Origin of the sequence: Streptomyces apocyni, assembly GCF_009739465.1 — a bacterium.
Taxonomy (GTDB): Bacteria; Actinomycetota; Actinomycetes; order Streptomycetales; family Streptomycetaceae; genus Streptomyces; species Streptomyces apocyni.
Map to the genome: position 1 here is coordinate 287,028 of NZ_WHOM01000045.1, position 55,778 is coordinate 342,805.

Below are 55,778 nucleotides of genomic sequence, written 5' to 3' on the forward strand. Positions count from 1 at the left end.
GTCCGTTTCGGTCAGGTCGACTCGTACAACAACCACTTCGTCGCCACCCGGGGCAGCGTCTACGGCTACAGCTACGGCATCGGCAAGGAGTCGCGACTAGTCGCCGAGCACAACGCCTTCACACTCGCCGGGCACGTCGACCCCGCGCGGATTCTGAAAAAGTGGAAGGACTCCCCGCTCACCGCCGAGAACAACTACGTCAACGGCCGCAAGACCGACCTGATCGCCGTACACAACGCGGGCGTGCCCGACGAGCAGCTGACCGAGGGCGCGGGCTGGACCCCCGCACTGCGCACCCACGTCGACCACCCCGCCTGCCTGCCGAAGAAGGTCCGCAAGGGCGCCGGAGCGGGGAGGCTCAAGTGACCGACGCCCAGCTCTCCCGCCGCTCGCTGCTCCTTGCGGGCAGCGGCGCCACACTGGCCGCCGGACTGGGCCTCGGTCTGGCGAACTCCGCGCAAGCCCAAGCCCAAGCCGACGCCGACGCCAGCAGCCACCGCACCCCGCCGCGCCCCTTCGGCCGGTACGGGTCCCCCGCCGCCCGCCGCTCCCCGCTCACCCGGTACGTCCACCCGGGCGGACGCGGTGACTTCCGTACCGTCCAGGCCGCCGTGGACGCGGTGAACGCCGTGAACGGCACCGGGTACACGCTGGTCATCGCGCCCGGCACGTACCGCGAGACGGTGAGCATCGGCACCGCCCAGCAGGACCTCACGCTGATCGGCGCGAGCGAGAACCCGCGCGACACGGTCATCGTCTACGACAACGCCGCGGGCACCCCCCGGCCCGACGGCTCGGGACGCACCTACGGCACCACCGGATCGGCGACCGCCACCATCCGGCCTGACGGCTTCACGGCGCGCTGGATCACCTTCGCCAACGACTGGCTCCGCGCGGACCACCCCGAGATCACCGGCACCCAGGCGGTCGCCCTCAAGGTGATGGGGGATCGTTCGGCCTTCCACCACTGCCGGTTCCTCGGTCACCAGGACACGCTGTACGCGGACACCCGGGGCGCGGCCCTCGTCGCCCGGCAGTACTTCGCGCACTGCTACGTCGAGGGTGACGTGGACTTCGTCTTCGGGCGGGCGACGGCGGTGTTCGAGCACTGCCGTCTGCACACCCTGGACCGGGACGTCGGCTTCACCCCCAAGGGCATGGTCTTCGCCCCGTCCACAGCCCGCGCCACGCCCTACGGCTTCCTCGCCGTGCGCTGCCGGGTCACCTCCGGCGCACCGGACGGCGCGTACAAGCTGGCCCGCCCGTGGGCGCCGTCGTCGGACGCCAGCGCCTGGCCGTCGCTGGTCGTACGGGACTCGCTGCTGGGCGCGGGGATCGATGCCACGGCGCCGTACACCAACATGCGCGACGCGTACCCGTGGCAGGAGCAGCGCTTCGCCGAGTACGCCAACAAGGGGCCGGGCGCCCACATCCTCGTACCCGACAACCGTCCCCAACTGTCCTACGCCGGGGCGCGGGAGCACACCAGGAGGAGGTACCTCGGCGACTGGCAGCCGCGTTGACAGACCGTGACGCCGGAGCGCGGTAGCTCGTTAGCGTCCAATGCCGCGCTCCGGGTACGTCAACCGGCGTGTTCGGGTCACGTCGGCTGTTGGGGTGACGGAAGGGAACGAAGGTGCCGAAATATTCGAATGTCAGGGCGGAAACGCCCCGTTGGAGTGAACTGGCGCCGGGTTACTGACAGTTCACTCTCCGTGCGTAAAGATTCCCGCATCGACGCCGCCGTTGCCCGCGAGTCCCCGCGGGCGCGGAGGGCGCGACTTCTGTCGAAAGTCTCTTGTGGGGGTTCCACCACCTTGAACAGCAACGTCTTCCGCATGCCCGCACGCCGTCTCGCCACCATCGTGGCCGTGACGGCAGTCGCCGCAGGTCCCGCGGCCCTCGCCGGAGCCGTACCCGCCCATGCCACGGGCGACGGCGACGGCACCGCGAGCGCGGTCGTCCTCCGAGCCGGACTCGATGTCTCCCTGCTCAGCAAGACCGTCCACGTGCCGCTCAAGGCCTCGCTCAACGAGGTGCGGGCACCCCAGAGCGCCGAGAAGACGGCACTGACGGTACGTCTCGACGGCGTCGACAAGGGGCGCCCGATCAGCGTGTTGCGCGCCGACGTCGCTACCGCCAAGGCCACCGTCGACCGGCACCAGGCGGTGGGTCGGACCGACCTCGCGCGGGCCAAGGTGCAGGTGCCCGGGCTGCCGTTGCTCTCGCTGATCGAGGTGGAGAAGGTCACCTCGAAGGCGGTCTGCGAGGCGGGCAAGCAGCCGGTCGCCGAGTCCAACGTGCTGGGCGCGGTGACCGTGCTGGGCAAGAAGGTCACGCTCACCGCAGGCGGTACCACCGAAGTCAAGGTCCCCGGCGTCGGCGAGGTCCGGCTCGACCTGTCCAAGACCGAGACCACGTCCCGTACGGCCGCCGCCACCGCGCTGGAACTGAAAGTCGCCCTGAACCCGCTGAACCTGAACGTCGCTGAGGTGGAGGGCGTCATCACGCTGGCGGGCGCGACGTGCGCGTCACCCGCGGCGCCCAAGACGGAGCCCAGGACGGAGCCGAAGCCCGAGCAGCCCGTGTCCGACACGAAGCCGGACGACACGAAGCCGGACGACACCGAGGGCTCCAGCGACGCACGGCCTCAGTCATCCGCCGCACCCGTCGAGCCCACCGTCGAGCAGCAGGACCTCGCCGCGACCGGCGGCAGCTCCCAGACGCCGTACCTCGCGGGCGGGGCGGTCGCCCTGGTCGCCGCGGGCGGGCTGTTCCTGGCCCGGGGCCGCCGCCGCGGCTGACGCGCGCAGGGCCGCCTGCCTCGTCCCCCTCCGCTCAGGAGAGGCTCTGAGGCAGGCGGCTCACCGGCCGACCACGGTCAGAGCCCGGTCCAGCGCCCGCAGAAACCTTCCGGTCGTCGCCCGGTCGCGGACCGCGATCCGCAACCAGTCAGCGCCGAGCCCCGGAAACGTGTCCCCCCGGCGCACCGCGAACCCCAGCCCCCGCAACCGCTCCCGTACCTCGGCGGCATGACCCAGGCGTACGAGAACGAACGGCCCGGCCGCCGGACCCACCGCAGACACCTCGTCGAACTCCGCGAGCCCGGCGAGCAGCTGGGCCCGGTCCGCCGCGGTCCGCCGGGCCGCGTCCGCCGCTTCGGCCAGCGCGCGGGGCGTCATACACGCCTCGGCCGCCGCCAGCGCGGGCGAGGAGACCGGCCACAGCGGCTGGGCGCGCTCCAGCGCGGCGATCGTCTCCGGACCGGCCAGCACATAGCCGATCCGCAGCCCCGCCAGGCCCCAGGTCTTGGTGAGGCTGCGCAGCACCACCAGCCCCGGCAGATCCTGCCGCCCGGCCAGCGCCTCGACCTCACCCGGCACCGCGTCCATGAACGCCTCGTCGACCACCAACGTCCGCCCGGGACGGGCCAACGTGGCGATCAGACCGGCCGGGTGCAGTACGGACGTCGGGTTGGTCGGATTGCCGATCACCACCAGATCCGCGTCATCGGGCACGGCGGCCGGGTCGAGCCGGAAGCCGTCCGCCGCGTCCAGCAGCACCCGCGAGACGCGGTGTCCGGCGTCGCGTAGCGCCGCCTCGGGCTCCGTGAACTGTGGATGCACGACCACGGGGTGCCGCGCGTCCAGGGCGCGGGCGATGAGCACGAACGCCTCCGCCGCGCCCGACGTCAGCAGCACCCGCTCCACCGGCAGCCCGTGCCGGGCCGCCACGGCCGCCCGCGCCGCGCGCCCGTCGGGGTAGGCCGCGAGTCCGGTCAGTGACGCGGCGATGTGCTCGCGCAGCCAGCCGGGCGGGGTGCCCTCGCGGACGTTGACCGCGAGATCGGTCAACTCCGCGCCGCGCACCTCGGCGTCGCCGTGGTGGCGCAGATCATGGGTGTCAGCAGGCGTGTTCATGATGGGCTTCATGGGCGGCGGGGTGCTCCTGTCCGGGTGCGTGCCAGGCGGCGGGCGCCGCGCCACGGCGCAGGTGACGCTCGCGGTCCGGCCTTCGGGGGTGGACTTCCGCTTCGGCAGCAGGAGTTCGCCGCCGCCGACGAGGGCGGCGGCCTCGGCGACCGACAGCGTGCCGACGGCAGCCAGCGGCGCGTCGGACGGGTTCGGCACGACGACCCGGTCTAGCGCGTCGGCCGGGTACGTCAGCAGCGGAACGCCGAGCCGTGCGGCCGCCTCGACGAGCCCCGGCTCAGCGGCCTTCGCATCGACCGTCGCGAGCGCGCCGACGGCCTGCGGCGAGAGCCCCGCGTCCGCGAGGGCCTCCCGCACCAGCCCCTCGACCTCGTCGACCGAGACGCCCTGACGGGCCCCGACCCCGACCACCAGCTCCCCGACCACCAACTCCCCGCTCACACCCGCGCGTCCCTCTCCGCGCACCCCTCAGCGCCCTTCTCCGCGTCCCTCTCCGCGCATCTCTGCGCGAACCGGTGAGCGATGCCGGGCGACGCCGCCCAGTGCGTATGCAGATAGCTCGCGTGCACACCCCCCTGTACGAAGCCCTCCACGCGCCGCTCAGGCGTGTGCATCCCCCACGCCGGGCTCGGGCCCGCGCCGGGATCGATCACCGTACGGTGGAACTCGTGCCCCCGCAGCCGAGTGCCGTTCGCCGCCAGCACGCTGTCCGACACCGCGACCGCCTCCCGGTACCCGAGCGTCAGCCGCTCGGACATCCGCGCTTCGGCGTCCAGCACCCCGCACATCGGCTTCCCGTCCAGGGACCGCGTGAGATACAGCAGACCCGCGCACTCGGCGGCGATCGGCGCGCCGGAGCGTGCCAGCTCCGCCACGGCCTTGCGCAGCGGCTCGTTGGCGGACAGCTCGGGCGCGTACACCTCGGGGAACCCCCCGCCGATGACGAGCCCAGCCGTCCCCTCGGGCAACTCCTCGTCCCGCAGCGGGTCGAACGGCACCACCTCCGCACCGGCGGCGGCCAGCAGCTCGGCGTGCTCGGCGTAGGCGAAGGTGAAGGCGGGGCCGGAGGCGACGGCGACGACGGGGCGCGGACCAGCCGGTCCGACGCTGGCGCCACCCACGGCGGGGTCCCACAGCACGGTGTCGAGCCGCGGCGCGCCGCGCGCCAGCGCGAGCAGCGCGTCCAGGTCACATCCGGCCCGTACCTGCGCGGCCAACGAGCCTACGGAGTCAACGGCTTCCGCCCGCCGCTCGGCAACCGGCACCAGACCCAGGTGCCGTGAGGGAGTCGCCACCCGCTCAGCGCGCCGCAGCGCCCCCAGGACCGGCACCCCCGACTCGTCCAGCGCCGAGCGCAGCAGCTCCTCATGACGGGCCGACCCCACCTTGTTGAGGATCACCCCGCCGATCCGCACCTCGGGGTCCCAGGACGCGAAGCCGTGCACCAGCGCCGCCACCGACCGCGACTGCGACGACGCGTCGACCACCAGCACCACCGGCGCCCGCAGCAGCTTCGCCACCTGCGCGGTCGTGGCCAACTCGCCCTGCCCGCTGGCCCCGTCGAACATCCCCATCACGCCCTCGACCACGGCGAGGTCACAGCCCGCCGCTCCGTGCGCGAACAGCGGCGCGATCTGGTCCGTACCGCACATGTACGCGTCGAGGTTGCGCCCAGGGCGGCCGCACGCCAGCGCGTGGTACCCGGGGTCGATGTAGTCGGGCCCGACCTTGTGCGGCGACACGGCGAGCCCCGCCTCGGAGAACGCCGCCATCAGGCCCGTAGCCACGGTGGTCTTGCCGCTGCCCGACGAGGGCGCCGCGATGACCAGCCGGGGGATGTTCGCCGCGCTGTTGACCACGCTGTTCACCACTCGATGCCTCGCTGGCCCTTCTGGCCCGCGTCCATCGGGTGCTTGACCTTGGACATGTCCGTCACCAGGTCCGCGAAGTCCATCAACTGCTGCGGCGCGTTACGGCCGGTGATGATCACATGCTGGGTGCCTGGCCGGTCCCGCAGCACGGACACGACTTCCTCGGGGTCGATCCAGCCCCAGTGCATCGGGTAGGCGAACTCGTCGAGTACGTACAGCCGGTATGTCTCGGCGGCCAGGTCACGCTTGACCTGCTCCCAGCCCTCGCGGGCCTTCTCCTCGTTGCTGAGCTCCCCTTCGGCGGGGGCGCGCTGAATCCACGACCACCCCTCGCCCATCTTGTGCCAGTTGACGCTGCCGCCCTCACCGGAGGCGCCGAGTACCTTCAGCGCGTTCTCCTCGCCGACCTTCCACTTCGCGGACTTGACGAACTGGAACACCCCGATCGGCCACCCCTGGTTCCAGGCGCGCAGCGCGAGACCGAAGGCGGCCGTCGACTTGCCCTTGCCGATACCGGTGTGCACGAGGACCAGCGGGCGGTTGCGGCGCTGGCGGGTGGTGAGACCGTCCTGGGGCACGACGGCAGGCTGTCCTTGGGGCATCAGGCGGCGCTCCTTGTGCGTGGGGTATGTGAGGTACGGGGTGTGTCCTGCTGTACGTCTCTGACGAGTCCGGCGATCGACTCGGCGCGCAGTTCGTCGAGCGTGACGACGGGGCCGCCGAGGTCGCCCGCGAGCTGTGGGGCGAGTCCGAGGCGTACGACGCCCGACTCGCAGTCGACGACGACCGACGCGGTGCCTTCGGCGGCGTGCAGGCGGGCCGCGCGGCGTGCGAGCGCCAGCGGATCACCGGAGAGCCCGCCCGCGCCCGCTCCCGTACCCGTACTCGCGCCCGTCGCCCTGCCGTCTGTCACGACCACCATCAGCGGCCGCCGCGCGGGGTCCCGCAGCCGCTCGATCCGGAGCACTTCACGCGCCTTCAGCAGGCCCGCGGCCAGCGGCGTCCGCCCGCCTGTCGGCAGCAGCTCAAGCCGGGCCGCCGCGGCGTCGACCGACGACGTCGGGGGCAGCGCCACCTCCGCGTCCTTGCCGCGGAACGTCACCAGGCCCACCTTGTCCCGCCGTTGGTAGGCGTCCAGGAGCAGCGACAGCACGGCACCCTTCACCGCGCCCATCCGCTGCCTGGCCGCCATCGAGCCCGAGGCGTCCACCACGAACAGCACCAGATTGCCCTCGCGGCCCTCGCGCGCGGCCTGCCGCAGATCGTCCCGACGGACGACGAGGCCGCGCCCCACCCGCCCGCGCGCCCGCTGGTGCGGCGCGGCGGCCTGCACGGTGGCGGCCAGGTGCAGCTTGGTGAGCGCCCCTTGGGGGCGGTGCGCACCGGTCGTACGGCCGTGCTCGGTACGGGCCCGCGACCTGCGCCCGGCGGCGCCCGCGCCCATGCCGGGCACGCTGAGCAGCTTCGCGCGGAACGGCTCGGCGGCGGCTACGGGGGACTGCTGACCAGCACCGGATGGCACCTGAGCGTCGCCGGAGCCCTCGGACTCGGACTCGGCCCTGGGCTCGGCCTCGGGCCGCGTCGCGGGAGTGTCGGGCTGAGCCGGAGTCTCCTCCTGGGCCGGGGCTTCGCCCTGCGGCGGCACGTCGGGGCCACCTTGCGGCGACTGCCCGCCACCACCGGGACCGCCGCCACCGTCCGGGTCGTCGTCCCCGCCGTCCCCGTCGCTGTCGCTGGTGTTCCCGCCGTCGCCGTCACCCTGACCGGCGAACTCTTCCAGCGTCTCGTCCAGCTTGTCCTCGTCGAGCCCCGGCGCGTCGAACGGATTGCGGCGCCGCCGGTGCGGCAGCGCGAGCAGCGCCGCCTGCCGTACGTCCTCGGCCAGCACGTCACTACGCCCCGCCCAGGCGGCCAGCGCGGTGGCGGTACGGGCCATCACGATGTCCGCGCGCATTCCGTCGACCTCGAAGGCCGCGCAGGTCGCCGCGATCTGCCGGAGCGCGTCGTCCCCGAGACGCACCGAGGGCAGCAGCGCACGCGCCGCCACGACGCGCGCCCGCAGGGCGCCCTCCTCATCCGCCCAGCGAGCGGCGAAGGCGGCCGGGTCATCGTCGTACGCCAGCCGCCGCCGCACCACCTCGACGCGCTGGTCGGGCTCCCGCGACGCGGCGACCTCGACCGTCAGCCCGAACCGGTCGAGCAACTGCGGCCGCAGCTCGCCCTCTTCGGGGTTCATCGTGCCGACGAGGAGAAACCGTGAGGCATGCCGTACGGACACGCCCTCGCGCTCCACGTACGACGCGCCCATGGCGGCGGCGTCGAGCAGCAGGTCGACGAGGTGGTCGTGCAGCAGGTTGACCTCGTCGACGTACAGCACACCGCGGTGCGCGTCCGCCAACAGGCCAGGCTCGAAGGCCTTCACGCCTTCGGAGAGCGCCCGCTCGATGTCGAGCGCGCCGACGAGCCGGTCCTCGGACGCCCCGACGGGCAGCTCGACCATGCGCGCGGCCCGGGCGCCTTGCCCGCCCGCGGCCTCGTGCGGGCCGTCCGGGCACGCGGCGTCCGGGGCGGCCGGATCGCAGGAGAACCTGCACCCGGACACGACGGCGACTTCGGGCATCAGGGCGGAAAGCGCCCGTACGGCGGTGGACTTGGCGGTCCCCTTCTCACCACGTACGAGGACACCGCCCACGGCGGGCGACACGGCGTTGAGCAACAGCCCAAGCCGCAGGTCGTCCTGGCCGACGATGGCGGTAAAGGGATAGGGGGTACTACTCACGAAACAGCCTCCACCGGCGGTTGCGGACAAGCGGGGTCTGTCGGGACGGTCAGGGCGTGCGGGATGGTCGGGTCGGTCATGACGGCGCCCCGGGGGCGATGAACGGCAGACCGGACGGGGCGCCGGACTCGATCAGGCTGAGCAGCGCGCCGGTGTCGGCGTGCTCCTCGATGAGGTCGCCGAGCCGGTCGAGCTGCTCCTCGCGCAGCGCGGCGAACGACGTGTCGGGCGCGGGCACGAAGCGGCGCCCGGCGGCGGCCGCGACCGCGCGCAGGAAGGCGCGCCGGAAGCCGTCGCTCTCCAGCGAGCCGTGCCAGTGGGTGCCCCACACGGCTCCGACCCGGCAGCCGTCCAGGAAGGGCGCCCCACCGGTGACGTCGGCGACGCCATGATGGATCTCGTACCCCTCGACCCGTTCGCCCAGGGCCTCACCGACCGGCCTGGCTAGGGTCTTCTCGCGTGCGAACCGCACCCGGACCGGCAGCAGTCCCAGCCCGTCGACCGCGCCCGCGCGGGACTCGACCTCGTCCTCGATGTGCTCGCCGAGCACCTGGAAGCCACCGCAGATCCCCAGTACCGGACGGCCGTCGGCGGCCCGGCGCGCCAGCGCGTCCGCGAGGCCGCGCTCGCGGAGCCACGCCAGCGCTCGGACGGTCCCTCGGGTACCCGGTACCACCACCAGGTCGGCGTCGAGGAGTTCGTCGGGCCGGTCCACGAAGCGGACCACCACGCCTGGCTCGGCGGCCAGCGCGTCCACGTCGGTGAAGTTCGACATCAGCGGTACGGCGCACACGGCGACCCGTAGCACCTCGTCACCGACGGGCGGCGCCACCACCGACTCGCGGACCGCGCCGCGCAACGACACCCGCAGCCCGTCCTCCTCGTCGATGCCGAGGCCGTGCGCGAACGGCAGCACGCCGAGCGTCGGCCGCCCGGTGAGCCGCTGAAGCATCTCCAGACCGGGCTCGAGCAGCGACACGTCACCGCGGAACTTGTTGACCAGGTAACCGGCGACCAGGCCCTGGTCCTCGGCGCTGAGCAGCGCCGTCGTACCGAAGAAGGAGGCGAAGACCCCGCCGCGGTCGATGTCCCCGACCACGACCACCGGGAAGCGGGCGGCCCGTGCGATGCCCATGTTCACGATGTCGGTGCGCCGCAGGTTGATCTCGGCGGGACTGCCCGCGCCCTCGCAGATCACGGCGTCGTACGAGGCGCGCAGCTCCTCCAGGCACTCCCGCACGGTGTCGAACAGGGCCTCCTGGCGCCCCCCGTGGTAACCACGGGCGCTCATCTCCCCGACCGGCTTGCCCATCAGCACGACCTGGCTGGAGCGATCACCGCCGGGTTTGAGCAGGACGGGGTTCATCAGCGCGGTGGGTTCGACGCGAGCGGCCTGCGCCTGCATCGCCTGCGCTCGGCCGATCTCGGCGCCCTCGCGCGTGACGAACGAGTTCAGCGACATGTTCTGCGCCTTGAAGGGCGCGACGGACACCCCCTTGCGCGCCAACCACCGACAGATCCCGGCGGTCACCACACTCTTCCCGGCATCCGAGGTAGTGCCAGCGACCAACACCCCACCGCCCATGCGGCCTCCTCGCATCACCACACCCCTCCCAACGCTTCCGTACGCCCCCACTGACCCCAACCCACCAACGACCCCCATGGGCCACTCACCCGACTCCCGCCACTCCGCGGGCGGTCGAGCGGCGTGCCGCTGGCCGACACGCAGACGATCTGACCGCGTCCGACCTGCGGACCGCAGACCAGGGCGCGACCGCCCTGCCCGGCGCCGCACTGCAGACCAGGGCCCGGCCGCCCTGCCCGCCTTCGCACCGCCGTCGGTCGCTCACCTGGCCGCCGCCGCACCGCGTGTTGCCGCACCGCGCGTCGCCGACCGCACGCGGCCGCGCCGTAGCGCCGCCCCCGCAAGCCGTCCGGCGACGCTGACGCCCAGCGCTAGTGTGCTGACGCGCCGCGACAGTCGTACGGCGCGTTCGATGTCCGTGACCTCGACGGCCCGGCCCTCGGAGTTGAGTACCGGGCGGTGTTCGACTCGGCCGCCGTACGACAGGGTGCCGCCCAGGCGTACGCCCAGGGCCCCGGCGAACGAGGCCTCCACCGGGCCCGCGTTGGGGCTTGGGTGCTGGGCGGCGTCCGTGCGCCAGGCGCGGAGGGCGCCGCGCGGGTCGCCGCCCGCGATGACGCCCAGGGCCGCAGTCAGCCGGGCGCCCGGCCAGCCCGCGACGTCGTCGAGGCGGGCCGAAGCCCACCCGTACCGCCGGTACTTCGCCGACCGGTGCCCGACCATGGCGTCCAGCGTGTTCACGGCCCGGAACCCGACCAGGCCCGGCACCCCGCCGACCGCACCCCACACCAGCGCGCCCACCACCGCGTCCGAGGTGTTCTCGGCGACCGACTCGACGACGGCCCGCGCGATACCGGGACCGTCGAGCGCCTGCGGGTCGCGCCCGCACAGGTGCGGCAGCCGCTCCCGGGCGACGTCGAGGTCCCCGGCCTCCAGCGCTGAGGCGACGGCTCGGGCCTCGCGGCCGAGCGACGTACCGCCGAGCACGGCCCAGGTGGTGGCGGCGGTCAGCGCGACGGACGCCGCGGGGGAGGGGCGCAGGGCGCGCGAAGCCAGCGCGGCGGCGCCCAGGGCGCCACCGGCGCACACCGAGGTGTGCAGGGCACCCCAACCACGGTGGTCACGCCACAGCAGACGCTCGACAGCACCCGCCGCACGGCCGAACGCGGCGACCGGATGGCCGCGGCGCGGATCGCCGAGCAACAGATCGCCCAGCAGGCCCGCGGTGGCGCCGTACGCGAGAACACGATCGGCACGCATCACGAGTCAGCCGACCGATTCGCCTCGAAGGACCTCTGGAGTGCGGTGAGTACTCAGGCGAGTACTCAACAAAACTGGTGACGGGCAGCCCGGCATCGCGCGTTGTCCTCACTCAGGGTCCGCGCCCTGGTTCGACGGAAAACGGCGACGTGAGTCTCCTGGCTCCCGGATACGCGCAGCTCCCCCGGCCTTCCAATCCGCAGTCGCGGACCGTGACTTCCGGTGTTGGGGGAGAGCTCCCCGGTGACAGTGGCGGGACCGCGCCGGATTCGCACCGGCTTCCTCTCCTGCCGCCGTATATGGCTCCGGCAGTCCACCATGGGCCGTGAACGCCCGTCAACTCGTCGTTGACCTGCACGGGGACAGTGTTACGAGGACCACGTCGGGCGGCCATAGGGGCGCCAGCCAGCGCCATCGAGGGGGCGCCCTGGAGCGTGCGGGGGCGCACCGAAGCGGCGCCCCGGCGACCGTGGTGAGGTCGCGGGGCGCCGCTCGCGGAGTGCGCTGTCACCGTCAGGGGACGAACCGAACCGTCCCGTCAGATGACGCTCTCAGATGACGATCAGGGAGATGCCGTACGCCACCGCCGCCGCGCAGAGCGCGAAGCAGGCGTACGCACCCGTGCGTGCCAGCGTCGCGGTACCGCCTTGCGCGCTGGCCTCCTCCTGCTTGGAGAGGCCGATCATGCCCAGGGTGAACACGGCCACCAGGGAGACCGTCGCCACGAGGCTGACGCCGAAGACGGAGCCGAGGGCTGCCCAGTCGATGTCCATGCTGCTCTTCCTTGTCCTTAACTCGAACTCGGGCTCGGGCTCGAAGCCGCGCTCATCAGACCCGTGCGGGCCGGGCGGAGGGATCAGCCGCGGTGCTGGCCGCGGCCTCGGCCTCAGCCGCGGCCTCGGCCACTGCGGTCGGCGGCGGTATGACCGCGGCGATCGCGTTGGTCACGACACCCGCGGGCTCGTCGCCCGAGGCGGCGGAGGTACCAGAGTCAGCGGAGGCGCCGGCGTCAGCAGCGGCGTCAGAACCGCCCTCCTCGCCCTCCTCGACCTCGTTGACATTGGTGTGGTCGACGACCTGGCGGCGCGAGATGAACCAGATCGCGGCGCAGGAGGTGACGAGGAAGGTGACGACGACGGCGATGCCCCAGTCGCCCTGCCGGGCGACCAGCTCCGCCAGCGCGGCGACCAGGCCCGCGGCCGGGAGCGTCAGCCCCCAGGCGACGAACATCCGGGTCGCGGTCGACCAGCGGACCACGCCGCCCTTGCGGCCGAGGCCCGCGCCCATCACGGCACCCGAGCAGGAGTGCGTGGTCGACAGCGAGAAGCCGAGGTTCGACGACGACAGGATGACCGCGGCCGCGCTGGTCTGGGCGGCGAAGCCCTGCTGCGGCTGGAGGTCGGTGAGGCCCTTGCCCATGGTGCGGATGATGCGCCAGCCGCCCAGGTAGGTGCCGAGCGCGATCGCCAGGCCCGCGGACACGATGACCCACACCGGCGGGTTGGAACCGGGCGCGAGAGCGCCGCCCGCGACCAGCGCCAGCGTGATGATGCCCATCGTCTTCTGGGCGTCGTTGGTGCCGTGCGCCAGCGAGACCAGCCCCGCGGAGGCGATCTGGCCACCGCGGTAGCCCTTGGCCTGGGTCTTGTCGCCGATGTTCTTGCCCAGCTTGTACGTCAGGCGCGCGGCGAGCAGCGCGGCGACACCGGCCACCACTGGGGCGGCGATCGCCGGGATGAGCACCTTGGTGACGACGACCCCGCCGTTGACACCGCTGATGCCGACGGACGCGATGGTGGCGCCGATCAGACCGCCCATGAGGGCGTGCGAGGAGCTGGAGGGGAGACCGACCAGCCAGGTCAGCAGGTTCCACAGGATGGCACCGACAAGTGCCGCGAGGATGACTGCGGGTTGGATGCCGTCTTCTTGGACGAGTCCGCTGGAGATCGTCTTGGCGACCTCGACGGACAGGAACGCTCCGACCAGGTTCAGCACGGCGGACATCGCCACCGCTGCTTTGGGCTTCATCGCGCCGGTCGAGATGGTGGTCGCCATCGCGTTGGCGGTGTCGTGGAAACCGTTCGTGAAATCGAACACGAGAGCTGTCACGATCACAATCGCAAGCAGCAGCGTGATGTGTTCCATTTACCCAGGCAATCGTTTGATGTCAGTGGCTTGTGGAACGTAGGCAACCTGGATGAACGGAAGGTGAACTGAGGGGGGCTTCACGGTTTACCTACGAGGGGTTCGGTCATTCCGCTTACGTCGCGGGAGGCGGTTCTCGGTGCCTCGGGTCGCCCGGACCACCGGGATCGCTGGGTCGCTAGCCTCGGGCGAAGCTCCTCAGCTGGCTCGCGGAGCCGTTGAAGAGATTCTGATCACCTGGGAACGTTCCCTTGTCGCTGTACTGCCAGAAGGTCGGGTACGCCCACCCGGCGGGCAGCGGCCCCGGCGATGCCGCGTAGTTGGCCAGCCACAGGGCGTGGGTCGCGCCGAAGGCGCCGCTGTCGCCGGTACAGGTCTTCCACCAGTGCGTCGTCGTGTAGATCACCGGGTGGCGGCCGGTGAGCCGCCGCACCTCGCGACTGAACGACGTGACCCAGGCGACCATCTCCGGCTTGCTCAGCCCGTAGCACGTCTTCTGCCTGTCGTACGGGTTGTGCTCGATGTCGAGCGCGGGCGGCAGCGTCCAGCCGTCGGCCCGCCACTGGCCGCCGTTCCTGACGAAGTACGCGGCCTGCCTCGTGCCGGAGGACTTGTGCGGCAGGGCGAAGTGGTACGCGCCGCGGATCAGTCCCTGCCCGCGCGAGCCGTCGTACTGCTGACCGAAGTAGGGGTTCTTGTAGGTGTGCGACTCGGTCGCCTTCACGTAGACGAAGCGGGCGCCGTCGCGCTTCGCCCGCACCCAGTCGACGTCCTTCTGGTGCGAGGACACGTCAAGCCCCTGCGGCTTGGATACGGCGCTGACGGGGGCGGCGGGTGCGGCGGGTGCGGCGACGATGGCCGTGCCCGCGAGCGTGAGCGTGGCGGCCGCGACGGCGATCGCACGACGAACCATGGACCCCTCCGAAATGGTGACGCACCGCAACTGAAGCATCACGGAGAGATTAACGGAGGTTCCGCCGATTCCCCGCGCCCCATGCCGATCTCCGTACGTCGGTGCGCCTCCTGGCTGGCAGGATCGCCGCATGGGTGAGCAGACATCGAGACAGGCCGGGGAGCGCGCGGGGGAGCGGGCCGGGGAGCGCACAGGGGAGCAGGCCGGGGTCCCGGCGGAGAGCGCGCTCGCGCGGGCCTGGGCCGAGCTGGTGGCGACGGCCCGCAGAACGGCGACGGAGGGCCTGGTCGTCGGCACCTCGGGCAATGTCTCGGTACGGGTCGGGGACATCGTCCTGGTCACCCCGAGCGGGGTGCCGTACGACCGGCTGGCACCGCACGACGCGGTGGGCGTCGACCTGGACGGGCGGCGGATGCTGGGAGAACTGGCCCCGACCAGCGAACTGCCGCTGCACCTCGCGCTCTACCGGGCCACCTCCGCGCGCGCCGTCGTGCACACCCACGCGGTGCACGCCACCGCCGTGTCGACGCTGGTCCAGGAACTGCCGCCGATCCACTACATGACGATGGCCCTGGGCGGGCCCGTACGCGTCGCTCCGTACGCCCTCTACGGGACGGCCGAACTGGCCGAGAACATGCTCGCCGCACTCCGCGAGCGCACCGGATGCCTCCTGCGGAACCACGGAACCGTCACCTACGGTGACACCCTCGACCAGGCGTACGACCGTACGGCCCAGCTCGAGTGGATGTGCCGCCTCTGGCTCACCGCGACCTCCGTTCCGGGCCACACGCCGACACTCCTCACCCCGGACCAGCTCGCCGACGTGGAACGCCAGCTGCGCGGGTACGGGCAGCGCCCCGGACCGGCCCGCTGAGAGCCTGTCGAAACCTGTCGGCCGCGGCCCGCTGGCCGCCGACCGCCCGCGCCCCGACACTGGAACCGTGCGCCCTGCTAAAGCAACGGCCGCGGCCGTCTCCACTGTGTTCGGCGTCGGCGCGGCCCTGGTCGCGGTCGGCCGGTACGCCAGCGACATCGCCCTGAAGGCGCCCCCGGGGCGCCCGCTCCCCACCGAGCCCGCGCTGACCGTGCACGGCACCGGCCCCGACCGGGTCATCCTGACCCGCGCGCTGGCCGCGCTGCGCCCCGGCACCTACGGGCTGAGCGGCGACGGCTGCCACGCCGTGGTCGGGCCCGTCATCGACGGGGCGCCGCACCCCGCCGACACCGTGGTGCGCCGCCTGGACCGGGTCACCCACGGCATCCTGGAGCCCGGGGCGACGGTGTGGCTCACCCCGCAGGTCCACGTCGGCAATCCGCGTACCGCGCTTGGCCTGGAGCACGCGGACGTCGACATCCCGGGCGAACTTGGCGGGCTGCCCGCCTGGTTCGTGCCCGCGGCCCGCGACACCTGGGTGATCACGGTGCATGGCCTCGGCACCACCCGCGAGCACCCGATGGTCGTGATGGACTTCCTGCACCGCCAGCAGTTCCCGGTGCTCTCGCTCGCCTACCGGGGCGACCTCGGCGCCCCGCGCTCACCGGACGGGCTCGGCCACCTCGGCGAGACCGAGTGGCGTGACCTCGACGCGGCCATCCGCTACGCCGTGCGCTACGGCGCCGAGCGCGTCGTGCTGTACGGCTGGTCCACCGGCGCCGCGATGGCCCTGCACGCCGCCGCGGACCCGGCGTTGCGGGACCGGATCAGCGGCCTGGTCCTGGACTCCCCGGTACTTGACTGGGAGACCACTTTGCGGGCGATCGCCCGCGCCCGTGGAGTTCCGGCCGCGCTGCTGCCGCTCGCGGTCCGTGCGGCCCAGGGGCGCACCGGCCTCCGTGGCGACGGGCTCACCGGAACCATGGACCGCGCTGACCCCGCCGCGCTGGACGTTCCGGTTCTGCTGTTCCACGGTCCCGACGACGCCCTCGCCCCCTGGAGCCTTTCCCGTCGACTGGCTGCCCGTCGTCCCGACCTGGTCACCCTCCACACCGTCCACGATGCCCCACACGGCGCCGCGTGGAACGCCGCCCCCGCCCCCTACGAAGAGGCCCTACGCCGTTTCCTCACCCCCCTGACCTAGCCACCGCCCGCCGGACAGGCCGCAACCCCACCCTGGCCCGCCCGCCCCTCCGGAGTCCGCCTTCCGGCAGGCGATCTGCCGCCGAAGACGGTGGCGTGGCGCCGTACCGGAGTCCCGTGCAGGGGTTCCGTTTGGGCTTTCCAGGCCTCAACGGGAAGACTGCTCCCGTGACGTCCCGTACCCCGCGCGACTCCAGGCTCCGACTCGTCGGCCCCCGCACGCTCGCCACCGCCCCCCGGGCCGTGGCCGAGCGCCGCTCACAGCGCCCCGCGCCACGCCCACCCGAGGGCACACCCGCCCCCGCCGTACTGGCCCGGATGGCGCGCACGGGGCTCGCCCCGGCGGCCGCGATCGCCCGCTGGGCCGACGCCACGTCCCGTCACGGCACCTCGGTGCGCCCTCTCACCGGTGGCGCCCTGTCGGACGACGCCACGGAACAGGCCGCCGCCGACCTGGACCTGACGCCCGGACAGGCGCGCACCGACTGGGACACCGCACGGCTGGCCGGTCTCATCGAGGTACACGGCAGCACCGCCCGCCCTGGCTGGCGGCTGTCCGCCTGGGACCGCGACGACTCCGCCGTACTGCGCGGCTGGGTCGCGCTGTTCGACGCCTGGTCGCTGGTGCACCCGGCGCCCAGCGGACTTGACCCCGCCGCCGTCGCCGAAGTCGTCGAGGCCGTACCGCAGTTGCTCTCCTTCCTCCAGCTCTCCGCGGGCCCGGTACCGGTACCCCAGCTCCTGGACCTCCTCGACCAGCGCGTCACCGAACTCCGCGAGGAACGCTGCGAGATCCCCCACGACCCGCAGCCCGCGCCGCAGTCCACGCCGGACTCCGCCCCGCGATCCGACCAGGGGCCCCACTCTCCGACCACGCTGCCCCCACTGCTCGACTGGGCCCTCGGCGCGCTCGCCGACGTCGGCGCCCTGACCCTGAGCCCGGGGCAGGCAACCCTCACGCCGCTCGGCAGCTGGGCGGTCTGGGTCAAGCTGGAACAGATCATCGTCGCCGCCCAGAGCCCCGCCGGTAACATCGAGCAGTCCGCCGACGCCATGCTCCGCGGCTGCGCCCGCCTGCGACCGAACGCGGCCCGCGCCGAGTACCGCGCCTGGCTCGCCGCCCGTCCCGCCAAGAGCGCCGTCACCGAACTCCTGGACACCGCACGCGGCGACGACGCCCTGGTGCGCGGACTCGCCTTCGAGGCGCTGCGCGTGGTCGGCGCCCCCGCCGAGCCCGAGGTCCGCGCCGCGGCCGGCGAGACCCCGCTGCGCCCCTACGCCCTGATGTGGCTCGCCGAGCACGAGGGCGCCGACCCCGAGGACGTCCACACGGCCCTCACCCGCGACGAGGTCACCTGGCTCTGGGTGGACACCGCCGCGGCCGTGACCGACCACGGCGAGTCGGGACTTCTCGTACGCCACCTGGAATCAGCGGTTCAGCCCACCGTGCCCGCCCTGCTGCACGAGGTACGGGCCGTGGGTCACCCGCGCACCGTGCAGGTCCTGGTAGCCCTGGCCGCCGCACACCCCGACCCGGCCCTGGCCAAGGCCGTACGCCGCGCCGCCTTCCAGGTCCACACCGGCGGAGGCTAGGACCCAGTGAGCGGCGTGTACGTCCCGAAGCTCCACACGTTGCCCTCGACATCCCGGGCCATGTAGTCCCGCGCGCCGTAGTCCTGGTCCGTCGGGGGCATCAGGATCTCCGCGCCCTGCTCCACGGCGTGCTGGTGGTGCGCGTCCACGTCGTCGACGTGGACGAAGACGCCGGTCGTGCCAGCGTCCGCCATCGCCTTGGCGTACACCCCCTCACGCCCCTTCGAGCCCAGCATCACCACGCCGTTCCCGAACGACAGCTCGGCGTGCTCGACGACGCCGTCCTCGCTCTCGTACACAGCGGTCTCCGTGAAGCCGAACGCCTTGGTGAGCTGGCGAATCGCTGCCTTGGCGTCCGCGTACAGCACGGTCGGACAGATGGTCGGTGACTGTGACATGACGATCGCTCCTCCTCGGATACCGCGGATTCCACGCCTGCACGCGGCGCGGAATGTGACCTGCTCCACAGTCTGGCACCGGGGTCTGACAACGCCCGTCGGCGCCCAGTCGGCGGCCAGTCGGCACGCAGTCGGCACCCACCCGGAAAAAGGGGTTGCGACTGCCCGGTAGAATCGCCGTATGGCCATTCTCCTTGTGCATTAGACGGCGCTGACCGCCCGCCCGTCGCCGTCCGCCGTCCTACATCCCGCCCTGGAGTTTTGTCCATGATCACCGCCACCGGCATCGAGCTGCGCGCCGGCGCCCGCGTCCTTATCGACAACGCCTCGTTCCGCGTCGCCAAGGGCGACCGCATCGGACTCGTCGGCCGTAACGGCGCCGGCAAGACCACCCTCACCAAATGCCTCGCTGGCGAGGGCACCCCCGCGGGGGGCTCCATCAGCCGCGCCAGTGACGTCGGCTACCTGCCGCAGGACCCGCGTACCGGCGACCTCGACGTACTCGCCCGCGACCGTGTGCTGTCCGCCCGCGGCCTCGACGAGCTGCTGCGCAAGATGCGCGAGAACGAAGAGCGTATGGCGAACGGCAAGGGTGCCACGCGCGAGAAGGCGATGAAGCGCTACGAGCGCCTGGAGACCGAGTTCCTCACCAAGGGCGGGTACGCGGCCGAGGCCGAGGCCGCCACCATCGCCGCCGCCCTGAAGCTCCCCGACCGGGTGCTCGGTCAGCCGCTGCACACCCTGTCCGGCGGTCAGCGCCGCCGTGTCGAGCTGGCCCGCATCCTGTTCTCGGACGCGGACATCATGCTGCTCGACGAGCCCACGAACCACCTGGACGCCGACTCGATCGTCTGGCTCCGGGACTACCTGAAGACGTTCCATGGCGGCTTCATCGTGATCTCCCACGACGTCGAACTGGTCGAGACGGTCGTCAACAAGGTGTTCTACCTGGACGCCAACCGCTCAGTGATCGACGTCTACAACATGGGCTGGAAGCTCTACCAGCAGCAGCGCGAGGCGGACGAGAAGCGCCGCAAGCGCGAGCGGCAGAACGCCGAGAAGAAGGCCTCGGCGCTCAACTCGCAGGCCGACAAGATGCGCGCCAAGGCCACCAAGACGGTCGCCGCGCAGAACATGGCCCGTCGCGCCGAGCGGCTCCTCGCGGGCCTGGAGGACGTCCGGCAGGCCGACAAGGTCGCCAAGCTCCGCTTCCCTGATCCCGCCCCGTGTGGCAAGACCCCGCTCACCGCCGAGGGTCTGTCCAAGTCGTACGGCTCGCTGGAGATCTTCACGGACGTCGACCTGGCCATCGACAAGGGCTCACGCGTGGTCATCCTCGGTCTGAACGGCGCGGGCAAGACCACCCTGCTGCGCCTGCTGGGCGGCGCCGAGAAGCCGGACACGGGTGAGGTCACCCCGGGCCACGGCCTGAAGCTCGGCTACTACGCGCAGGAGCACGAGACCCTGGACCCCAGCCGCACGGTCCTGGAGAACATGCGCTCGGCGGCGCCCGACCTCGACCTCGTCGAGGTACGCAAGACGCTCGGCTCGTTCCTGTTCTCCGGCGACGACGTGGACAAGCCCGCGGGTGTGCTCTCTGGCGGTGAGAAGACCCGGCTCGCGCTCGCGACGCTCGTCGTCTCCTCGGCCAACGTCCTGCTGCTCGACGAGCCCACCAACAACCTCGACCCAGCCAGCCGCGAGGAGATCCTCGGCGCGCTGCGTACGTACAAGGGCGCGGTCGTCCTCGTCACCCACGACGAGGGCGCGGTCGAGGCGCTGCAGCCGGAGCGGGTCATCCTGCTGCCGGACGGTGTCGAGGACCTGTGGGGCGCGGACTACGCGGATCTCGTCGCGCTGGCGTGATCAACCGCGTATGGATCATTCGGCTTACCCGTGATCCTTCATCTGGGTGAGTGTGCCTCGTACCCCGGTGTGTCGTACAGGCAATCCGCCGCTGCACAGCGTGCGCGGCCTTGATCGCGCACGCCCCCCTCGCTGACCAGGCTGTTCGCGCACAAGGCTGGTCAGCTCCGGGCGCGGAACTGAGCGGAATTATTCCTTCCACTCGTGACGGCGGGCCCGGTCGCGGCAAACCCACTCACACGGACCTTGTCGAATGGGTGGCCAGGAAGCCCAAGAGGGGTGATCATGAGAAGTCCAGAGCGCACTTCCCATGAGGAGGCACGGGTGGCCGAGACTCTGAAGAAGGGCAGCCGGGTAACCGGAGCCGCGCGCGACAAGCTCGCGGCAGACCTGAAGAAAAAGTACGACGCCGGTGCGAGCATCCGGGCACTGGCTGAAGAAACCGGTCGCTCCTATGGATTCGTGCACCGGATGCTCACCGAGTCCGGAATCCAGCTGCGAGGACGCGGCGGGGCGACGCGCGGCAAGAAGGCCACCTCGGCCTGACGGCAGCGCACCGTCTCCGGTGGTGGTGGCCACCCGGTCGGTCGGGTGATCGACCGGGTGGTTACTGTGCAGTCACTTAACTGTCGCTGCAGTCCCATCGGAGGCTCCCCATGGCTTCGCTCGACCCCGACCTCGTAGCTGTACTCGACAAGGACGGCGTACGGCTCACCGTCGATGACTCCATCGCCACGGTGACGCTGGCCAACCCCACCAAGCGCAACGCTCAAAGTCCTGCACTCTGGCGGGCGTTGGCTGAGGCGGGCAGGTCACTGCCGGGCAGCGTCCGCGTCGTGGTGCTGCGAGGTGAGGGCAAGTCCTTCTCCGCGGGGCTCGACCGACAGGCGTTCACGCCCGAGGGCTTCGAGGGCGAGCCGTCCTTCATCGACCTGGCGCGTGGCGGCGACGACGCGCTCGACTCCACCATCGCCGAGTACCAGGAGGCGTTCACCTGGTGGCGGCGCAGTGACCTCGTCTCCATCGCCGCGGTGCAGGGGCATGCGATCGGCGCGGGCTTCCAGCTCGCGCTCGCCTGCGATCTGCGCGTGGTCGCGGACGACGTGCAGTTTGCGATGCGCGAGACCAGCCTGGGCCTGGTCCCTGACCTCACCGGCACCCACCCCTTGGTGAACCTGGTGGGCTACGCCAGGGCCCTGGAGATCTGCGCGACCGGCCGCTTCGTGCACGCCGACGAGGCCGAGCGGATCGGCCTGGCCAACCTCGTCGTCCCCGGCGCGGATCTGGACGCCTCGGTGCGCGACCTCACCGCCGCGCTGCTCGCCGCGCCGCGCGACGCGACGATCGAGACGAAGGCGCTGCTCCAGGGCGCGACCGCGCGCTCCTACGAGGACCAGCGCGTCGCCGAACGCGCCGCCCAGGCCCGCCGCCTGCGCGACCTGGCGGGCCTCGACGACTGAGAGCCTGTGTCGGGCCTGTGTCGGGCCTGTGACGCCACGCGGACCACACAGCCGCCGTCGCGGCGATCCGGTCAGGAGGACCGGTCGACCGCTGTGACCAGCACGCTCACCGTTGGGTGGTCCGCGAAGGCGTCCGTGACTGACCGGCGTACGGCGCGCGCCACATCCACCGCCCGGTGGCCCGAGACGACCGCCAGCTCGATACGCACATGGCGGCCCGGAACCGCCGCGGCTCCCCGCGGCGCGGCCCGCCCGGTGATGTGCACCGCCCGGCCAAGCCCGCCCAGCGCCCCCGTCAGCCGGGCCACCCCCGCCGCCGCCTCGGCCGCGGTCGCCGCCCGTGCCTCGTCGCCCTCGCCCACCAGCGCCGCGGCCGCCGCCGTCGGGTCCGTTTCGCCCGGCGGTGACGGGGCGTCGTCCCGCCCGGCCGGGTCCGCGTCGGACGCGGCCCCGTCCAGCAGCCCTGTCACCCGCAGGTCCACCACACCGACCAGCAAGCCCAGCCGCACCTCCGCCGCCTCGGCCAGAGCCGCCCGCAACCGATCCGCCGCCACCCGAAGCGGCTCACCCGACGTGGCCGCGAACTCCGCCGACACCCGCAGCGGCCCAGGCGGCAGCGCGCTCGGCGGAGGCGGTACGGCGGGCTCCGCCACATCGGCCGGATCGGCCAGCGCCAGCCGGAGCCGCTCCACCCGAACGCCGGATGTGTCCGCCGCAGCCCCGCGCAGCACCCCGGCCGCCGCGCGCTCTGTGATCCAGGCACCGTCCGACGCGCCGCCCAGCGCCAGCAGTCGGCCAAGGCCGAGTTGGTCACGTACCGCCTGAGCCCACCCGTCAGCCGTCATTTCACCAGCCTGCCGCATCCCCAGCGCGAATTGGGGCATTCACACCTAGTGTGGGCTCAAGGAGCGGACCTGACCTGACCGGACCCGTATCGATGGGGATGAACGCGATGGGTGACACCGTAGAGCGCAGCACCGCAGAAGCCACGGAGAAGGATCTGCAGGGCCGGAGCACCGAGCGAGCCTCGCGCACCGGACCGACCAAGCGAGGCGGCGGCGATCCCGCGGCCCGAGGGCGTACCACCATCGCCGACGGCGTCGTGGAGAAGATCGCCGGGATGGCCGCGCGCGACGTGGACGGCGTACACGCGATGGGCAGCGGCATCTCCCGCACCTTCGGCGCCGTACGCGACCGTGTCCCCGGCGGCACCAAATCCGTGTCCCGGGGCGTGAAGGTCGAGGTGGGTGAGGTTCAGACAGCGCTCGACCTGGAGATCGTCGTCGAGTACGGCGTCTCGATCGTCGATGTGGCGAGCGCCGTACGGGAGAACGTCATCGCGGCCGTCGAGCGCATGACGGGACTTGAGGTCGTCGAGGTCAACATCGCGGTGGGCGACGTCAAGCTGCCCGACGAGGAAGAGGACGAGCCGGAGCAACGGCTCCAGTGAGGAGCTCGCGATGAGCATGGCGGTGGTCGGCCTCCTGGCGGGCATGGGCCTGGGCTTCGCCGCGTACTTCGGCGGGTTCGGCGCGTTCCTGCTGGTGGCGGCGCTCGGCGCGCTCGGCCTCCTGGTGGGGCGGTACGTCGACGGCGATCTGGACCTGGGTGACCTGTTCCGCGGCCGTGGTGATACCCGCGGCGACCGGCGGCGGTAGTGGCGGCGACGCGGGTCGCGCCGGGCGAGCGCGGCGCGACCCGGATCGCCGACCGGGTTGTCGCGAAGATCGCCGCACGGGCGGCGGGTGAGGCGCTGCGTCACGGCACGCCCGAAGGCGCCGATATCCCGCACGCCACGGTCGTCGTCCAGCACGGCAGGGCACGGGTGCGGATCAGCCTGGAACTCGGCTTTCCCGGCGACATCGGCGGTCAGTGCGCCGCCGTACGCCGCCAGGTCAGCGAGCGGGTGGAGACGCTGACGGGTATGGACGTACGGGAGGTCACGGTCCAGGTCGAGCGGTTGCACTCGGCGGCGACGCGCGTGGCGGCACAGGAGAGGGCGCGATGAGCGAGGACGAGGACGGCGGCGCCACCGAGCGGCTGCCGATCGTCGGAAAGGCCCCAGCGGGGAAGGCCTCGCCAGGCGAGGCACCGCCAGGCGAGGCACCGCCGGGCAAAGTACCAGCGGAACTCGACCAGTCCGCCTCCGCCGCGTCCTACACACCGGTTCTCGATGACGGAGACGACGGCGACGCCAGCCCCCGTGGCCGTCTCTGGTCCACGCGCCGCGCCCCGGCAGCCGTCGTGGCCCTGCTGGTACTCGGCGCGGCCGGGCTGCTGCTGTACGACCTGGCGGCGGTACGCGCCGACCGCCCGGCCATGCGATGGCGGCGCGCACTGGCCACGGAACTCGCCGAGCGCCCGCTCGACGACCTCTGGGTCCTGGTCGGAGCGGGGCTCGCGGCCGCGATCGGCGTGTGGCTGCTGGTCCTCGTGGCCACACCGGGACAGCGCTCCGTGCTCGCGATGCGTGCCGACGCCCCTGATGTACGGGCCTGGCTCGACCGCGACGCCGCGGCGCTGGTGCTGCGCGACCGGGCCATGGAGGTGTCGGGGGTGCGGTCGGTACGGGTCCGGGTGACGCGCTCGCGGGTCGAGGCGCGCGCCGTGGCGCACTACCGGGAGCTTGACGACGTACGCACTGACCTGGACACCACGCTGAGCGAGGGCATGCGCGGGCTCGGCCTGGTGCATGCTCCGGCGTTGTCGGTGCGGGTGGCGCGGCCGGGGAAGAGGGGCTGAGCGATGCTGAGGACGGTCAACCGCGTACTGCTCGGTGTGGTGGGCCTGGCGCTGCTGGTGCTGGGCGGTGCGGTGCTCGCCACCGGGCTCGGGGCGCCGATGCCGTCCTGGTGGCTGTACGACGGGCCCGGCGACGTCCTGCTGAGCGACGCGGACCGTACGCGGTGGCGGGACGCGGGGTGGTGGTGGCCGGTGGTCTTCGCGGTGCTGGTCGCGCTGGTGCTGGTCACTCTGTGGTGGCTGCTGGCCCAGGCCCGCCGTGGCCGACTGGCCGAGGTCCTGGTCGACAGCGGCGACGGGCAGGGCGCGCTGCTGCGCGGGCGGGCGCTGGAGCGGGTGATGGTGGACGAGGCCGAGGCGCTGGAGGGCGTACGGCGGGCACAGGTGACGCTGACCGGAAAGCGCGGCACGCCCGAGGCCCACGTCCACCTCCTGCTGGAGGCGCACGCGGAGCCCGCGGACGCACTGGAGCGGCTGTCCGCCGACGCGGTGGCGCGGGCCCGCGACTCGGCGGGCCTGGCCCGGCTCCCGGCCGAGGTCCGGATGCGGGCGGCCCGACACCGGGCCCAGCGGGTCAGCTGACCCCTGGAAGCGAAGCGGTGCCGCAAGAAGCGGTGCCGCAAGAAGCCGTGCCGTAAGAAGCCGTGCCGTAGGAATCGGGTGCCGCTAGAAGCCGTGCCGCGCACCGCCGTCCACCGACAGCATGACGCCGGTGACATACGACGCCGCGGGGGAGAGCAGAAACGCCGCCGCGCGGCCGAACTCCTCCGGGGTGCCGTAGCGGCGCAGCGGCACCCGCGCCTCGTTGGCCGCGCGGGTGGCCTCCGGGTCGGCTGACAGCCCATCGAGCTGACGCATCCGGTCGGTGCTGATCCGGCCGGGGAGCAGCCCCACCACCCGGATGCCACGCGGGCCGAGCTCGACCGACAGCGACTTGGCGAAACCCGCGAGTCCGGGGCGAAGGCCGTTCGAGATGGTCAGCCCCGCGATCGGCTCATGCACCGAGCCGGACAGGACGAAGCCGATGACGCCGCCCTCACCGAGCTCGGCCGCCGCCGCGCGGGCCAGCCGCACCGCGCCGAGGAACACCGAGTCGAAGGCCGCCTGCCACTGTGCGTCGGTGTTGTCGGCGGCGAAGCCGGGGGCCGGGCCGCCCACGCTGACCAGCACGCCGTCGAGGCGGCCGAACCGCTCACGCGCGACCCCGATCAGGCGGGCGGCGGCGTCCGGGTCGGCGTTGTCCGCGGCGACGCCGAGCGCGTTCGGGCCGAGTGCGGCGGCGGCATCGGCGACCGTCTTCGCGTCCCGCCCGGTGATGACGACCCGCGCACCGTCCGCGACCAGCTCGCGGGCCGCCGCGTGGCCGAGCCCACGGGTGGCGCCGGTGACGACGTACACGCGGTCCTTCAGTCCAAGATCCATGGGCCCTATCCTGCCGCGCCGCACCCATCCGAAGCGAGAGGGCCGCCAGTAGGACCAGGGCCTGTCCGGCCTAGACGGCAGTCGCCTCGGCCGGTTCCGGCTCCCGCGTGGCGCTCCGCTGCCTGCGGTCGCGGACCTCGCGGCGTACGAGGATCACCCAGCCGACCGGGACCGCGGCCACGAACAGCCACCACTGGACGGCGTACGCCATGTGCGCGCCGATCGAGTCCTTGTCGGGCGCGCCGATCAGCTCGGGGCCCTCGCCGTCCCGCGGCCGGGGCTCGATCAGCTCCACATAGCCGCCGAGTACCTCTTTGCCGAGGGTCTTGGCCTGCTGCGCGCTGCTGATCAGCATGGTCTGCCGGGGCGGCAGTCCCTTCAGGTCCCGGATGCCGCTCGCATCCGTCGTCTGGTCGGCCATCAGGCGGCCGGTGATGGTGACCTCGCCCTGCTCGGGGGCCGGTACGTCGGGGAAAGCCTGCTGGTCGGCGGCGGTGGGCACCCAGCCGCGGTTGACGAGCAGCACGCGTCCGCCGTCGAGGACGAGAGGGGTCAGCACATGGAAGCCGACCCGGTCATCGGAGTTGGTCCTGCGGCGGACGACGACCTCGTGCTCGGTGTCGTACGTGCCGGTCGCGGTCACTCGGCGCCAGTAGTCGGCGCGCGGGACGGTGTGCCCCGGCTCGGTGAGCTGGGTGACGGGAACCGGCGCCGCGTCGAGGTTCTCGGCGATCAGAGCGTTCTGCGCGACGCGGTGCTGATGGCGGTGCAGCTGCCAGAAGCCCAGTTCGACCATCACTGGGATGAGCACGAGGGCGAGCAGGGTGAGGAACACCCACTGCCGGGACAACAGGAAGCGGTACACCCCATGACCGTACAACTCGCCCATGAGGTGACCGCCGGGAGGGTGCGCTCAGCTCACACCTTGTCGACGATTCCCACCTGACCCTTCTCCGCGCGAGCGCAGTGGGCCCCGCAGTACCAGTGGCCCTCGACCTCGACGCCCTGGCCGATCACCTGCACCCGGCAGTGTTCGCACAGGGGTGCCATCCGGTGGATGGCGCAGGCGAAGCAGTCGAAGACGTGCACCGCGCCCTGCGCGTGCACCTCGAAGGACATGCCGTAGTCGTTTCCGCAGACTTCACAACGTGCCATGCGCCACAGGGTGGGATGCGGGCAGGCCCCGACGTGGGCGGCATGCGGGCGGGGCCCGCCAAATCACCCGTTTGCCCAGGGCCCGCTTCTGAACCCCTGGGCCCTACGCCGGGACCACGTCCCGCAGCAGCTGGCCAAAGGCGGCCTCGTCGATGACGGGGGTGCCGTACGCCTTGGCCTTGACGGTCTTGGAGGTCCCGGCGTCCGGGTCGTTGGTCACCAGCAGGCTGGTCAGCCGGGAGAGGCTGGTCGCGATGTGCAGTCCGGCCTCGACCGCGCGGTCCTCCAGCAACTCACGCTCCACCGAGGTGTCCCCGGAGAACGCCACCCGCATCCCCTGCTTGAGCGGCTGGCCCGGCTCGTACCGTCCCGGGTTCGGGTAGGGGCACGGCGGACGCTTGCGCGAGGGACGCCAGCTGCCCTGGCCGTACGACCCGTGGCTGGCCTGGTGGCCGATACGTGGCGTGGCGGGGCTCTGGCTCCACTCGGTGAGCGGACGGCACTCCAGAAGCGGCAGCCGCACCCCGCCGCTCGCCGCCGCGTGCAGGCTGGGCCGGAACGCCTCGGCGAGCACCCGCGCGTCGTCCAGCGCGTGGTGGGCGTGCTGCTGCTCGACCCCGAAGTGCGCGGCGAGCGAGGCCAGCTTGTGGTTGGGCAGCGGCAGGCCCAGCTCCTTCGACAGGGCGATGGTGCACAGCCGCTGCCGTACGGGCGCGGTGCGCTCGGCGCGCGCGTACTCGCGGGCGATCATCGACCAGTCGAAGACGGCGTTGTGGGCGACCAGTACCCGGTCGGCGAGCCGGTCGGAGAACTCCTGGGCGATTTCACCAAACAGCGGCGCGTCCTTGAGGACGTCACTCGTCAGACCGTGAATCCACACGGGTCCCGGATCACGCTGCGGGTTGACCAGTGTGTACCAGTGGTCCTCGACATCGCCGCGGGCGTCCAGCCGGTACACGGCAGCGGACACTATCCGGTCGTCGCGGGCGAGGCCGGTGGTCTCCACGTCGACGACCGCGTACCCCTGCGGGTACGCGGTCGGCCACGGGGCTGCGGTCGTGTGGTCTTCGAGCATGGTCCCAGAGAATACGACCCGGCACTGACAGCGTGGACCGGGACCGGTGACTCGCGTTGACGGGCCCGGATGTTAGGGGCGGTCCGCCGGGCGGCTCGCCGTGTCCAGCAGACCGTCCACCAGGGCGCGTACGGACACGTCGAAGAGCCGGTCGGGATCGGGCGGCCCGGCCAGGGCACGCGCCAGCGCCGGGTCCTGGTCAGCGGTCGTGGTGTCCCACAACTCCTCGTCGCCGGGCCGCTGTACCGGCGCGCGTTCGCGGTTGCGTTCCACCAGAACGAACCCGACGACCTGGAACTGCACCGCGCGGACCACGTCCGCCGCGCGGGCGCCGCGTAGGCCCGCCGCGTGCACTTCGTGCACCAGGGCCTGGGCGGCGGGCTGGAACATCCGCTCGGTGAGGCCGCGTTCGTGGACCATCGCCACCAGGTGTGGGTGGTCGCGCAGCCGGCGGCGCAGGGCGCGGGCGACGGAGACGATGCGCTGGGCGGGGGTGTGGCCATGGGGCCGGATCTCGCCGAGCTCCCGTACGGTGCCGGCGACGAGGGCGTCCAGGAGTGACTCGCGGTTGCCGACGTGCCAGTAGATCGAGGTGACGGCCGTGCCCAGTTCGGCGGCGAGCTTACGCATCGTCAGGGCGTCCGGGCCGTGCTGCTTCACCAGGGTGGCGGCGGTGTCGAGGACCTCATCGCGGGTCAGCGACGCTCGCGCGCCTCGCGCCCCTCGCGCCGGTCTCGGCGCTTCGCTCATCGGTCCCCCTCAATTCGGTTTCCCGCACGGCTCTTTACCCTTCACTCCGCCCGGTGTAACAGTGTTACACGACCTAGGAAGGGTGGTACGACATGGCACGCGTTCGGTACGGCGCACGCACCGAAGCCGAGATCACCGCGTCGCGCACCGCACATTCCCAGCTCCCCGACATCTGGTCCACCGGCGTCACAGCCGTGTGGGAGAGCGACCCGGACACGGTGGCCGCGGTCCTCCCGCCACCACTGAAGCCGACCGGGCGGCCCCTCGTACGGGCCAACATCAGCAAGGTCGACCTGCCCGGCTACCCGCTCGGCGCCGGTTCGGTCGCGGTCGCCGCAGAGCACGACGGCATCGACGGCTGGTACCCCCTGGTGATGCCGATGACCCACGAGCGCGCCCTGATCGGCGGCCGCGAGGTCTTCGGCGAACCCAAGAAGCTGGGCGAGGTCACCGTCGAACGCGACGGTCTTGTGGTACGCGCCGCGCTCGCCCGCCACCAGATCGCCTTCGTCGAGGTGCGCGGAGCCGTCAGCGGCGACCTGCCGCTCCCCGAGCCGACCCGCAAGACCGACTTCTACTTCAAGTTCCTGCCCGCCGTGGACGGCTCGGGCTTCGACGCGGACCCGGTCCTGGTGCACTGCGTACGCAACGAGAAGGTGCGCAGGCTGGAGCGGATCACCGGCGACGTGGTGCTGCGCGAGTCGATGTACGACCCCGTCGCCGACCTTCCCGTCCGACGCCTGGTGGAGATCACCATCGGCGAGAAGACCACCGACCAGCGGGGCCGGGTCGCCGAACGGGTCAGCGCCCAGGCCCTGCTCCCGTACCTCCACCAGCGGTACGACGATCCGCAGCAGGCACTCGACGGGCCACCGGAAGGCAGCGTCTGATGCGCCTCGAGACAGGACAGGTCGCCGTGGTCACCGGCGCGGCCAGCGGCATCGGCCTCGCCCTGGCACGCAGGTTCGCCGCCGACGGGCTCAAGGTCGTCCTCGCGGACGTCGAGGAGGACGCCCTGCACCAGGCCGCCGCCGGCCTGAAGGAAGACGGCGCCGACGTGCACGCGCGCGTAGTGGACGTCGCCGACCGCGCGTCCGTACGGGACCTGGCGGACGCGGCCTACGACACCTACGGCGCGGTGCATGTGCTCTGCAACAACGCGGGCGTCGGCTCCGGCGCCGAGGGCCGCATGTGGGAGCACGAGCCGAACGACTGGGCATGGGCCTTCGCGGTCAACGTGTGGGGCGTCTTCCACGGCATCCAGGCCTTCCTGCCCAGGATGCTCGCGGCGGGCGAGCCCGGCCATGTCGTCAACACCTCATCCGGGGACGGCGGGATCGCCCCGCTGCCCACCGCGTCCGTGTACGCGGTCACCAAGGCCGCCGTCGTGACGATGACCGAGTCGCTGTACGCCCACCTCAAGGCCGAGGACGCGGCGGTCGGAGCCTCGGTGCTCTTCCCCGGACCGCACATGCTGCGCACCGGCCTCTGGGACTCACACCGCAACCGACCCGAGCGGTACGCCAAGGTGCGCCCCCGCAGAGCCCCCTACCGCAGCCTCGACCAGTGGGAGACGGCGATGCGGGAGGCCGGGCAGGAGGTGTGGTTCACCCCGGTCGAGGAGGTCGCCGACTTCGTCGCCGAGGGGATCGGAGCCGACCGCTTCTGGCTGCTGCCCGAAAGCGAGCACAGCGACCGGCAGATCAGGGCCAGGTCGCAGTCGATGCTCAGCCGCGCCAACCCGGCGTACCTCGAACGCTTCATCCTCGACTGACTGAGGGACACCTGATGACGGACTTCACCGACCCCTATCTGATCATCTCCTCCGACTGCCACGCCGGACTCCCCACGGAGGAGTACCGGCCCTATCTCGACCGGCGTTTCCACCGTGCCTTCGACGAGTTCCTCGGACGGCAGGGCGCCCGCCGCGAGGAGATGACCCGGCTCGGCGTACGCAACGAGGCGTTCGCCGCCAAGTGGTTCCACGACAACGAGGAAGGCCTGCGCGGCGGCTGGGACACCGCGCAGCGCCTCAAGGAGCTGGACGGCGACGGAGTGGCGGCCGAGGTCGTCTTCCCGGACGCCGACGCCGTGGACAGCCAGACCGCCGCCCCCTTCGGGGTGGGCCTCGGGCTCTCCGGCGACCAGGACCCGGAGCTGGGCATGGCGGGCGCCCAGGCGCACAACCGCTGGCTGGCGGAGTTCGTCGGCGAGCATCCCCAGCGGCACTGCGGCGTCGCCCTGCTGCCGGTCACCGGCGAGGTCGACCGGGTCGTCGCGGAGATCCACCGGGCCAAGGAGTCCGGGCTCGGCGCGCTGATGATCCCGTCCATGTGGGTCGACAAGGAGCCGTACCACGACCGGCGTTACGAGCCGGTCTGGGCGGCGGCCGCCGAGACCGGCATGCCGCTGGTCACCCACTCCGGGGCGGCCCCGCGCCACGAGTACGGCGACCACCTCGGCATCTACGTCTCCGAGGTCACCTGGTGGCCCGCCCGGCCCCTGTGGTTCCTGCTCTGGTCCGGTGTCTTCGAGCGCCACCCGGCGCTGAAGTTCGGCGTCGCCGAGTCCGGTTGCTGGTGGCTACCGAACCTCCTGTGGTTCATGGACCGGCTCTACCTGGGCGCTCACGGCGGCAAGAAACTCTCACCGTTCGCCGAACTGAAGCGGCCTCCGCACGAATACCTCGACCGGCAGCTGTTCGTCTGCGCCACCAACACCAAGCGCCGCGAACTCGCCCAGCGCTACGAGATCGGCGTCGACAACATCCTATGGGGCTCCGACTTCCCGCACCCGGAGGGCACCTGGCCCGACACGCGCGCGTGGCTGAGGAACACCTTCCACGACATCCCGGTCACCGAGACCCGCCGCATGCTCGGCCTGGCCGCCGCCGAGGTCTTCGGCTTCGACACCGACGCACTCGCCCCGATCGCGCGCCGGATCGGCCCCACCCCCGCCGACCTCGGCCAGCCAGCCGACCAGGCGGCCGTACAGGCCTCCTGGGCACGGTCCCGCGAGGTCGGCCGCCACTGGCTCACCGACCACGACTTCCCGACCCTGGGGGTGTCGTCATGACGGACGGCCACCAGCCCATCGACCCTGCCGACCCCGCCGCCCGCTACACCGTCATCTCGGCCGACTGCCACGCGGGCGCCGACCTCCTCGACTACAAGCCGTATCTGGAGTCCCGGCACCACGAGGCCTTCGACGCCTGGGCGGCCACGTACGTCAACCCGTACGAGGACCTGCTCGCCGACACCGCGGACAAGAACTGGAACTCCGGCCGCCGCGTCGCCGAGCTGGAGGCGGACGGCATCGTCGCCGAGGTCGTCTTCCCCAACACCATCCCGCCGTTCTTCCCGTCCGCGTCACTGATGGCACCGGCCCCCACCCGCGAGGAGTTCGACCAGCGGTGGGCGGGCCTGCGTGCCCACAACCGCTGGCTGGCGGACTTCTGCGCGGCGGCGCCCGGCCGCCGATCGGGCGTCTTCCAGGTCCTCCTGAACGACGTCGACGCGGCCGTCGACGAGGTCCGCTGGGCACACACGGCGGGCCTCACCGGCGGACTGCTGCTGCCCGGCACCCCACCGGGTTCCGGCCTGCCCGAGCTGTACTCGGCGGCGTACGACCCCCTCTGGGCGGTCTGCGCGGAACTGGGCGTCCCGGTCAACCACCACGCGGGCTCGGCGTCCCCGCCGCTCGGCGACGAACCGGCCGCCCGCGCCGTGTTCATGGTGGAGACCACCTGGTTCTCGCACCGCGCCCTGTGGCACCTGATCTTCGGCGGCGCGTTCCGCCGCCACCCAGATCTACGCCTGGTCCTCACCGAACAGGGCTCCGGCTGGATACCCGGCGTACTCGACATGCTGGACTACTACCACGGCCGCCTGGTCGCCGCCGCGACGAAGGCCGACACGGCCGAGTCCAAGTTCGGCGCCGGACTCGCCGCGGCGATGGGCAAGGGCCCCAGCGAGGTCTGGAGCGACAACTGCTTTGTCGGCGCCAGCTTCATGCGCCCCCACGAGGTGCCGCTGCGCGACCGGATCGGCCTCGACAAGATCATGTGGGGCAGCGACTACCCACACGACGAAGGTACCTACCCCTACAGCCGCGAAGGCCTCCGCATCGCCTACGCGGGCCTGCCCCACCAGGAGATCGCCGCCATGGTCGGCGGCAACGCCGCCCGCGTCTACGGCTTCGACCTGGCCCGCCTGGACCCGATCGCGGCCAGAGTCGGCCCCACCGCCGCCGAACTGGCCGAACCGCTCAAGGAGCCCCCGACCGACGCCACCTCACCGGTCTTCGCGCCGGGCGGATCGGTCCGCGTGTGGTGACCACAGCCCGTGAGAGCCCGTGAGACCCTCCCCAGGTGAGCGACCAGCCGCCGCCCTGGCACGACGAGGCCCACCACGACGCCATGGGCACCCGCCTGAACTGGCTGCGCGCCGCCGTACTCGGCGCCAACGACGGCATCGTGTCCACCGCGGGCCTCGTCGTCGGCGTCGCGGGCGCCACCACCGACCGCGGCACCCTGCTGACGGCGGGCCTGGCGGGACTGCTCGCCGGGTCCCTGTCCATGGCCGCGGGCGAATACGTCTCCGTGTCGTCCCAGCGCGCCTCCGAGCAGGCGGCCCTGGCTCTGGAGCGACGCGAGCTGCACGACCAGCCACAGGCCGAACTCGCCGAACTGGCCGGTCTGCTCCAGGCACGCGGCCTCAGCGAGGAGGTGGCCCGCGAGGCGGCCGAGCAACTCACCGAGAGGGACGCCCTGCGCGCTCACGCGCGCGTGGAACTCGGCATCGACCCCGACGCCCTCACCAACCCCTGGCACGCGGCGGGCGCGTCGTTCCTGGCCTTCACGGTCGGCGCGCTGCTGCCCCTCCTCGCGATGGTCCTGCCTTCGGCAGGACTGCGGCTGCCCCTCACCGTGGTCTCGGTGCTGGCGGCGCTGGTGCTCACCGGGTGGGGGAGCGCGCGACTGGGGGCGGCGCCGGTAGGAGCGTCCGTACTGCGGATGGTGAGTGTGGGCGCGCTGGCCATGGCGGTGACGTATGCGGCTGGGTCGTTGCTGGGGGCCGCGGGGGTGTGAGATCAGATCCTGTCGCGGCGCACCACGAGCCGCTCCGGCGGGAAGAGTTCGGCGCCGGTCACGGACATGTCGTCGGTGATGGTGACGGTGAGCCCCGCTCTGTCCGCCAGGGCGCTGAGATCGAGTGGCCCGCTGAGTGACGTCAGTCTGACGTTGGCCAGGTCGGGCAGGTCCCGCAACGGCTCCAGGCCACCAGAGGGTTGGCACTGCACCAGGAGGAGCTCCCGCAGGTGGGTGAGCGACGTGAGCAGGCTCAGATCGAGGGGCGCCATGTCAAGGAGCGCGAGGCAGGTGATCCGCTCAGCTTCCTCTCGCATCAGCGCGAGCTGACTCAGCTGTGTCTGCCCGGTGAGTGTGAGCTGCGTGAGCCGGGGCCACCGTCCCAGTCCGTCCAGGCCCACATGACGGGTCTGGCGCGCCAGCGAGAGGCAGGTCAGCTGCTCCCCGACAGGCAGTTCGGCGACGCTCTCGACCAGGACGGGGTGGTTCAGATGAAGCGATACGAGTGCGGAGATGTCCCGCAAGGGTTCCAGGCAGACATCGACGGATACGTCGGTCAGCGTCAGGTGCTCCAGGGCGGTCCCGGCCAGGGGCGTCAGGTCCCGTAGGGACGGACACCAACTGAGGCCCAGGACGGTGAGTCCCGGAAAGGAGGTGACGAGGGACAGGTCGGTGAGTGTGTCGTTCTCGTCAATGACCAGCGATTTGGGATGGGCCACCGCGTGCAGCGGGGACAGGTCCGCGTGGTCACCCGTCACGAACACGTGCCGGGCATGGGGTACGTGACGCAGAGCCTTGAGTTGCTCGGGTGTGGTGACGCGGAGGTAGGCGGTGTTCCACGGGTTTTCCGCCAGGATCTCCGTGGCGTACGGCTCGGTCTCGAACGCTCCCCAGGCCCGCGAGACGTGCAAGGCGACCTGGTCGCGGGTGTCCTCCCGGAAGCGTGCCACCACCGCGAAGGCCGCGTCCCCCTTGACCAGCTCCGCGGTCCGCACCACCGCCGCCGCCTCGTACTCACTCAGCTCCTGAGGCTCCGGCAGCCCCGCGAGCAGCTCAAGCGCCAACTCCCCGGCCTTGGCCAGCTCCTCGGCGTCCGCCTGGCTCCGGGGCGGAAGGAGATCCTTGGCCCGCTCCTCGACCGTCGCCCGTACCCCGGGGTCCAGCTCTGGTGCGTGTTCCAGACAGGCCGTCGCCAGCAGCACCAGCCGGTGGCTCAGGCGAGGGGCTCGGTCGGCGCGCTGCAGCAGCTTCTTGAGCAGCCGCGCCCGCTCCTCCACGCGCGCGTGCCCCACGGCCATTTGCACGACGTCATCCCAGGTGTCGTCGTGCGCGTTCTTCACCAGGGCGCCGAAGTCGCGCTCCTCCACCGCCGCCTTCGCCCCCAGGTAGTCCTGGAACGTACGGTGGACGAACTCCACGGCGCCTGGCACGGGTTCGCGCAGCAGGCCGCTGCGGATCAGCAGATGCGTGAAGACCTGCTCGGCGGTGCCCTGGACCTGGGGCATGGCGGTGAGCCACCAGGCCACCATCTCCACGGCCTCCGCGCGGTCGGCCTCCACCTGGCCGTTGCGGATCAGCCAGTAGGCGAGCTTCCGCAGCAGAGTCGTCTGCTCCTCACGGGTGAGGTCGACGCCCTCGACGCACGACACCTCGCGCTCCGTGTCACGTCGTACGAGCAGCATGTCCAGCGCCGCGTCGTACAGTTCCTTGCGGGCCCGTGGCAGCTGCATTCGGCGGTCCCGGTTCAGGGCGCAGAGCAGCGCGCACATCAGCGGGTTGGTGGCGAGGCGTCCCAGGTCCCTGCGGGTGGTGACAGCGCGCCGCAGCGCGGCCTCGCAGGAGTCGAGGAGGGCACGCTCGCGGTCGTCGTGGCATTCCTGTCGCGCGGCCTCGTGCCAGTGTCCGATGAACGACCGCAGGTCGCCGCGTTCCATCGGCAGCAGGGAGTGTCCGATGAACCCGTGCGGCGCCAGCCAGTCCTCGGGTATCGCCGACGGCCGGGTCGTCACGACATAACGGGCGTGGGGATAGGCCGTGATGAGGGACTTGAGCCAGATCTCGGTGCGGCGCCGCAGCCGCAGCGGCACCTCGTCCACACCGTCGACCAGGACCAGTGCCCGGCCGTCGGAGAGGAGGCTCTCCACCCAGCCCGTAGGCGCCGCCCCGTGCAGCGGGACACCCGCGGCCCGGAGGAACTCATCCGGCGAGGGAAGTGCGTCGACGGAGGTGAAGGCCCTCAGCCGCAGCACGAAGGGGACACACCGGTTCCAGTCGCTGAGGTCGGCACCGAAGCCTCGCCGCGCTGCGTTCAGCGCCAGCCACTGGACCAGGGTGCTCTTGCCCGAGCCGGCGGGGCCGCGCAGCACCAGACGATCGGCGCCGGACAGGGCCTGGTCGACCCTGACCGATGTCTGCCCCGCGCCATGGAGCCCGAACTCTCCCTGCCGGGTCCGGCCCGCGCTCACGCTGAGGCTGATGTACGCCGCCTCCAACGACCACTCGCGCGCCGACTGCCCCAGCGTCAGCCCGAAGAGCTCGAGCCGCCCGTGCGTCCGCGCCACGAAGTCCGCGTACCGCTGCTCAAACGCGAGCGCGTCACCGCCGTTGGACGTGGGCCTGGGTCTGGGTAAGCCCTCCTCCAGGAGCTGTCGGCTGTGCCGGGTCTGCTCCACCGCCGCGCGGGCCAGGAACGAGGGATGCGCCGTCAGTTGCTCCACCGCGTGCTCGCAGCAGAGCAGCAGCAGTTCCGCGTACAGCGCGCGGCCCCGCTCGCTCAGCCCCGCGTCAGGCGGGGGCAGTTCCTCCCGCAGTCGCCGCGCGTCGAGGCCCGCGGCGAAGACGCGGTTCAGGTCGAGTGGTTCCACGGCGGCGAGGGCGGTGCGGACGTCCTCGGCCGCCGCCAGTCGTTCGTTGTCTGCCAGCCCTGGGTACGCGTCGGCGAGCCGCCGGGCCAGCGCGTCCGCCAGGCGATCCGTCTGGGCGGCCGCCTGACCGCGCGCCCACGGGGTGCGCCGTATCGGGTCCCGCACCAATCCGGCACCTGACGGCGACGACAGCAGGGACTTGGCAACTGCCCCAGCCACCGTCGCCGAGATCCTGGCCAGTACGACCTCGGCTCCCTGCATTCCCCCGCCCCCTCAGCGCTCCGGTCGCCTTGCCCCGCCCCGTGTATCGCCGCCGCCCGGACCCGCATCGTAGGGCGAGGGGCGGTGCCGATTGGTGGAGATCGCCAAGATCTCGGGGTGTACCGGCGGTAATACTTGTCGGTAACAACCTCTAGCGGCGGCCGACCAGGGCGCTTACGGTGCACCCATGCCGAACCTGCCCGATGTCGTGCTGTGGTCCATACCGGCCTTCGTGCTGCTCACTGTCGTCGAGATGGTGAGCGTACGACTGCACCCGGATGAGGACGAGGCCGGATACGAGACCAAGGACGCGGCCACCAGCATCACCATGGGGCTCGGCAGCCTCGTCTTCGACCTGCTGTGGAAGATACCGATCGTCGCCATCTACATGGTGGTGTACGAACTGACGCCCCTACGGGTGCCGGTGCTCTGGTGGACGGTCCTGCTGATGCTGCTCGCGCAGGACTTTTTCTACTACTGGTCGCACCGCGGTCACCATGTGATCCGGATTCTGTGGGCCTGCCATGTGGTGCACCACTCCAGCCGGAAGTTCAACCTCACCACCGCGCTGCGCCAGCCCTGGACGAGCCTCACGGTCTGGCCGTTCTACCTGCCGCTCATCGCCTGTGGTGTGCACCCGGCGGCGCTGGCCTTCTGTTCGTCGGCGAATCTCGTCTACCAGTTCTGGATCCACACCGAGCGCATTCACAAGCTGCCGCGCGCCTTTGAGTTCGTCTTCAACACGCCCTCGCACCACCGGGTGCACCATGCCTCGCAGGGCGGCTACCTGGACCGTAACTTCGGCGGGATTCTGATCGTCTGGGACCGGATGTTCGGTTCCTTCACGCCGGAGACGGACCGGCCCGTGTTCGGGCTCACCAAGAACATCGAGACATACAACCCGCTGCGGGTGGCCACCCATGAGTACGTGGCCATCGCCCGGGACCTCAGGGCGGCGGAGAGTTGGCGCGAGCGGGCGGGGCGGGTCTTCCGCGGGCCGGGGTGGTCGCCTCGGCAGCCTGCCGTGGCAGCCCAGCCAGCCCAGCCAGCCGAGCCAGCTGGGGCGGCCGAGCCAGCCGAGGCGACGGAGTCAGTCGCCAAGGGGGCCGTATGAGCCGGGACCGCCTCGGCCACCTGCTGCTCGCCGCCTTCGCGCTGGCCGTGGCCGGAGACCTCGGGTCGCTGCTGGCTGGCGTCGACGTCGGCCACAGCGTCTGCAAGCCGTTGCTGATGCCGCTGCTCGCCGGGTACACGGCCCTACGTGGCGGCCCGCGGCTGCTGGTCGTCGCGCTGCTGTTCGGCTGGGGCGGGGACGTGCTGCTCCTGTTCGACGCCGAAGTGGCCTTCCTCGCCGGGATGGCCTCGTTCGCCGTGGGACACGTCTGCTATCTGGTGCTGTTCGCCCGGTATGGCACGACGCGCGGGCGTAGCGGCCTGCTGGGCGCGGGATACGGCGTGGCCCTGGTCGGCACCGTAGCGCTGCTCTGGTCCGACCTGCCGTCCGAGCTGCGGGTCCCGGTCGCTGGGTACAGCCTGCTGCTGACCGCGATGGCCTTCCGTGCGACCCGGAGCGGTCTCGCCGCGGGGCTGGGCGGAGCGCTCTTCCTGCTCTCGGACACCCTGATCGCCACCGGCGTCGCGGAGTGGCCGCAGCTGCCGAGGCCCGACTTCTGGATCATGCTCACCTATCTGGCGGCACAGTGGCTGCTGGCCCAGGGCGTCTCGGCGGCGGCGCGCCGTCCGGCCGTACCCGGTCCCGGTCAACAGACGGCGGGCGCTACCACCAGATCGGCGTCGGCACCGCGGTGAGCAGCGCCGATACCACGACGGCAACCCCCAAGGTGACCACTTCGGCACGGGCGGGCACGACGGCCGAGTACGGGTCGGGGGAGTGCCGCAGCCGACGGCGAGCCAGCACCGCCAGGACCGCGATCACGGCGACCAGCAGGAGCTTGGCCACCATGGTGCGCCCATACGCCGTGTCGAACACGGAGTCCAGCGGCAGCCTGCGCAACGTCGAGCAGATGCCCGTCACCGTGATCGCGGCGAACAGAACGGCCGCCACGCGCGCGTAACGGCCCAACAGGGCGACGGCCGCCTCCGGCTGGGAGCCCTGGCGCCACACTCGCATCGTCCGCAGTACGTGCAGCAGGCCGCCCGCCCACAGTGCCGCGCAGGTCAGATGAACCAGCGTCAGCGCGCTGCCCACCATGGGTGTGCTCTCCGGCCAGGGGTGCGCGCGCAGCGCCTCCGCCACGATCAGCGCGCCGAGCGGGAGTACGGCGATGCCCGGGCGGCGCGACTGGGCACAGAGCGCGGCCGCGACAAAGCCGTTGACCTCGATCAGGGCCAGCAGTCCGTCCCGGGACTGGTACAGCCGGTCCATGCTGAGGTCGGCCGGGCTCTGCGGCACCAGGTTGCCGTTGGCGACGATGACGGCCAGGCCGGCCGCGGCGAGCGCCCCCACCGACGCGGCCGCCACGCCCCAACTCCGCGGCCTGGCGGGCGGCGCGTCCGGGACCCGCCGGGCGAGCCAGGCGGTGCCCACCTCGCCGACCTGCACGCACAGCGCCGCGTACAGCAGCGTACGGAGCAGGGTGATGAGGCCGGTGCCAGGCGCCTCCCGCTCGCCGGTGCCGTCCAGGACCGCGGACGGGCCGAACAGGGGCACCAGTACCGCCGCCAGGAGGAGCACCAGTACGGCCGCGGCCCGCCCGTACGCGGCCCGCCGCGACGAGGAGGGTCCTTCGGGGCGGTGCGGGCGTGTAGGCGGCGACGCGGATGCCGCGGATTCCGCGGGTGTCACGGATGCCGCGGGTGTCACGGACGCCGCGGCTGAGGGCCGGGACATGCTCATTGAACGATCTTGACCGGACTGGTTTGGTCCAGCAAGCCTTGCTCGTCCGTCTGGTACGAAAATGCAACATTTTGCCTACGTCATACCTCAAGGGGTGACATGCGACACGGGCCGCCCCGAGGGACGGCCCGTGCCAGGAACTGAGGTGACGCGGTGTTACCAGCGAACCGCTGTGTTACCAGCGAACCGCCTTCAGCGCGTCCACGACACCGTGGCCGAAGAAGCCGTTGTAGTACTTGCCACCCTCGCAGGTGGCGTTGATCTCGCCGTCACCGTCGGGGTCGTACTCCGTCGGGCACGCCATGGGCTTGGCCTGGAACTTGAGCATCCACTTGAGCTGCTTGGCGGAGGCCCACGGGTGCTCCGACTTCAGGAGCGCCAGGACACCGGCCGCGTGCGGGCTGGCCATCGAGGTGCCCTGCTTGTAGCCGTACTCACCGTTCAGCACGGTGGACAGGATGCCACCGCGCCGGTCCGGGGCCTCGTTGTCCGGAACGCCCGGGATCTGGTAGCGCATGTCGCCACCGGGGGCGGCGACATCGACCTCACCGAGACCGTACGTCGAGTAGTACGACTTCGCGTCCTCGACGCCCGTGGCGGACACCGACATCACGGCCGGCAGCTGGGTCGGCACGTCCGGGCACTCGGACGGGTCGATGACCCGGTCGACCGGGGTGCTGTCGTTCGGGCTGCTGGAGTCCGGCAGTTCGTCGGCCGCGAGGTCGACGTTCGAGTTACCGGCCGACCCGATGTTGACTGTGCCCTTGCGCTCGGCGAAGTGGGTCGCGCGGGTGAGCGCGTCGACGATCGCCTTCTGGTCCGGGTGCGTGACGCAGTTGAACAGCCACGGGTCAACGTAGTAGCTGTTGTTGGTGACGTCGATGCCCTTGTCGGCAGCGAACATGAAGGCGCAGACCACTGCCTCGGCGTAGAAGAAGCTGTCCTTCGGCGTGCTCACCTTGATGCCGGAGACCTTGACTCCGGGCGCGACACCGGCGACACCGATGCCGTTGCGGGGCGCGGCGATCGTACCGGCGACGTGCGTGCCGTGGTCGCTGCCGTCCGCGTACGGACGCCAGGCGCCCGGGGAGGTGTCCGGGACACCGGAGACGCAGTTCGCCGACTTGTCGGCGGCGAAGTTCGGCGCGAGGTCCGGGTGGGTGTCGTCCACGCCGGTGTCGATGACGCCGACGGTCACCCTGCTGCTACCAGGGTTGATCTTGTGGGCCTTGTCGGCCTTGATGGACTTCAGGCCCCACAGGTCGGGCTCCAGGGGCTCCTCGCCGTCCTTGGCCTCGGCGCTGATCTTGGCGGCCTCGGCCGCGGTCAGCGTCTTCGTCTCGCCCACGTCGGTGGTGGCGAGCGGAGTCAGCGGGGCGGTGCGGGTGGCACCGGCCGACTGGACACCGGGGACCGAGCGCAGTTCCGCGCCGAAGTCCGGGTTGGTCGAGTGAGCGACCGTCACACCGATCTTCTTGTGGGTGGTGACGACCGTGCCGTCGGCGTCGGCTATCGCCTTACGGACCCGCTTCAGGGTGCCGTAGTTGGCCTTGGAGTTGACCACGTACGACAGCAGTGGGCCGTCCGCCTTCTCGGCGGTGGGCGCCGTCTGCGGTGCGGCACTCGCGCCGGCAGCCGGGAGGAAGCCGAGCGACGCCGTCAGCGCCAGCCCGAGCGGCACCGCGATCAGGCGCCGCCGTCTGGAACGCAGATGAGCCATGGGGTCTCCACATCATCCGTAGACCAAGAAGCCCGAACGCACGCCGCGCCCGGACAGGTACATGATCAGTAGTCCCGGCGAAACTACCGTCGATCAGCCTCGTTGGGCAACGAGTTCCCAGATATCGAGTTCCTCAATAAGGCGAAGATTGCGCTCCGTTGAACCAGACCGCGCGCGTCGCCGTGCGGAGGGCAAGGGGACCGACCAGCATCGGCCACCTGCCGGATCACGCGCGGTGGATCAGTCTCACCGGAAGACCGTGTGATCCCCCGAAACCGCGAGGCCCCATGCCCCACACCACCGCACCCGCGTCGCAAGGAGATTCCGTGGCCACCGAAGCACCACCACCGTCGGAGGGAGACTCCGCCGTGGACACCACCGTGCCCACCACCGCGGACCCCGCCGTGCCCACCACCGAGGCGTACCGGGAGGTGCAGGCGAGTGCGGAGTTCGGCGAGCTGCGCCGGGCGTACCGCTCCTTCGCCTTCCCGCTGACCGTCGCCTTCATCGCCTGGTACCTGATGTACGTGCTGCTCTCGATCTACGCGGGCGGCTTCATGGGCGCCAAGCTCGTCGGCAACATCAACGTCGCCCTCGTGCTCGGAATCGCCCAGTTCGTCACCACGTTCCTCATCGCCTGGTACTACTCGCGGCACGCCGCCGCCGTCCTCGACCCGAAGGGTGAGGCGATCAAGTCCCGTATGGAGGCCGACGCATGAGCCAGCACGTCCTGCTCGCCGCCTCGGAGGCGAGCGAGCACCGGCCGCTGATCATCGCCCTGTTCACGGCTTTCGTCCTGGCGACCCTCGGCATCACCGTATGGGCCGGGCGGCAGACCAAGAGCGCCGCCGACTTCTACGCGGGCGGCCGACAGTTCACCGGCTTCCAGAACGGCCTCGCCATCTCCGGCGACTACATGTCGGCCGCGTCCTTCCTCGGCATCGCGGGCGCCATCGCGCTGTTCGGGTACGACGGCTTCCTGTACTCGATCGGCTTCCTGGTCGCCTGGCTGGTGGCGCTGCTCCTGGTGGCCGAACCGCTGCGCAACTCCGGACGCTTCACCATGGGCGACGTACTCGCCTACCGGATGCGACAGCGGCCGGTGCGTACCGCCGCCGGCGCCTCCACCATCGTGGTGTCCATCTTCTATCTGCTCGCGCAGATGGCGGGCGCGGGCGTACTGGTCTCGCTGCTGCTCGGCATCACCAGCGACGCGGGCAAGGTCGGCGTGGTCGCCCTGGTCGGCGTGCTGATGATCGTGTACGTCACTATCGGCGGCATGAAGGGCACCACCTGGGTGCAGATGGTCAAGGCCGTGCTGCTCATCAGCGGCACCCTGCTGATCACCTTCCTGGTCCTGCTGAAGTTCGACTTCAACGTCTCCGACCTGCTCGGCAAGGCGGCGGAGAACAGCGGTCACGGCGCGGCCTTCCTGGAGCCCGGACTCAAGTACGGACTCACCCCGACCACCCAGCTGGACTTCATCTCACTGGGCGTCGCGCTCGTCCTGGGCACGGCGGGGCTGCCGCACATCCTGATCCGGTTCTACACCGTGCCGACCGCCAAGGCCGCCCGGAAGTCGGTCAACTGGGCCATCGGGATCATCGGCGGCTTCTACCTGATGACCATCGCCCTGGGCTTCGGAGCCGCGGCCATCGTCGGCCCGGAGACGATCACGGAATCCAACAAGGCGGGCAACACCGCGGCCCCGCTCCTCGCCCTGCACATCGGCGGAGTCGACTCGGCGGGTGGCGCGATCCTGCTGGCGGTGATCTCCGCGGTCGCCTTCGCCACCATCCTGGCGGTCGTCGCCGGACTGACCCTGGCCTCCTCGTCGTCCTTCGCGCACGACATCTACGCCAACGTCATCCGCAGAGGACAGGCCACCGAGAAGGAGGAGGTCCGCGCGGCGCGCTGGGCGACCGTCCTCATCGGCATCGTGTCCATCGCACTCGGCGCGATGGCCCGCGACCTGAACGTCGCCGGTCTGGTGGCCCTCGCCTTCGCGGTCGCGGCCTCCGCCAACCTGCCGACGATCCTCTACAGCCTGTTCTGGAAGCGCTTCACCACCCAGGGCGCGCTCTGGTCGATCTACGGCGGCCTGAGCTCGTCGGTGCTGCTGGTCCTCTTCTCGCCGGTGGTGTCCGGGAAGCCGAGCTCGATGTTCCCGGACGTCGACTTCCACTGGTTCCCGCTGGAGAACCCCGGACTCATCTCCATCCCGCTGGGCTTCCTGCTCGGCTGGCTGGGAACGGTCCTGTCCAAGGAGGAGCCGGACACCGGCAAGTACGCCGAACTGGAGGTCCGCTCCCTCACCGGAACCGGAGCACACTGATCCACGAACGCTGGAGCATCCGACTCCGCGCAGGTCACGGCCGTGTCGTAGGTCCCTACGACACGGCCGCGCCGCTCCTCGTGGGATCGGGCCCCCTCCGCTGTCAGCGGCGTCACGTAGTCTCGTTCTGTACTGATCTCACGCTGTACTGATCTCAAGGTGTACGGATTCCGATGTGCACTCACCCGGACACAGGGAGGGGGCCGACATGCTGATCGACACGTACGGCCGCGTGGCCACCGATCTGCGGGTCTCGCTGACGGACCGCTGCAATCTCCGCTGCACGTACTGCATGCCCGAAGAAGGCCTCCAATGGCTGGCCAAGCCCGACCTCCTCACCGATGACGAGATCGTGCGGCTGATCCGGATAGCCGTGACCCAGCTCGGGATCGAGGAAGTCCGCTTCACCGGCGGCGAGCCGCTGCTGCGCCCCGGCCTGGTCGGCATCGTCGAGCGGTGCGCGGCCCTGGAACCCCGCCCCAAGATGTCCCTGACCAGCAACGGCATCGGCCTCAAGCGCACCGCCAAAGCCCTCAAGGCGGCCGGCCTCGACCGGGTCAACGTCTCGCTGGACACCCTGCGCCCCGACGTCTTCAAGACCCTCACCCGCCGCGACCGCCACCAGGACGTCCTGGACGGCATGGCGGCCGCCCGTGAGGCCGGACTGACCCCGGTCAAGGTCAACGCCGTACTGATGCCGGGCCTCAATGACGACGAAGCCCCCGACCTGCTCGCCTGGGCCGTGGAGAACGACTACGAGCTGCGGTTCATCGAGCAGATGCCGCTGGACGCCCAGCACGGCTGGAAGCGCGACGGCATGATCACCGCCGGTGACATCCTGCGGTCGCTGCGCACCCGCTTCACCCTCACGGAGGAGGGGGAGCAGGAGCGCGGCTCGGCACCCGCCGAGCGCTGGACCGTCGACGGCGGACCGCACCGCGTCGGCGTGATCGCCTCGGTCACCCGCCCGTTCTGCGCGGCCTGTGACCGTACCCGCCTCACCGCTGACGGCCAGGTCCGCACCTGTCTGTTCGCGACGGAGGAGACCGACCTGCGCGCCGCCCTGCGCTCGGAGGCGCCGGACGAGGAGATAGCCCGCATCTGGAAGCTGGCGATGTGGGGCAAGAAGGCCGGTTCAGGTCTGGACGACCCGAGCTTCCTCCAGCCGTCCCGCCCGATGTCAGCGATCGGCGGCTGACGCCTCCCAGTCCGCGAGCCGGACCACATCCTTGAGGAAGCCGCGCATGCTCAGGAACTTACTGAGGTGCTCGCGGTGTTCGTCGCAGGCCAGCCAGGTCTTGCGGCGCTCGGGAGTGTGCAGCTTCGGGTTGTTCCAGGCGAGCACCCACTGAGCGTCCGCCCGACAGCCCTTGGCGGAGCACTGCGGAGTGGCGGGGGGCTCGGGGGTCATACCGGGAAGGTTCACGGTCCCAGCCTAGTAGCCCCGTAAAACCAGTAGCCCCACACAAGAGGTGGCCCCAAAAGAGGCGACGCCGAGCAGCCACGGGGGGAGCTGCCCGGCGTCGGTCTGTCGCTCCGACGGGGGATGCGGAGCGCGTACGCAGTATGTCACGGGCGACCCGGTGCGGTGCACCGGAACTACATGATTGATCTGAGCTTTTCTTGAGCTTCGTGGACTGGTACGGATCAGCTCCCGCGCCCCGGCCGATCGCCCGCGGACCCCACGGTGGATTCCGCTGGAGGCTCCGCGCCGTGGTCCGAGTCGGCCGCCGCCAGCATCGGGCGGCCTGGCGTCGAGACGAACGAAGACGGCAGCGAAGGCGCGTTCTCCCGGCCCGCGTTGGCGATGACCACGGAGATATAGGGGAGCAGTACGCCGAGCACCAGCGCGACGATCGCCACATGGCGCTCGATGTTCCACAGCACGCCCGCGAGGATCACCGCGGCCGTACGGATCGACATCGAGATCACGTACCGCCGCTGTCTGCCCCGCACATCGTCCGCGAGGCTCTGCCGTGCTCCGGTGATCCGGAAGACCTCGCCGCCACGCCGCTTCCGCATCACGCTCCACCGCCCTGCCGACTGCCGGGCTCTCCCCGGCCCGGACAGCTTCCACGGTACGCCTCGGCTGGGACACCAGGGAGAGCGGGTCCTGCCACGGCCCGGCGCGACCACCGCGTCATGCCCCGTACCCCACCGCCCGACATGCGCCGTACCGTCAGGGGACCGACACTGGCCGTAACTGCTCACCCGAGCCGTTATAAGGAGGCAGACGTGGGCTGGTTGTGGGCCATCATCGTGGGATTCGTACTGGGAATCCTCGCCAAGGCGATCCTTCCCGGCAAGCAGCATCTGCCGCTGTGGATGACCACAGTGCTCGGCATCATCGGCGCGATCATCGGCAACTCGATGGCCGCGGGGTTCGGGATCGACGAGACGCGGGGGATCGACTGGGGCCGTCACGCCCTGCAGCTGGCGGCGGCCGTGGTCCTCGTCTTCGCGGGAGACTACGTCTACAAGATGGTCAAGGGCAGACAGCCGACCTGACACGGGAGCATGCGAAAGGGCCGGTCCACGGGGGACCGGCCCCTTCGCACGCCTGCTGCCCGCGCGCGTCGCGCGGCTGTCGCGTCAGCCCGCGACGACCTCGATCGCCGCGAGGTTCTTCTTGCCCCGGCGCAGCACCAGCCAGCGCCCGTGCAGCAGATCCGCCGCGTCCGCGACCGCGTCCTCGCCGGTGACCTTCGCGTTGTTCACGTAGGCCCCGCCCTCCTTGACCGTGCGGCGGGCGGCCGACTTGCTCGCTACCAGACCGACCTCGGCGAACAGGTCCACCACTGGACCGAGCTCGCCGACCCGTGCGTGCGGCACCTCGGAGAGCGCCGCGCTCAGCGTCGCCTCGTCCAGCTCGCCCAGGTCACCCTGGCCGAACAGCGCCTTGGACGCGGCGATGACCGCCGCGCACTGGTCAGCGCCGTGCACCAGCGTCGTCAGCTCCTCGGCGAGCGCCCGCTGAGCGGTCCGCGCCTGCGGCCGCTCCTCGGTCAGCTTCTCCAGCTCTTCCAGCTCCGTCCGGCTCTTGAAGCTGAGGATGCGCATGTACGTCGAGATGTCACGGTCGTCGACATTCAGCCAGAACTGGTAGAAGGCGTACGGCGTGGTCATCTCCGGGTCCAGCCAGATCGCACCGCCCTCGGTCTTGCCGAACTTGGTCCCGTCCGCCTTGGTCATCAGCGGCGTGGCCAGGGCGTGCACGGCCGCATGCGGCTCCAGGCGGTGGATCAGGTCCAGACCCGCGGTGAGGTTGCCCCACTGGTCGCTGCCGCCCTGCTGCAGGACACAGCCGTAGCGCCGGTACAGCTCCAGGAAGTCCATGCTCTGCAGCAGCTGGTAGCTGAACTCGGTGTAGCTGATGCCCTCGTCGGACTCCAGGCGGCGGGCGATGGAGTCCTTCGTGAGCATCTTGTTCACCCGGAAGTGCTTGCCGATGTCCCGCAGGAACTCGATGGCGGACATGCCCGCCGTCCAGTCCAGGTTGTTGACCATGGTGGCCGCGTTCGGGCCCTCGAAGGTGAGGAAGGGCTCGATCTGGGCGCGCAGCCGCGCGACCCATCGCGCGATGGTCTCCGGGTCGTTCAGGGTGCGCTCGGCGGTAGGACGGGGGTCGCCGATCTGCCCGGTCGCCCCGCCCACCAGCGCCAGCGGCCGGTGCCCGGCCTGCTGGAGGCGGCGGACGGTGAGCACCTGCACCAGATGCCCGACGTGCAGGCTGGCCGCGGTCGGGTCGAAGCCGCAATAGAACGTGACGGGTCCGTCCGCGAGCGCCTTGCGCAATGCGTCCTCGTCAGTGGACTGGGCGAACAGCCCGCGCCACTTCAGCTCGTCGACGATGTCCGTCACGGTTCTCGTGTCTCCTTGGTGCGCGATGGGTGGCCCGCTGTGCGGTAGCGGACACTCCTGAGGTTATACGCCCTGGCTGACAGAGCTCATATGGAAATCGGGCACCCGCAGCGGAGGCATCGCGGCGCGGGTGAACCAGTCGCTCCACTCACGCGGCAGGGTCTGCTCGGTACGACCGGCCGCCACCGCCCGTCCCAGCAGGTCGACCGGCGACTCGTTGAAGCGGAAGTTGTTGACCTCGCCCACCACTTCGCCGTTCTCCACCAGATAGACCCCGTCCCTGGTCAGTCCGGTCAGCAACAGCGTCGCCGGGTCGACCTCGCGGATGTACCAGAGGCACGTCAGCAGCAGTCCGCGCTCGGTCGTGGCCACCATCTCCTCAAGCGAGCGGCCGTCACCGCCGTCCAGGATCAGGTTGTCGATGGGCGGGGCGACGGGCAGCCCGGTCAGACCGGCGCTGTGCCGGGTGGTCACCAGATGTGCCAGCGCCCCCTCGCTCATCCACTCGGTCGCGGTCAGCGGCAGACCGTTGTCGAAGACCGACGCGTCGTCGCCCGAGGCATGCGCGAGGACGAACGGCGCCGACTCCAGACCGGGCTCGTTCGGGTCGCTGCGCAGGGTCAGCGGCAACTCGGACAGCTTCTCGCCGACCCGGGTGTGCCCGCCCGGCCTGCTGAACACCGTCCGCCCCTCCGCCGCGTCCCGGGCCGCCGACGACCACAGCTGGTAGATCAGCAGATCGGCCACCGCGGTCGGCGGCAGCAGCGTCTCGTACCGCCCCGCTGGCAGCTCGATCCGCCGCTCGGCCCAGCGCAGCCGCGTCGCCAGCTCCGCGTCCAGCTCGCCGGGGTCCACATCCGTGAAGTCACGGGTGGAACGACCCGCCCACGCCGAGCGGGTGCGGTCGGGGGACTTGGCGTTCAGCTCCAGGGTCCCGGTCGGCTGGTCGTGCCGCAGCCGCAGGCCCGTGGACGTACCGAGATAGCTCGACACCACCCCGTGATGGGCGAATCCGTACAACTCCCGCCCGCCAGCCCGCGCCCGGGCGAACGCCTCGCCCAGGGCCGGCGCGAACTCCTCGAATACGGCGGACGAGGTCTCGGCGGGCGCGTCCGTGAAGTCGGCGGACGGCGGCCGCGCCGCCACCAGCGGCTGCGCGTCCTCAGCCGGTCCGGCGCCGCGGGCGGCGGCCTCGGAGGCGCGCACCACGCCCTCCAGCTCGTCAGCCGTGATGGCCGAGCGCGAGACGACACCCGACGCGGTGCCCTGCTTGCCGTCGACCGTGGAGATCACGGTCAGGGTGCGCCCGCGGGTGACGCCGTTGGTGGTCAGGGCGTTGCCCGCCCAGCGCAGATTGGCTGTCGACGCCTCGTCGGCGATGACCACGCAGCCGTCGGCCTCGGACAGCTCCAGCGCACGCTCAACGATGTCGTGCGGCTTGTTCGTACGGCGCGTACGGGACGACGTCATCGACCGGCCTCCTGGGTGGTGTTGAGGATGTTCACGCCCTGGAACAGGGCGGACGGGCAGCCATGGGAGACGGCCGCGACCTGCCCCGGCTGCGCCTTGCCGCAGTTGAAGGCACCGCCCAGGACATACGTGTCAGGGCCGCCGACCGCGGCCATCGAACCCCAGAAGTCGGTGGTGGTCGCCTGATACGCGGCATCGCGCACCTGGCCCGCGAGCCGCCCGTTCTCGATCTTGAAGAAGCGTTGCGCCGTGAACTGGAAGTTATAGCGCTGCATATCGATCGACCATGAGCGATCGCCCACCACATAGATGCCGCGCTCGACCCCGGCGATCAGCGCGTCCGTCGACGGCCCGTCGGGCGCGGGTCGCAGCGACACGTTCGCCATCCGCTGCACCGGCACATGCTCGGGGGAGTCGGCGTAGGCGCAGCCGTTGGAGCGCTCGAAGCCGGTGAGCCTGGCGATGCGCCGGTCCAGCTGGTACCCGGTCAGGGTGCCGTCCCTGACCAGGTCCCAGGACTGGGCGGCGACGCCCTCGTCGTCGTACCCGATCGTGGCGAGACCGTGCTCGGCGGTCCGGTCACCGGTCACGTTCATGATCTCGGAGCCGTACTTCAGCTTCCCGAGCTGGTCGAAGGTCGCGAACGAGGTCCCCGCGTACGCCGCCTCGTAGCCCAGCGCGCGGTCCAGCTCGGTGGCGTGGCCGATCGACTCGTGGATGGTCAGCCACAGATTCGACGGATCGACGACCAGGTCGTACGCCCCCGGCTCGACGCTCGGCGCGCGCAGCTTCTCGGCAAGCAGCTCCGGCAGCCGCGCCAGCTCCGCGTCCCAGTCCCAGACGGAACCGGTCAGATACTCCCAGCCGCGTCCGACCGGCGGCGCGATGGTGCGCATCGACTCGAACGCGCCGCTTTCGTCGTCCACCGCGACCGCGGTCAGCTGCGGGTGCAGCCGGACGCGCTGCTGGGTGGTGACGGTGCCCGCCGTATCCGCGTAGAACTTGTTCTCGTGCACGGTCAGCAGCGAGGCGTCAGCATGCGCGACGCCCTCTGCGGCCAGCAGCCGCGTGCTCCAGTCGGCGAGCAGGTCCGTCTTCTCCGCGTCCGGCACCGCGAACGGGTCAAGCTCGTACGCGGAGACCCAGGTCTTCTCGGCGTGTACCGGCTCGGCGGCCAGCTCGACGCGCTCGTCCGATCCGGCGGCCTTGATCACCTGTGCCGACAGCTTCGCCATCGCCACGGCCTGACTCGCCACCCGCGCGGCCGCGTCCATGGTCAGATCCACGCCAGACGCGAAGCCCCAGGCGCCTCCGTGCACCACCCGTACCGCGTACCCCAGATCGGTGGTGTCGGAGGACCCGGAGGGCTTGGCGTCGCGCAGCCGCCAGGCCGCGTTGCGTACCCGCTCGAGGCGGAAGTCCGCGTGCTCGGCGCCCAGCGCGCGTGCCCGGGCGAGCGCCGCGTCGGCGAGCGCCCGTAGCGGTAGCGCCAGGAACTCCTGGTCGATGTCATGGGCCACGTCCGGCCTCCCCTTCTCACACACGCCGTTTCTCACGCATGCCGTTTCTCACGCACCGTCGATTCGCCAAACCGAAGTGAAGCATGGTCGTTCGCCTCCCGTCGGGTGATCGCGCGCGAGGCGGCTGACTGTAGGGATCCGACAGGGACTGTCCTGAGCCACTGTCGGTGAGCGATTCTCCGGATCAGGGGCCGTACCGATAGTTTGAAGCGCGTCAGACCGCTTCAGACCGCTATCGAAAGGGTGATCCGTTGAGCCGCTCGGTTCTCGTCACCGGAGGAAACCGGGGCATCGGCCTTGCCATTGCCCAGGCCTTCGCCGACGCAGGGGACAAGGTCGCGATCACATACCGCTCGGGTGAACCGCCAGCGGGCTTCCTCGGCGTCAAGTGCGACATCACCGACGCCGAGCAGGTGGAGCAGGCCTACAAGGAGATCGAGGAGAAGCACGGTCCCGTCGAGGTGCTGGTGGCCAACGCCGGTATCACCAAGGACCAGCTCCTGATGCGGATGTCCGAGGACGACTTCACCTCCGTCCTGGACACCAACCTCACCGGCACCTTCCGCGTGGTCAAGCGGGCCAACCGCGCCATGCTGCGAGCCAAGAAGGGCCGCGTCGTCCTGATCTCCTCGGTGGTCGGTCTGCTCGGCTCGGCAGGCCAGGCGAACTACGCCGCCTCCAAGGCCGGTCTGGTCGGTTTCGCGCGTTCGCTGGCCCGGGAGCTCGGCTCGCGCAACATCACCTTCAACGTCGTCGCGCCCGGCTTCGTGGACACCGACATGACGCAGGCGCTCAGCGACGAGCAGCGTGCGGGCATCGTCGCCCAGGTGCCCCTTGGCCGCTACGCGCAGCCCGGGGAGATCGCCGCCGCGGTGCGTTTCCTCGCGTCCGATGACGCCTCGTACATCACTGGAGCCGTCATCCCGGTTGACGGCGGATTGGGCATGGGTCACTGATCTCATGAGCGGAATCCTCGACGGCAAGCGCATCCTCATCACGGGTGTGCTGATGGAGTCGTCCATCGCCTTCCACACCGCCAAGCTGGCGCAGGAGCAGGGCGCGGAGATCATCCTGACCGCCTTCCCGCGGCCCACGCTGACCGAGCGCATCGCCAAGAGGCTCCCGAAGCCCACCAAGGTCATCGAGCTGGACGTCAGCAACGACGAGCACCTGGCCGGGCTCGAGGAGCAGGTGCGCGAGGAACTCGGCGGGCTGGACGGCGTCGTCCACTCGATCGGCTTCGCCCCGCAGGACGCCCTCGGCGGCAACTTCCTCAACACGCCCTTCGAGTCGGTCGCCACGGCGATGCACATCTCGGCCTTCTCGCTGAAGTCGCTGACGATGGCCTGCCTGCCGCTGATGTCGGAGGAGGGCGGCTCGGTGGTCGGTCTGACCTTCGACGCGCAGTTCGCGTGGCCGCAGTACGACTGGATGGGCCCGGCCAAGGCCGCCCTCGAGGCCACCTCCCGCTACATGGCGCGTGACCTGGGCAAGCAGAACATCCGCTGCAACCTGATCTCGGCGGGCCCGCTCGGCTCGATGGCCGCCAAGTCGATTCCCGGCTTCTCGGAGCTGGCGTCCGTCTGGGACGACCGCGCGCCGCTCGAGTGGAACCTGGCCGACCCCGAGCCGGCCGGCCGCGGTGTGGTCGCCCTGCTCTCGGACTGGTTCCCGAAGACGACCGGCGAGATCATCCACGTCGACGGCGGCCTGCACGCGATCGGCGCCTGAGCGGTTCCGACGCCGTACGGCGGTGATGCCCCGTTCCTCGCGCGCTGCGGGGCACCGGGCATCACCCGTTTGGTCGTATGGCCGGGCGGGCCAGCCGCGTACCGCACAAGCTGAAGGCGGAGTTTCCCCCTTGTGGTGCAGCCGCGGCGGCGTTCACCGCCTTGCCGCAGTACGGCCGAGGAGGTCCCGCTTGTGCGCAGAACACGCTCCCTCCGCCCGGCGCGCACCTGGTTCGCGGCAGTCTGCGGCCTTGCCCTGCTGTTCGTACTGCCGTCCGATGCCGTGTCCCAGCCATCCAGTGACGCCATCGAGAGCCACGCGCGCGTGCGCGATGAGCCCCGGCCGTTCGGAGCCATCTGCCGGATCGAGGTCGATGGGTCGGACGCGGTCGCGTACTGCCACAACCCCTACCCGGAGACGGACCACGTCCGCCTGCACATCGAGTGCGCGCGCTGGTGGGACATCGACACCGACGGGGCGCCGGTCGCGGTGGAACCGGCGATGACGGAACGGCTCGCCGGGCGCTGCTGGAAGGAGATCGACACGGTCTGGGTCAGCCACGCACGCTGACGGGCCTTCCGTGGTGATTACTTACCTCTCGCGGTCGAACAGCTCCGGGCGGCACAGGAACGGATACCCGGCCGCCTCCTCCGCCGCCGCGTCGGCGTCCCCGGCGCGGATCGCGGCCACCAGCCGTGCGTGGTCCATGTGGTTCTCCGGGCGCAGTTCAGCGCCGACGTCGTCGCGCAGCCAGGCGCGCAGTACGTCCCCCAGGTCCGCGTAGAGCGCGGTGAGTACGTCGTTGTGGCTCGCGGCGACCACGGCGAGGTGGAAGGTCGAGTCGGCGTCGACGAACGCCTCCCGTTCGCCCGCTGACCAGGCCGCCTCACGGCGCTCCAGGAGGACGTCGAGCTGCGACAGTTCGCGTTCGGTCCGGCGCTCAGCGGCGAGTTTCGCCGCGGTGGACTCCAGTGTGGAGCGCAGCTCGGCGATATGCGCCGGGTCGGCGTCGGCGAAGCGGCGGTGCATCACCCCGGCCAGCTCGCTGGTCGCCACCACGAAGGTGCCGGAGCCCTGGCGGATGTCGAGCAGTCCGTTGTGCGCGAGGGCACGTACGGCCTCACGGACCGTGTTGCGGGCCACCCCGAGCTGCTCTACGAGTTCTGGCTCGGTCGGGATGCGCGAGCCGACCGGCCACTCACCCGAGGTGATCTGCTGTCGCAGCTCCGCGATGACCTGGTCGGCGAGCGCGGAGCGCCGGGGAGATGTCAGAGGCGGCATGGGGTTTCTGGTTCCTTCTCTAGGGCCGACGGAGAACCGGACCGAATCGATCGGATCGACCGGGTCCCATGAGAACCCGTTGGACAACCAATCATCCCATGATTCTATGATGGCTCTTATGGCGCACGAGGAGACCCCCACGATGATCACCCCGCCGCCCGTCAGCGGCGACGGGCCGACTCGGGCGCCCGACCCGTCCGCGTGGCTGATCCGGCTGTTGATCGTCGGCATCGTCCTCGCCGCCCTCAACCTCCGTCCCGCCATCACCAGCCTCGGCGCCCTCCTCGCGGACGTCAGGGTCGGCCTCGGGATGAGCGGCAGCACTGCCGGACTGCTCACCTCGGTGCCCCCACTGTGCTTCGCGATCTTCGGCGTGATGGCGCCACGACTGGCCCGCCGCTGGGGTCCGGCCGCCGTGGTCTGCGCCGGGATGGCCGCGATCGCCGTGGGCGTGCTGGTCCGGCCGTTCCTGGGTGGCGCGGCCGGTTTCCTCGCCGTCAGCGCGGTGGCCCTGATGGGCATCGCCGTCAGCAACGTCCTGCTCCCCGTGGTCATCAAGCGCTGGTTCCCGGACCGGATCGGTCCGATGACCGGCCTGTACTCGATGGCCCTCGCACTCGGCACCGCCGCCGCGGCCGCTGCCACCGTCCCCCTGACCCGGGCGCTGGGCGGCTCCTGGCGGCCCGGGCTCGCGATCTGGTCGGTGCTCGCCGTACTCGCCGTACTCGCCTGGATTCCGCTGGTACGGCACCGGGGCACGGCCCGCTCCGAGGCCGCCGTAGGGAACCGGGACCCGGCCGGAGTCATCCGCATCACCCGGAGCAGGACCGCCTGGGCGCTCGCGGTGTTCTTCGGGCTGCAGGCCACCTCCGCCTACATCGTGATGGGCTGGCTGCCGCAGATCTACCGCGACGCGGGCGTGCCCGCGAGCACGGCCGGAGTGATGCTCGCCGTCACCATGGGCCTCGGTGTCCCGCTCTCCTTCGTGCTGCCGAACGTCGCCGCGCGGATGAGGAACCAGGCGCCGCTGGCCGTGGGCCTCGGCCTGTGCGGCCTCACCTCCTTCGCGGGGCTGTACGCCGCCCCCGCGTCCGGAGCCTGGGTCTGGACGGTCCTGCTCGGCGTGTCCATGTGTACGTTCCCGCTCGTCCTCACCCTGATCGGGATGCGCGCGCGGACCGGCGCCGGGGTGGTGCGGCTCTCGGCCTTCGTGCAGAGCACCGGCTATCTGATCTCGATCCCGGGGCCGCTGCTCGTGGGTGTGCTCTACCAGCACGGCGGCGGCTGGGAGGTGCCGCTGATGTTCATGGCGGGACTGATGGTGACGCAGATCGTGCTCGGGTTCATCGCGGGCCGTAACCGCGTGGTCGAGGACGAGTGCCAGGCCTGACTCGCGCCTAACCCAGGCCTGGCCCAGGCCTGACCCCGGGTGCTCCGTGCTGGGCCGTGGTGCGAGACTGTCCGCATGCCTGTCCTTGACCCGAACCCCCAGAACGGCCAGAAGAAACTGCTGATCGTCTTCGGCGCCATGCTGGCCATCACGGTCGTCATCGGCGTCATCGCGACGATCGCCTCGCCCTGATCGGCCTCGCCCTGATCGGCCTCGCCCTGATCCGCGGCGCCTCGCACGCCGCACGGCCCATGGTGGTGCTAGCACCACCATCCCCTAGGGGGACAGTGTCAGGGTCAAGTGGGTGGGACACCGGATGGGTTGGGGACGTCGCATTCCGTAGGTTCGAGATGTGCCACGAAGACGCGGCACCACG

55 protein-coding genes and 1 riboswitch (1 of these 56 only partly in view) are annotated in these 55,778 nt (G+C 71.3%); of the genes, 30 read left to right on the forward strand and 25 right to left on the reverse strand.

What is annotated here, in order from left to right; genetic code table 11:
* The 3 genes from GCN81_RS11340 to GCN81_RS11350 all read left to right on the forward strand — a co-directional run.
* A protein-coding gene (locus GCN81_RS11340; protein ID WP_156724297.1) for a pectate lyase family protein crosses the window boundary here: on the forward strand, positions 1–366 show its 3' portion. 963 nt of this gene lie to the left of the window's left edge; only the last 366 of its 1,329 coding nucleotides appear in the window; its start codon lies beyond the left edge, outside the window; it ends in the stop codon at positions 364–366.
* Positions 363–1,523, forward strand: coding sequence for a pectinesterase family protein (locus GCN81_RS11345; RefSeq protein ID WP_156724299.1), 1,161 nt, complete (start codon positions 363–365; stop codon positions 1,521–1,523). Before GCN81_RS11340 ends, GCN81_RS11345 begins: the two co-directional genes overlap by 4 nt.
* 294 nt (positions 1,524–1,817) lie before the next feature.
* Complete coding sequence (locus GCN81_RS11350) at positions 1,818–2,804, forward strand: SCO1860 family LAETG-anchored protein (RefSeq protein ID WP_197287570.1); 987 nt, start codon at positions 1,818–1,820, stop codon at positions 2,802–2,804.
* A gap of 60 nt (positions 2,805–2,864) precedes the next feature.
* Here the strand turns inward: GCN81_RS11350 and cobC are convergent, their stop codons facing one another.
* From cobC to GCN81_RS11395, 9 genes are all read right to left on the reverse strand, one after another.
* Positions 2,865–4,373 carry an Rv2231c family pyridoxal phosphate-dependent protein CobC gene (gene cobC, locus GCN81_RS11355; protein ID WP_231626634.1) on the reverse strand — a complete coding sequence of 503 codons (1,509 nt, stop codon included), beginning with the start codon at positions 4,371–4,373 and terminating at the stop codon, positions 2,865–2,867.
* Entirely contained in the window at positions 4,370–5,800 is a 1,431-nt protein-coding gene (locus GCN81_RS11360; RefSeq protein ID WP_231626636.1) for a cobyrinate a,c-diamide synthase, read from the reverse strand. The genes cobC and GCN81_RS11360 overlap by 4 nt, the downstream gene beginning before the upstream one ends.
* Entirely contained in the window at positions 5,797–6,405 is a 609-nt protein-coding gene (cobO, locus tag GCN81_RS11365) for a cob(I)yrinic acid a,c-diamide adenosyltransferase (RefSeq protein ID WP_156724303.1), read from the reverse strand. Before cobO ends, GCN81_RS11360 begins: the two co-directional genes overlap by 4 nt.
* Positions 6,405–8,582, reverse strand: a complete 2,178-nt coding sequence (locus GCN81_RS11370) for a putative cobaltochelatase (RefSeq protein ID WP_156724305.1) — start codon at positions 8,580–8,582, stop codon at positions 6,405–6,407. Before GCN81_RS11370 ends, cobO begins: the two co-directional genes overlap by 1 nt.
* A gap of 76 nt (positions 8,583–8,658) precedes the next feature.
* Complete coding sequence (locus tag GCN81_RS11375) at positions 8,659–10,167, reverse strand: cobyric acid synthase (RefSeq protein WP_156724307.1); 1,509 nt, start codon at positions 10,165–10,167, stop codon at positions 8,659–8,661.
* A 261-nt stretch (positions 10,168–10,428) separates the two neighbouring features.
* On the reverse strand, positions 10,429–11,427 hold the full coding sequence (locus tag GCN81_RS11380) for a cobalamin biosynthesis protein (RefSeq protein WP_156724309.1): 999 nt from the start codon (positions 11,425–11,427) through the stop codon (positions 10,429–10,431).
* 129 nt (positions 11,428–11,556) lie between these two features.
* A riboswitch (cobalamin riboswitch) is annotated at positions 11,557–11,760 on the reverse strand.
* Positions 11,761–11,978: 218 nt separating this feature from the next.
* Entirely contained in the window at positions 11,979–12,200 is a 222-nt protein-coding gene (locus GCN81_RS11385; protein ID WP_156724311.1) for a hypothetical protein, read from the reverse strand.
* 55 nt (positions 12,201–12,255) lie between these two features.
* Positions 12,256–13,572 carry an inorganic phosphate transporter gene (locus tag GCN81_RS11390; RefSeq protein WP_156724313.1) on the reverse strand — a complete coding sequence of 439 codons (1,317 nt, stop codon included), beginning with the start codon at positions 13,570–13,572 and terminating at the stop codon, positions 12,256–12,258.
* A gap of 178 nt (positions 13,573–13,750) precedes the next feature.
* Entirely contained in the window at positions 13,751–14,485 is a 735-nt protein-coding gene (locus GCN81_RS11395) for a lysozyme (protein ID WP_156724315.1), read from the reverse strand.
* A gap of 130 nt (positions 14,486–14,615) precedes the next feature.
* On the opposite strand from GCN81_RS11395, the gene GCN81_RS11400 reads away from it, so the two are divergent.
* The 3 genes from GCN81_RS11400 (at position 14,616) to GCN81_RS11410 (ending at position 18,155) form a co-directional block, all read left to right on the forward strand.
* A complete protein-coding gene (locus tag GCN81_RS11400) occupies positions 14,616–15,359 on the forward strand; it encodes a class II aldolase/adducin family protein (RefSeq protein WP_156724317.1) in 744 nt (247 codons plus the stop codon).
* 67 nt (positions 15,360–15,426) lie between these two features.
* Positions 15,427–16,563, forward strand: a complete 1,137-nt coding sequence (locus GCN81_RS11405) for an alpha/beta hydrolase family protein (RefSeq protein ID WP_156724319.1) — start codon at positions 15,427–15,429, stop codon at positions 16,561–16,563.
* A 167-nt stretch (positions 16,564–16,730) separates the two neighbouring features.
* A complete protein-coding gene (locus tag GCN81_RS11410) occupies positions 16,731–18,155 on the forward strand; it encodes a hypothetical protein (protein ID WP_197287571.1) in 1,425 nt (474 codons plus the stop codon).
* Here GCN81_RS11410 and GCN81_RS11415 read toward each other — a convergent pair.
* Positions 18,152–18,553: a VOC family protein gene (locus GCN81_RS11415; protein WP_156724321.1), complete on the reverse strand. Its 402-nt coding sequence runs from the start codon at positions 18,551–18,553 to the stop codon at positions 18,152–18,154. The genes GCN81_RS11410 and GCN81_RS11415 overlap by 4 nt on opposite strands.
* 267 nt (positions 18,554–18,820) lie before the next feature.
* On the opposite strand from GCN81_RS11415, the gene GCN81_RS11420 reads away from it, so the two are divergent.
* The 3 genes from GCN81_RS11420 to GCN81_RS11430 all read left to right on the forward strand — a co-directional run bounded on the left by GCN81_RS11420 (position 18,821) and on the right by GCN81_RS11430 (position 21,879).
* Positions 18,821–20,419 (forward strand): ABC-F family ATP-binding cassette domain-containing protein, encoded by a 1,599-nt coding sequence (locus tag GCN81_RS11420; protein WP_156724322.1) that lies wholly within the window; start codon positions 18,821–18,823, stop codon positions 20,417–20,419.
* A gap of 324 nt (positions 20,420–20,743) precedes the next feature.
* A complete protein-coding gene (locus tag GCN81_RS11425) occupies positions 20,744–20,965 on the forward strand; it encodes a helix-turn-helix domain-containing protein (RefSeq protein ID WP_197287572.1) in 222 nt (73 codons plus the stop codon).
* A 110-nt stretch (positions 20,966–21,075) separates the two neighbouring features.
* Complete coding sequence (locus GCN81_RS11430; protein WP_156724326.1) at positions 21,076–21,879, forward strand: enoyl-CoA hydratase/isomerase family protein; 804 nt, start codon at positions 21,076–21,078, stop codon at positions 21,877–21,879.
* Positions 21,880–21,950: 71 nt separating this feature from the next.
* Here the strand turns inward: GCN81_RS11430 and GCN81_RS11435 are convergent, their stop codons facing one another.
* Positions 21,951–22,724: a nucleopolyhedrovirus P10 family protein gene (locus GCN81_RS11435; protein ID WP_156724328.1), complete on the reverse strand. Its 774-nt coding sequence runs from the start codon at positions 22,722–22,724 to the stop codon at positions 21,951–21,953.
* Positions 22,725–22,831: 107 nt separating this feature from the next.
* Between GCN81_RS11435 and GCN81_RS11440 the strand changes: the two genes are divergently transcribed.
* From GCN81_RS11440 to amaP, 5 genes are read left to right on the forward strand one after another with little or no spacing between them, the layout of a single operon-like run.
* Positions 22,832–23,329 (forward strand): Asp23/Gls24 family envelope stress response protein, encoded by a 498-nt coding sequence (locus GCN81_RS11440; RefSeq protein WP_231626638.1) that lies wholly within the window; start codon positions 22,832–22,834, stop codon positions 23,327–23,329.
* 10 nt (positions 23,330–23,339) lie between these two features.
* Positions 23,340–23,537 carry a hypothetical protein gene (locus tag GCN81_RS11445; protein ID WP_156724330.1) on the forward strand — a complete coding sequence of 66 codons (198 nt, stop codon included), beginning with the start codon at positions 23,340–23,342 and terminating at the stop codon, positions 23,535–23,537.
* Positions 23,537–23,887 carry an Asp23/Gls24 family envelope stress response protein gene (locus GCN81_RS11450; RefSeq protein WP_156724332.1) on the forward strand — a complete coding sequence of 117 codons (351 nt, stop codon included), beginning with the start codon at positions 23,537–23,539 and terminating at the stop codon, positions 23,885–23,887. Before GCN81_RS11445 ends, GCN81_RS11450 begins: the two co-directional genes overlap by 1 nt.
* Positions 23,884–24,621, forward strand: a complete 738-nt coding sequence (locus tag GCN81_RS11455) for a DUF6286 domain-containing protein (RefSeq protein ID WP_156724334.1) — start codon at positions 23,884–23,886, stop codon at positions 24,619–24,621. The genes GCN81_RS11450 and GCN81_RS11455 overlap by 4 nt, the downstream gene beginning before the upstream one ends.
* A 3-nt stretch (positions 24,622–24,624) precedes the next feature.
* Positions 24,625–25,203, forward strand: coding sequence for an alkaline shock response membrane anchor protein AmaP (amaP, locus tag GCN81_RS11460; RefSeq protein ID WP_156724336.1), 579 nt, complete (start codon positions 24,625–24,627; stop codon positions 25,201–25,203).
* A gap of 84 nt (positions 25,204–25,287) precedes the next feature.
* Here the strand turns inward: amaP and GCN81_RS11465 are convergent, their stop codons facing one another.
* The 5 genes from GCN81_RS11465 to GCN81_RS11485 all read right to left on the reverse strand — a co-directional run bounded on the left by GCN81_RS11465 (position 25,288) and on the right by GCN81_RS11485 (position 29,023).
* Positions 25,288–26,043, reverse strand: a complete 756-nt coding sequence (locus GCN81_RS11465) for an SDR family oxidoreductase (protein ID WP_156724338.1) — start codon at positions 26,041–26,043, stop codon at positions 25,288–25,290.
* A 70-nt stretch (positions 26,044–26,113) separates the two neighbouring features.
* On the reverse strand, positions 26,114–26,908 hold the full coding sequence (locus GCN81_RS11470) for an SURF1 family cytochrome oxidase biogenesis protein (RefSeq protein WP_156724340.1): 795 nt from the start codon (positions 26,906–26,908) through the stop codon (positions 26,114–26,116).
* Positions 26,909–26,961: 53 nt separating this feature from the next.
* Complete coding sequence (locus tag GCN81_RS11475; RefSeq protein ID WP_156724342.1) at positions 26,962–27,198, reverse strand: hypothetical protein; 237 nt, start codon at positions 27,196–27,198, stop codon at positions 26,962–26,964.
* A gap of 103 nt (positions 27,199–27,301) precedes the next feature.
* Positions 27,302–28,273, reverse strand: coding sequence for a DEDDh family exonuclease (locus tag GCN81_RS11480; protein ID WP_156724344.1), 972 nt, complete (start codon positions 28,271–28,273; stop codon positions 27,302–27,304).
* Positions 28,274–28,345: 72 nt separating this feature from the next.
* Positions 28,346–29,023 carry a TetR/AcrR family transcriptional regulator gene (locus tag GCN81_RS11485; RefSeq protein ID WP_156724346.1) on the reverse strand — a complete coding sequence of 226 codons (678 nt, stop codon included), beginning with the start codon at positions 29,021–29,023 and terminating at the stop codon, positions 28,346–28,348.
* A gap of 92 nt (positions 29,024–29,115) precedes the next feature.
* Here GCN81_RS11485 and GCN81_RS11490 point away from each other — a divergent pair, with 92 nt between their 5' ends.
* From GCN81_RS11490 to GCN81_RS11510, 5 genes are all read left to right on the forward strand, one after another.
* Positions 29,116–29,913, forward strand: a complete 798-nt coding sequence (locus tag GCN81_RS11490) for an acetoacetate decarboxylase family protein (protein ID WP_156724348.1) — start codon at positions 29,116–29,118, stop codon at positions 29,911–29,913.
* Positions 29,913–30,797: an SDR family NAD(P)-dependent oxidoreductase gene (locus GCN81_RS11495; protein WP_156724350.1), complete on the forward strand. Its 885-nt coding sequence runs from the start codon at positions 29,913–29,915 to the stop codon at positions 30,795–30,797. Before GCN81_RS11490 ends, GCN81_RS11495 begins: the two co-directional genes overlap by 1 nt.
* A gap of 14 nt (positions 30,798–30,811) precedes the next feature.
* Positions 30,812–32,098 (forward strand): amidohydrolase family protein, encoded by a 1,287-nt coding sequence (locus GCN81_RS11500; RefSeq protein WP_156724352.1) that lies wholly within the window; start codon positions 30,812–30,814, stop codon positions 32,096–32,098.
* Entirely contained in the window at positions 32,095–33,357 is a 1,263-nt protein-coding gene (locus tag GCN81_RS11505) for an amidohydrolase family protein (protein ID WP_156724353.1), read from the forward strand. The genes GCN81_RS11500 and GCN81_RS11505 overlap by 4 nt, the downstream gene beginning before the upstream one ends.
* Positions 33,358–33,440: 83 nt before the next feature.
* Entirely contained in the window at positions 33,441–34,112 is a 672-nt protein-coding gene (locus tag GCN81_RS11510) for a VIT1/CCC1 transporter family protein (RefSeq protein ID WP_156724475.1), read from the forward strand.
* A 2-nt stretch (positions 34,113–34,114) separates the two neighbouring features.
* Here the strand turns inward: GCN81_RS11510 and GCN81_RS32695 are convergent, their stop codons facing one another.
* Positions 34,115–37,237, reverse strand: coding sequence for an NACHT domain-containing protein (locus GCN81_RS32695; RefSeq protein WP_197287573.1), 3,123 nt, complete (start codon positions 37,235–37,237; stop codon positions 34,115–34,117).
* A gap of 187 nt (positions 37,238–37,424) precedes the next feature.
* On the opposite strand from GCN81_RS32695, the gene GCN81_RS11520 reads away from it, so the two are divergent.
* Both GCN81_RS11520 and GCN81_RS11525 read left to right on the forward strand, forming a co-directional pair.
* Positions 37,425–38,351, forward strand: coding sequence for a sterol desaturase family protein (locus GCN81_RS11520; RefSeq protein WP_156724355.1), 927 nt, complete (start codon positions 37,425–37,427; stop codon positions 38,349–38,351).
* Positions 38,348–39,046 carry a lysoplasmalogenase gene (locus GCN81_RS11525; RefSeq protein ID WP_156724357.1) on the forward strand — a complete coding sequence of 233 codons (699 nt, stop codon included), beginning with the start codon at positions 38,348–38,350 and terminating at the stop codon, positions 39,044–39,046. The genes GCN81_RS11520 and GCN81_RS11525 overlap by 4 nt, the downstream gene beginning before the upstream one ends.
* Here the strand turns inward: GCN81_RS11525 and GCN81_RS11530 are convergent.
* On the reverse strand, positions 39,015–40,094 hold the full coding sequence (locus GCN81_RS11530; protein ID WP_231626639.1) for a copper resistance D family protein: 1,080 nt from the start codon (positions 40,092–40,094) through the stop codon (positions 39,015–39,017). The two genes, GCN81_RS11525 and GCN81_RS11530, sit on opposite strands and share 32 nt — an antisense overlap.
* Before the next feature lie 175 nt (positions 40,095–40,269).
* A complete protein-coding gene (locus GCN81_RS11535) occupies positions 40,270–41,814 on the reverse strand; it encodes a S8 family serine peptidase (protein WP_156724359.1) in 1,545 nt (514 codons plus the stop codon).
* 326 nt (positions 41,815–42,140) lie between these two features.
* Between GCN81_RS11535 and GCN81_RS11540 the strand changes: the two genes are divergently transcribed.
* From GCN81_RS11540 to moaA, 3 genes are all read left to right on the forward strand, one after another.
* Complete coding sequence (locus GCN81_RS11540) at positions 42,141–42,533, forward strand: DUF485 domain-containing protein (RefSeq protein ID WP_156724361.1); 393 nt, start codon at positions 42,141–42,143, stop codon at positions 42,531–42,533.
* Positions 42,530–44,149 (forward strand): solute symporter family protein, encoded by a 1,620-nt coding sequence (locus GCN81_RS11545; protein ID WP_156724363.1) that lies wholly within the window; start codon positions 42,530–42,532, stop codon positions 44,147–44,149. The genes GCN81_RS11540 and GCN81_RS11545 overlap by 4 nt, the downstream gene beginning before the upstream one ends.
* Positions 44,150–44,357: 208 nt before the next feature.
* Entirely contained in the window at positions 44,358–45,347 is a 990-nt protein-coding gene (moaA, locus tag GCN81_RS11550) for a GTP 3',8-cyclase MoaA (protein ID WP_156724364.1), read from the forward strand.
* Here the strand turns inward: moaA and GCN81_RS11555 are convergent.
* Positions 45,330–45,560: a hypothetical protein gene (locus GCN81_RS11555; RefSeq protein WP_156724366.1), complete on the reverse strand. Its 231-nt coding sequence runs from the start codon at positions 45,558–45,560 to the stop codon at positions 45,330–45,332. The two genes, moaA and GCN81_RS11555, sit on opposite strands and share 18 nt — an antisense overlap.
* Positions 45,561–45,796: 236 nt before the next feature.
* Positions 45,797–46,171: a DUF3099 domain-containing protein gene (locus GCN81_RS11560; protein ID WP_156724367.1), complete on the reverse strand. Its 375-nt coding sequence runs from the start codon at positions 46,169–46,171 to the stop codon at positions 45,797–45,799.
* Positions 46,172–46,384: 213 nt separating this feature from the next.
* Here GCN81_RS11560 and GCN81_RS11565 point away from each other — a divergent pair, with 213 nt between their 5' ends.
* On the forward strand, positions 46,385–46,657 hold the full coding sequence (locus GCN81_RS11565) for a GlsB/YeaQ/YmgE family stress response membrane protein (RefSeq protein ID WP_156724369.1): 273 nt from the start codon (positions 46,385–46,387) through the stop codon (positions 46,655–46,657).
* Positions 46,658–46,741: 84 nt separating this feature from the next.
* Here the strand turns inward: GCN81_RS11565 and tyrS are convergent, their stop codons facing one another.
* From tyrS to GCN81_RS11580, 3 genes are all read right to left on the reverse strand, one after another.
* Positions 46,742–48,010 (reverse strand): tyrosine--tRNA ligase, encoded by a 1,269-nt coding sequence (tyrS, locus tag GCN81_RS11570; RefSeq protein ID WP_156724370.1) that lies wholly within the window; start codon positions 48,008–48,010, stop codon positions 46,742–46,744.
* Positions 48,011–48,073: 63 nt separating this feature from the next.
* Positions 48,074–49,480 (reverse strand): metallopeptidase TldD-related protein, encoded by a 1,407-nt coding sequence (locus tag GCN81_RS11575; protein ID WP_156724372.1) that lies wholly within the window; start codon positions 49,478–49,480, stop codon positions 48,074–48,076.
* Positions 49,477–51,000, reverse strand: a complete 1,524-nt coding sequence (locus tag GCN81_RS11580) for a TldD/PmbA family protein (RefSeq protein ID WP_156724373.1) — start codon at positions 50,998–51,000, stop codon at positions 49,477–49,479. The genes GCN81_RS11575 and GCN81_RS11580 overlap by 4 nt, the downstream gene beginning before the upstream one ends.
* Before the next feature lie 251 nt (positions 51,001–51,251).
* Between GCN81_RS11580 and fabG the strand changes: the two genes are divergently transcribed.
* The 3 genes from fabG to GCN81_RS11595 all read left to right on the forward strand — a co-directional run bounded on the left by fabG (position 51,252) and on the right by GCN81_RS11595 (position 53,301).
* On the forward strand, positions 51,252–51,956 hold the full coding sequence (fabG, locus tag GCN81_RS11585) for a 3-oxoacyl-[acyl-carrier-protein] reductase (protein WP_156724375.1): 705 nt from the start codon (positions 51,252–51,254) through the stop codon (positions 51,954–51,956).
* A gap of 4 nt (positions 51,957–51,960) precedes the next feature.
* Positions 51,961–52,731, forward strand: coding sequence for an enoyl-ACP reductase FabI (gene fabI, locus GCN81_RS11590; protein ID WP_156724377.1), 771 nt, complete (start codon positions 51,961–51,963; stop codon positions 52,729–52,731).
* 192 nt (positions 52,732–52,923) lie between these two features.
* Positions 52,924–53,301 (forward strand): hypothetical protein, encoded by a 378-nt coding sequence (locus GCN81_RS11595; RefSeq protein WP_156724379.1) that lies wholly within the window; start codon positions 52,924–52,926, stop codon positions 53,299–53,301.
* A 21-nt stretch (positions 53,302–53,322) separates the two neighbouring features.
* On the opposite strand, the gene GCN81_RS11600 is transcribed toward GCN81_RS11595, so the two are convergent.
* On the reverse strand, positions 53,323–54,012 hold the full coding sequence (locus tag GCN81_RS11600) for a FadR/GntR family transcriptional regulator (RefSeq protein ID WP_156724381.1): 690 nt from the start codon (positions 54,010–54,012) through the stop codon (positions 53,323–53,325).
* A 109-nt stretch (positions 54,013–54,121) separates the two neighbouring features.
* Here GCN81_RS11600 and GCN81_RS11605 point away from each other — a divergent pair, with 109 nt between their 5' ends.
* Both GCN81_RS11605 and GCN81_RS32700 read left to right on the forward strand, forming a co-directional pair.
* Positions 54,122–55,402, forward strand: a complete 1,281-nt coding sequence (locus GCN81_RS11605; RefSeq protein ID WP_231626652.1) for a CynX/NimT family MFS transporter — start codon at positions 54,122–54,124, stop codon at positions 55,400–55,402.
* A gap of 75 nt (positions 55,403–55,477) precedes the next feature.
* Positions 55,478–55,594 (forward strand): SGM_5486 family transporter-associated protein, encoded by a 117-nt coding sequence (locus GCN81_RS32700; protein ID WP_156724384.1) that lies wholly within the window; start codon positions 55,478–55,480, stop codon positions 55,592–55,594.
* Positions 55,595–55,778 lie beyond the last annotated feature (184 nt).

Excerpts from the sequence above, each read along its gene's own strand:
- cobO (WP_156724303.1), bottom strand. The coding sequence starts at position 6,405 with ATGCCCCAAGGACAGCCTGCCGTCGTGCCCCAGGACGGTCTCACCACC.
- GCN81_RS11375 (WP_156724307.1), bottom strand. The coding sequence starts at position 10,167 with ATGGGCGGTGGGGTGTTGGTCGCTGGCACTACCTCGGATGCCGGGAAG.
- GCN81_RS11380 (WP_156724309.1), bottom strand. The coding sequence starts at position 11,427 with ATGCGTGCCGATCGTGTTCTCGCGTACGGCGCCACCGCGGGCCTGCTG.
- GCN81_RS11385 (WP_156724311.1), bottom strand. The coding sequence starts at position 12,200 with ATGGACATCGACTGGGCAGCCCTCGGCTCCGTCTTCGGCGTCAGCCTC.
- GCN81_RS11390 (WP_156724313.1), bottom strand. The coding sequence starts at position 13,572 with ATGGAACACATCACGCTGCTGCTTGCGATTGTGATCGTGACAGCTCTC.
- GCN81_RS11395 (WP_156724315.1), bottom strand. The coding sequence starts at position 14,485 with ATGGTTCGTCGTGCGATCGCCGTCGCGGCCGCCACGCTCACGCTCGCG.
- GCN81_RS11400 (WP_156724317.1), top strand. The coding sequence starts at position 14,616 with ATGGGTGAGCAGACATCGAGACAGGCCGGGGAGCGCGCGGGGGAGCGG.
- GCN81_RS11415 (WP_156724321.1), bottom strand. The coding sequence starts at position 18,553 with ATGTCACAGTCACCGACCATCTGTCCGACCGTGCTGTACGCGGACGCC.
- GCN81_RS11420 (WP_156724322.1), top strand. The coding sequence starts at position 18,821 with ATGATCACCGCCACCGGCATCGAGCTGCGCGCCGGCGCCCGCGTCCTT.
- GCN81_RS11430 (WP_156724326.1), top strand. The coding sequence starts at position 21,076 with ATGGCTTCGCTCGACCCCGACCTCGTAGCTGTACTCGACAAGGACGGC.
- GCN81_RS11435 (WP_156724328.1), bottom strand. The coding sequence starts at position 22,724 with ATGACGGCTGACGGGTGGGCTCAGGCGGTACGTGACCAACTCGGCCTT.
- GCN81_RS11440 (WP_231626638.1), top strand. The coding sequence starts at position 22,832 with ATGGGTGACACCGTAGAGCGCAGCACCGCAGAAGCCACGGAGAAGGAT.
- GCN81_RS11445 (WP_156724330.1), top strand. The coding sequence starts at position 23,340 with ATGAGCATGGCGGTGGTCGGCCTCCTGGCGGGCATGGGCCTGGGCTTC.
- GCN81_RS11455 (WP_156724334.1), top strand. The coding sequence starts at position 23,884 with ATGAGCGAGGACGAGGACGGCGGCGCCACCGAGCGGCTGCCGATCGTC.
- amaP (WP_156724336.1), top strand. The coding sequence starts at position 24,625 with ATGCTGAGGACGGTCAACCGCGTACTGCTCGGTGTGGTGGGCCTGGCG.
- GCN81_RS11465 (WP_156724338.1), bottom strand. The coding sequence starts at position 26,043 with ATGGATCTTGGACTGAAGGACCGCGTGTACGTCGTCACCGGCGCCACC.
- GCN81_RS11475 (WP_156724342.1), bottom strand. The coding sequence starts at position 27,198 with ATGGCACGTTGTGAAGTCTGCGGAAACGACTACGGCATGTCCTTCGAG.
- GCN81_RS11480 (WP_156724344.1), bottom strand. The coding sequence starts at position 28,273 with ATGCTCGAAGACCACACGACCGCAGCCCCGTGGCCGACCGCGTACCCG.
- GCN81_RS11485 (WP_156724346.1), bottom strand. The coding sequence starts at position 29,023 with ATGAGCGAAGCGCCGAGACCGGCGCGAGGGGCGCGAGGCGCGCGAGCG.
- GCN81_RS11490 (WP_156724348.1), top strand. The coding sequence starts at position 29,116 with ATGGCACGCGTTCGGTACGGCGCACGCACCGAAGCCGAGATCACCGCG.
- GCN81_RS11495 (WP_156724350.1), top strand. The coding sequence starts at position 29,913 with ATGCGCCTCGAGACAGGACAGGTCGCCGTGGTCACCGGCGCGGCCAGC.
- GCN81_RS11500 (WP_156724352.1), top strand. The coding sequence starts at position 30,812 with ATGACGGACTTCACCGACCCCTATCTGATCATCTCCTCCGACTGCCAC.
- GCN81_RS11505 (WP_156724353.1), top strand. The coding sequence starts at position 32,095 with ATGACGGACGGCCACCAGCCCATCGACCCTGCCGACCCCGCCGCCCGC.
- GCN81_RS11510 (WP_156724475.1), top strand. The coding sequence starts at position 33,441 with ATGGGCACCCGCCTGAACTGGCTGCGCGCCGCCGTACTCGGCGCCAAC.
- GCN81_RS32695 (WP_197287573.1), bottom strand. The coding sequence starts at position 37,237 with ATGCAGGGAGCCGAGGTCGTACTGGCCAGGATCTCGGCGACGGTGGCT.
- GCN81_RS11520 (WP_156724355.1), top strand. The coding sequence starts at position 37,425 with ATGCCGAACCTGCCCGATGTCGTGCTGTGGTCCATACCGGCCTTCGTG.
- GCN81_RS11525 (WP_156724357.1), top strand. The coding sequence starts at position 38,348 with ATGAGCCGGGACCGCCTCGGCCACCTGCTGCTCGCCGCCTTCGCGCTG.
- GCN81_RS11530 (WP_231626639.1), bottom strand. The coding sequence starts at position 40,094 with ATGAGCATGTCCCGGCCCTCAGCCGCGGCGTCCGTGACACCCGCGGCA.
- GCN81_RS11535 (WP_156724359.1), bottom strand. The coding sequence starts at position 41,814 with ATGGCTCATCTGCGTTCCAGACGGCGGCGCCTGATCGCGGTGCCGCTC.
- GCN81_RS11545 (WP_156724363.1), top strand. The coding sequence starts at position 42,530 with ATGAGCCAGCACGTCCTGCTCGCCGCCTCGGAGGCGAGCGAGCACCGG.
- moaA (WP_156724364.1), top strand. The coding sequence starts at position 44,358 with ATGCTGATCGACACGTACGGCCGCGTGGCCACCGATCTGCGGGTCTCG.
- GCN81_RS11555 (WP_156724366.1), bottom strand. The coding sequence starts at position 45,560 with ATGACCCCCGAGCCCCCCGCCACTCCGCAGTGCTCCGCCAAGGGCTGT.
- GCN81_RS11560 (WP_156724367.1), bottom strand. The coding sequence starts at position 46,171 with ATGCGGAAGCGGCGTGGCGGCGAGGTCTTCCGGATCACCGGAGCACGG.
- GCN81_RS11575 (WP_156724372.1), bottom strand. The coding sequence starts at position 49,480 with ATGACGTCGTCCCGTACGCGCCGTACGAACAAGCCGCACGACATCGTT.
- fabI (WP_156724377.1), top strand. The coding sequence starts at position 51,961 with ATGAGCGGAATCCTCGACGGCAAGCGCATCCTCATCACGGGTGTGCTG.
- GCN81_RS11600 (WP_156724381.1), bottom strand. The coding sequence starts at position 54,012 with ATGCCGCCTCTGACATCTCCCCGGCGCTCCGCGCTCGCCGACCAGGTC.
- GCN81_RS11605 (WP_231626652.1), top strand. The coding sequence starts at position 54,122 with ATGGCTCTTATGGCGCACGAGGAGACCCCCACGATGATCACCCCGCCG.
- GCN81_RS32700 (WP_156724384.1), top strand. The coding sequence starts at position 55,478 with ATGCCTGTCCTTGACCCGAACCCCCAGAACGGCCAGAAGAAACTGCTG.